At 67.6% G+C, this 56,959-nt stretch carries 49 protein-coding genes (2 of these 49 cut by a window edge); 29 read left to right on the top strand and 20 right to left on the bottom strand.

Annotated features, from left to right (window positions below; genetic code table 11):
* From AC5P53_RS13445 to AC5P53_RS13430, 4 genes are all read left to right on the top strand, one after another.
* Nucleotides 1-817, top strand: partial view of a thioredoxin family protein gene (locus AC5P53_RS13445; RefSeq protein WP_041863549.1) — the 3' portion only. The gene continues 704 nt to the left of window position 1, outside the view; only the last 817 of its 1,521 coding nucleotides appear in the window; the start codon falls outside the window, past its left edge; the stop codon is at nucleotides 815-817.
* Between the two features lie 585 nt (nucleotides 818-1,402).
* Nucleotides 1,403-2,032, top strand: coding sequence for a superoxide dismutase (locus tag AC5P53_RS13440; RefSeq protein WP_014647427.1), 630 nt, complete (start codon nucleotides 1,403-1,405; stop codon nucleotides 2,030-2,032).
* Complete coding sequence (locus tag AC5P53_RS13435; protein ID WP_032962524.1) at nucleotides 2,029-2,607, top strand: flavin reductase family protein; 579 nt, start codon at nucleotides 2,029-2,031, stop codon at nucleotides 2,605-2,607. Before AC5P53_RS13440 ends, AC5P53_RS13435 begins: the two co-directional genes overlap by 4 nt.
* Nucleotides 2,604-2,939 carry a tetratricopeptide repeat protein gene (locus tag AC5P53_RS13430; RefSeq protein WP_241886962.1) on the top strand — a complete coding sequence of 112 codons (336 nt, stop codon included), beginning with the start codon at nucleotides 2,604-2,606 and terminating at the stop codon, nucleotides 2,937-2,939. The genes AC5P53_RS13435 and AC5P53_RS13430 overlap by 4 nt, the downstream gene beginning before the upstream one ends.
* Nucleotides 2,940-2,944: 5 nt before the next feature.
* Here the strand turns inward: AC5P53_RS13430 and AC5P53_RS13425 are convergent, their stop codons facing one another.
* Both AC5P53_RS13425 and AC5P53_RS13420 read right to left on the bottom strand, forming a co-directional pair.
* Nucleotides 2,945-4,093 (bottom strand): fatty acid desaturase family protein, encoded by a 1,149-nt coding sequence (locus tag AC5P53_RS13425; RefSeq protein WP_014647430.1) that lies wholly within the window; start codon nucleotides 4,091-4,093, stop codon nucleotides 2,945-2,947.
* 11 nt (nucleotides 4,094-4,104) lie between these two features.
* On the bottom strand, nucleotides 4,105-5,175 hold the full coding sequence (locus AC5P53_RS13420; RefSeq protein WP_046431056.1) for a ferredoxin reductase: 1,071 nt from the start codon (nucleotides 5,173-5,175) through the stop codon (nucleotides 4,105-4,107).
* A gap of 92 nt (nucleotides 5,176-5,267) precedes the next feature.
* On the opposite strand from AC5P53_RS13420, the gene fabR reads away from it, so the two are divergent.
* From fabR to AC5P53_RS13405, 3 genes are all read left to right on the top strand, one after another.
* Entirely contained in the window at nucleotides 5,268-5,924 is a 657-nt protein-coding gene (fabR, locus tag AC5P53_RS13415) for an HTH-type transcriptional repressor FabR (RefSeq protein WP_014647432.1), read from the top strand.
* 267 nt (nucleotides 5,925-6,191) lie between these two features.
* A complete protein-coding gene (locus AC5P53_RS13410; protein ID WP_495227418.1) occupies nucleotides 6,192-8,351 on the top strand; it encodes a TonB-dependent receptor plug domain-containing protein in 2,160 nt (719 codons plus the stop codon).
* Nucleotides 8,341-8,889, top strand: coding sequence for a thioredoxin-like domain-containing protein (locus AC5P53_RS13405; protein WP_241886965.1), 549 nt, complete (start codon nucleotides 8,341-8,343; stop codon nucleotides 8,887-8,889). Before AC5P53_RS13410 ends, AC5P53_RS13405 begins: the two co-directional genes overlap by 11 nt.
* Before the next feature lie 114 nt (nucleotides 8,890-9,003).
* Here AC5P53_RS13405 and mntR read toward each other — a convergent pair whose 3' ends face one another.
* A complete protein-coding gene (gene mntR / locus AC5P53_RS13400; RefSeq protein WP_014647435.1) occupies nucleotides 9,004-9,474 on the bottom strand; it encodes a manganese-binding transcriptional regulator MntR in 471 nt (156 codons plus the stop codon).
* 117 nt (nucleotides 9,475-9,591) lie between these two features.
* On the opposite strand from mntR, the gene AC5P53_RS13395 reads away from it, so the two are divergent.
* Nucleotides 9,592-10,923: an Nramp family divalent metal transporter gene (locus AC5P53_RS13395; protein WP_049440868.1), complete on the top strand. Its 1,332-nt coding sequence runs from the start codon at nucleotides 9,592-9,594 to the stop codon at nucleotides 10,921-10,923.
* A gap of 62 nt (nucleotides 10,924-10,985) precedes the next feature.
* Here AC5P53_RS13395 and AC5P53_RS13390 read toward each other — a convergent pair whose 3' ends face one another.
* From AC5P53_RS13390 to AC5P53_RS13375, 4 genes are all read right to left on the bottom strand, one after another.
* Nucleotides 10,986-11,312 carry a thioredoxin family protein gene (locus tag AC5P53_RS13390; RefSeq protein WP_005409967.1) on the bottom strand — a complete coding sequence of 109 codons (327 nt, stop codon included), beginning with the start codon at nucleotides 11,310-11,312 and terminating at the stop codon, nucleotides 10,986-10,988.
* Complete coding sequence (locus AC5P53_RS13385; RefSeq protein ID WP_080355772.1) at nucleotides 11,284-11,751, bottom strand: flavodoxin; 468 nt, start codon at nucleotides 11,749-11,751, stop codon at nucleotides 11,284-11,286. Before AC5P53_RS13385 ends, AC5P53_RS13390 begins: the two co-directional genes overlap by 29 nt.
* 25 nt (nucleotides 11,752-11,776) lie before the next feature.
* The gene (locus AC5P53_RS13380; RefSeq protein WP_008267116.1) at nucleotides 11,777-12,817 is read right to left on the bottom strand and encodes a ribonucleotide-diphosphate reductase subunit beta; all 1,041 of its coding nucleotides are present in this window, start codon (nucleotides 12,815-12,817) and stop codon (nucleotides 11,777-11,779) included.
* Nucleotides 12,818-12,927: 110 nt separating this feature from the next.
* On the bottom strand, nucleotides 12,928-15,291 hold the full coding sequence (locus tag AC5P53_RS13375; protein ID WP_241886967.1) for a ribonucleoside-diphosphate reductase subunit alpha: 2,364 nt from the start codon (nucleotides 15,289-15,291) through the stop codon (nucleotides 12,928-12,930).
* 433 nt (nucleotides 15,292-15,724) lie between these two features.
* On the opposite strand from AC5P53_RS13375, the gene AC5P53_RS13370 reads away from it, so the two are divergent.
* Nucleotides 15,725-16,702: a zinc-binding dehydrogenase gene (locus AC5P53_RS13370; protein ID WP_495227417.1), complete on the top strand. Its 978-nt coding sequence runs from the start codon at nucleotides 15,725-15,727 to the stop codon at nucleotides 16,700-16,702.
* A gap of 201 nt (nucleotides 16,703-16,903) precedes the next feature.
* Nucleotides 16,904-19,531 (top strand): TonB-dependent receptor, encoded by a 2,628-nt coding sequence (locus tag AC5P53_RS13365; protein WP_241886971.1) that lies wholly within the window; start codon nucleotides 16,904-16,906, stop codon nucleotides 19,529-19,531.
* Nucleotides 19,532-19,641: 110 nt separating this feature from the next.
* Here AC5P53_RS13365 and betT read toward each other — a convergent pair whose 3' ends face one another.
* The 4 genes from betT to AC5P53_RS13345 all read right to left on the bottom strand — a co-directional run bounded on the left by betT (nucleotide 19,642) and on the right by AC5P53_RS13345 (nucleotide 22,959).
* Nucleotides 19,642-21,621 (bottom strand): choline BCCT transporter BetT, encoded by a 1,980-nt coding sequence (betT, locus tag AC5P53_RS13360; RefSeq protein WP_049407437.1) that lies wholly within the window; start codon nucleotides 21,619-21,621, stop codon nucleotides 19,642-19,644.
* A 183-nt stretch (nucleotides 21,622-21,804) separates the two neighbouring features.
* Entirely contained in the window at nucleotides 21,805-22,185 is a 381-nt protein-coding gene (locus AC5P53_RS13355; protein WP_046431075.1) for a VOC family protein, read from the bottom strand.
* A gap of 97 nt (nucleotides 22,186-22,282) precedes the next feature.
* On the bottom strand, nucleotides 22,283-22,606 hold the full coding sequence (locus AC5P53_RS13350; protein ID WP_014647443.1) for a DMT family transporter: 324 nt from the start codon (nucleotides 22,604-22,606) through the stop codon (nucleotides 22,283-22,285).
* Complete coding sequence (locus AC5P53_RS13345; RefSeq protein WP_010485170.1) at nucleotides 22,606-22,959, bottom strand: SMR family transporter; 354 nt, start codon at nucleotides 22,957-22,959, stop codon at nucleotides 22,606-22,608. Before AC5P53_RS13345 ends, AC5P53_RS13350 begins: the two co-directional genes overlap by 1 nt.
* A 162-nt stretch (nucleotides 22,960-23,121) precedes the next feature.
* On the opposite strand from AC5P53_RS13345, the gene AC5P53_RS13340 reads away from it, so the two are divergent.
* Entirely contained in the window at nucleotides 23,122-23,973 is an 852-nt protein-coding gene (locus AC5P53_RS13340; protein WP_134808994.1) for a LysR family transcriptional regulator, read from the top strand.
* An 87-nt stretch (nucleotides 23,974-24,060) separates the two neighbouring features.
* On the opposite strand, the gene AC5P53_RS13335 is transcribed toward AC5P53_RS13340, so the two are convergent.
* Nucleotides 24,061-24,981, bottom strand: a complete 921-nt coding sequence (locus AC5P53_RS13335; RefSeq protein WP_046431082.1) for a M14 family metallopeptidase — start codon at nucleotides 24,979-24,981, stop codon at nucleotides 24,061-24,063.
* Nucleotides 24,982-25,112: 131 nt separating this feature from the next.
* Between AC5P53_RS13335 and AC5P53_RS13330 the strand changes: the two genes are divergently transcribed.
* The 3 genes from AC5P53_RS13330 (at nucleotide 25,113) to AC5P53_RS13320 (ending at nucleotide 29,847) form a co-directional block, all read left to right on the top strand.
* Nucleotides 25,113-27,194: a TonB-dependent siderophore receptor gene (locus AC5P53_RS13330; protein ID WP_241886973.1), complete on the top strand. Its 2,082-nt coding sequence runs from the start codon at nucleotides 25,113-25,115 to the stop codon at nucleotides 27,192-27,194.
* Between the two features lie 62 nt (nucleotides 27,195-27,256).
* On the top strand, nucleotides 27,257-29,029 hold the full coding sequence (locus AC5P53_RS13325; RefSeq protein ID WP_495227416.1) for a chloride channel protein: 1,773 nt from the start codon (nucleotides 27,257-27,259) through the stop codon (nucleotides 29,027-29,029).
* 101 nt (nucleotides 29,030-29,130) lie between these two features.
* Entirely contained in the window at nucleotides 29,131-29,847 is a 717-nt protein-coding gene (locus AC5P53_RS13320; protein WP_014647448.1) for an MgtC/SapB family protein, read from the top strand.
* A 73-nt stretch (nucleotides 29,848-29,920) separates the two neighbouring features.
* Here the strand turns inward: AC5P53_RS13320 and AC5P53_RS13315 are convergent, their stop codons facing one another.
* On the bottom strand, nucleotides 29,921-30,328 hold the full coding sequence (locus AC5P53_RS13315) for a MerR family transcriptional regulator (RefSeq protein ID WP_241886975.1): 408 nt from the start codon (nucleotides 30,326-30,328) through the stop codon (nucleotides 29,921-29,923).
* A gap of 63 nt (nucleotides 30,329-30,391) precedes the next feature.
* On the opposite strand from AC5P53_RS13315, the gene AC5P53_RS13310 reads away from it, so the two are divergent.
* Nucleotides 30,392-31,219 (top strand): class I SAM-dependent methyltransferase, encoded by an 828-nt coding sequence (locus AC5P53_RS13310; protein ID WP_241886977.1) that lies wholly within the window; start codon nucleotides 30,392-30,394, stop codon nucleotides 31,217-31,219.
* Nucleotides 31,220-31,299: 80 nt separating this feature from the next.
* Here AC5P53_RS13310 and AC5P53_RS13305 read toward each other — a convergent pair whose 3' ends face one another.
* The 4 genes from AC5P53_RS13305 to AC5P53_RS13290 form a co-directional block, all read right to left on the bottom strand.
* Nucleotides 31,300-31,563: a DUF6959 family protein gene (locus AC5P53_RS13305; RefSeq protein WP_223224455.1), complete on the bottom strand. Its 264-nt coding sequence runs from the start codon at nucleotides 31,561-31,563 to the stop codon at nucleotides 31,300-31,302.
* A 148-nt stretch (nucleotides 31,564-31,711) separates the two neighbouring features.
* Entirely contained in the window at nucleotides 31,712-32,554 is an 843-nt protein-coding gene (locus AC5P53_RS13300) for an outer membrane protein assembly factor BamE (protein WP_495227415.1), read from the bottom strand.
* 61 nt (nucleotides 32,555-32,615) lie between these two features.
* Nucleotides 32,616-38,228, bottom strand: a complete 5,613-nt coding sequence (locus AC5P53_RS13295; protein WP_495227414.1) for an ESPR-type extended signal peptide-containing protein — start codon at nucleotides 38,226-38,228, stop codon at nucleotides 32,616-32,618.
* Between the two features lie 235 nt (nucleotides 38,229-38,463).
* On the bottom strand, nucleotides 38,464-39,444 hold the full coding sequence (locus tag AC5P53_RS13290; protein ID WP_032962548.1) for an AraC family transcriptional regulator: 981 nt from the start codon (nucleotides 39,442-39,444) through the stop codon (nucleotides 38,464-38,466).
* Between the two features lie 693 nt (nucleotides 39,445-40,137).
* On the opposite strand from AC5P53_RS13290, the gene AC5P53_RS13285 reads away from it, so the two are divergent.
* The 13 genes from AC5P53_RS13285 (at nucleotide 40,138) to AC5P53_RS13225 (ending at nucleotide 52,735) form a co-directional block, all read left to right on the top strand.
* A complete protein-coding gene (locus AC5P53_RS13285; RefSeq protein WP_005416979.1) occupies nucleotides 40,138-40,326 on the top strand; it encodes a Flp family type IVb pilin in 189 nt (62 codons plus the stop codon).
* Nucleotides 40,327-40,415: 89 nt separating this feature from the next.
* On the top strand, nucleotides 40,416-40,961 hold the full coding sequence (locus AC5P53_RS13280) for a prepilin peptidase (RefSeq protein WP_241886983.1): 546 nt from the start codon (nucleotides 40,416-40,418) through the stop codon (nucleotides 40,959-40,961).
* Nucleotides 40,958-41,434 carry a TadE/TadG family type IV pilus assembly protein gene (locus AC5P53_RS13275; RefSeq protein ID WP_164077797.1) on the top strand — a complete coding sequence of 159 codons (477 nt, stop codon included), beginning with the start codon at nucleotides 40,958-40,960 and terminating at the stop codon, nucleotides 41,432-41,434. The genes AC5P53_RS13280 and AC5P53_RS13275 overlap by 4 nt, the downstream gene beginning before the upstream one ends.
* A 25-nt stretch (nucleotides 41,435-41,459) precedes the next feature.
* Nucleotides 41,460-42,494 (top strand): Flp pilus assembly protein CpaB, encoded by a 1,035-nt coding sequence (gene cpaB, locus AC5P53_RS13270; RefSeq protein WP_126412474.1) that lies wholly within the window; start codon nucleotides 41,460-41,462, stop codon nucleotides 42,492-42,494.
* A gap of 18 nt (nucleotides 42,495-42,512) precedes the next feature.
* Nucleotides 42,513-43,871, top strand: coding sequence for a type II and III secretion system protein family protein (locus AC5P53_RS13265; protein WP_180835396.1), 1,359 nt, complete (start codon nucleotides 42,513-42,515; stop codon nucleotides 43,869-43,871).
* A 27-nt stretch (nucleotides 43,872-43,898) separates the two neighbouring features.
* Nucleotides 43,899-45,155 carry a CpaE/TadZ family protein gene (locus AC5P53_RS13260; protein WP_041863560.1) on the top strand — a complete coding sequence of 419 codons (1,257 nt, stop codon included), beginning with the start codon at nucleotides 43,899-43,901 and terminating at the stop codon, nucleotides 45,153-45,155.
* Nucleotides 45,140-46,489, top strand: coding sequence for a TadA family conjugal transfer-associated ATPase (locus tag AC5P53_RS13255; protein WP_241886984.1), 1,350 nt, complete (start codon nucleotides 45,140-45,142; stop codon nucleotides 46,487-46,489). Before AC5P53_RS13260 ends, AC5P53_RS13255 begins: the two co-directional genes overlap by 16 nt.
* Nucleotides 46,490-46,491: 2 nt before the next feature.
* Nucleotides 46,492-47,448 carry a type II secretion system F family protein gene (locus tag AC5P53_RS13250; RefSeq protein WP_495227413.1) on the top strand — a complete coding sequence of 319 codons (957 nt, stop codon included), beginning with the start codon at nucleotides 46,492-46,494 and terminating at the stop codon, nucleotides 47,446-47,448.
* Between the two features lie 28 nt (nucleotides 47,449-47,476).
* The gene (locus AC5P53_RS13245) at nucleotides 47,477-48,412 is read left to right on the top strand and encodes a type II secretion system F family protein (RefSeq protein WP_014647461.1); all 936 of its coding nucleotides are present in this window, start codon (nucleotides 47,477-47,479) and stop codon (nucleotides 48,410-48,412) included.
* Nucleotides 48,412-49,302, top strand: coding sequence for a tetratricopeptide repeat protein (locus AC5P53_RS13240; RefSeq protein ID WP_241886986.1), 891 nt, complete (start codon nucleotides 48,412-48,414; stop codon nucleotides 49,300-49,302). The genes AC5P53_RS13245 and AC5P53_RS13240 overlap by 1 nt, the downstream gene beginning before the upstream one ends.
* A complete protein-coding gene (locus AC5P53_RS13235; RefSeq protein ID WP_049440896.1) occupies nucleotides 49,299-49,760 on the top strand; it encodes a DUF3613 domain-containing protein in 462 nt (153 codons plus the stop codon). The genes AC5P53_RS13240 and AC5P53_RS13235 overlap by 4 nt, the downstream gene beginning before the upstream one ends.
* Before the next feature lie 8 nt (nucleotides 49,761-49,768).
* Nucleotides 49,769-51,919, top strand: coding sequence for a TadG family pilus assembly protein (locus tag AC5P53_RS13230; RefSeq protein WP_075077223.1), 2,151 nt, complete (start codon nucleotides 49,769-49,771; stop codon nucleotides 51,917-51,919).
* Nucleotides 51,920-52,024: 105 nt separating this feature from the next.
* Nucleotides 52,025-52,735, top strand: coding sequence for a DUF2968 domain-containing protein (locus AC5P53_RS13225; RefSeq protein ID WP_241886990.1), 711 nt, complete (start codon nucleotides 52,025-52,027; stop codon nucleotides 52,733-52,735).
* 75 nt (nucleotides 52,736-52,810) lie between these two features.
* Here the strand turns inward: AC5P53_RS13225 and AC5P53_RS13220 are convergent, their stop codons facing one another.
* A complete protein-coding gene (locus tag AC5P53_RS13220; protein WP_049440902.1) occupies nucleotides 52,811-53,197 on the bottom strand; it encodes a hypothetical protein in 387 nt (128 codons plus the stop codon).
* A gap of 186 nt (nucleotides 53,198-53,383) precedes the next feature.
* On the opposite strand from AC5P53_RS13220, the gene AC5P53_RS13215 reads away from it, so the two are divergent.
* A complete protein-coding gene (locus AC5P53_RS13215) occupies nucleotides 53,384-54,208 on the top strand; it encodes an alpha/beta fold hydrolase (protein ID WP_014647467.1) in 825 nt (274 codons plus the stop codon).
* Nucleotides 54,209-54,321: 113 nt separating this feature from the next.
* On the opposite strand, the gene AC5P53_RS13210 is transcribed toward AC5P53_RS13215, so the two are convergent.
* Nucleotides 54,322-55,968, bottom strand: a complete 1,647-nt coding sequence (locus AC5P53_RS13210; protein WP_241886992.1) for an MFS transporter — start codon at nucleotides 55,966-55,968, stop codon at nucleotides 54,322-54,324.
* Nucleotides 55,962-56,959, bottom strand: partial view of an alginate export family protein gene (locus tag AC5P53_RS13205; protein ID WP_241886994.1) — the 3' portion only. It continues 286 nt past the right edge of the window; only the last 998 of its 1,284 coding nucleotides appear in the window; its start codon lies beyond the right edge, outside the window — the gene reads right to left on this strand; it ends in the stop codon at nucleotides 55,962-55,964. The genes AC5P53_RS13210 and AC5P53_RS13205 overlap by 7 nt, the downstream gene beginning before the upstream one ends.

The raw sequence follows: 56,959 nt of genomic DNA, 5'->3' as shown, positions 1-56,959 counted from the left end.
TGAGCTGCTGCAGGCAGTGCTGGCGCAACCTGCCGAAGTCCGTCGTAACCGCGAACTGCTGGGCTACGCGGGCGCGACGCTGGTCAAGCAGGCCAGTGCGGGGCCGGCCACCAGCAACACGCTGGGACAGCAGCTGCTGGTCGCACTGGAGCGCGCAGATGCCGAGCGCGGCAACCGTGCCGACGACGCGCTGTCGCGTGCGCTGACCGAAGTGTCGCTGGCCCGTCAGCAGCAGCCCAACGGCGCACTGCCCGCGGCCCTGGTTGAGCGGGTCAAGCAGCGCGTGGCCGCTGCCGATGCCGCCGCCACCGATGCGCATGCACGCCAGGCCACGATCAGCAGCGCGGTCTACGCACTGCGCCAGGTCGGCGACGACGCGGGCGCCGAGGCGCTGTTGCTGGCCGAGCTGAAGCGCAGCGAGCAGCCGTACTACTACATGCCCGAGCTGGCCGAACTGGCCGAGCAGCGCGGCGACACCGCCGGCGCACTGGAGTGGCTGAAGCGCGCCTACGATGGCGCGCAGGGCCCGGCCACCCGCGTACAGTGGGGCGTGCTGTACGTGGAGGGCCTGTTGAAGCTGGCGCCGGACGATGCACCACGCATCGAGCAGGCCACCGCCTCGCTGATCGCCGAACTGGAAGCGCAGCCGTCGGGCTACCACCAGCGTACCCGCCAGCGTTTCGAGCGCCTGGCCGGGCAGTTGAAGACGTGGAGCGGCAAGCACCAGGGCGCCGAAACACTGGCGCGGCTGCAGCAGCGGATGCAGCAGGCGTGCGGGGAACAGGTTGATGGTGCGTGCAAGGATTGGTTGAGTTGAGTTGATGAAGGCGCTGGCGGCTGGTTCGCCTGCCGGCGCTTTTGTTGATATCGGCTGTGACGGGGGAAGGGGCTGGCCGGGACACGCCGTAAACCCATCCTTGGGGGCTCGATGGCGCCATCCATGGCGCCAACGGTCCCGGCCAGCCCCTTCCCCCGCCACCCGACGGTTTCCTGCGAGCGCGGGCAGCGCAACAGCGCGCCGGTGAGGTTCGAAAAGCGGGTTCTGGTAGTGCCGGCCGCTGGCCGGCAACCCGACCTTCGCTGATTGCCGGCCAGCGCCCGGCACTACCATGCCGCTCCTGCTCCTGCCTTTGACTCCGTCTCCGCGCCAGCGCAGGGAGCTGTCCTGCAGGGGCTGATGGGTCAGCGCAGGACCGGTGGCGCCGCGGATGGCGCCATCGAGCCCCCATGGATGGGTTCACGGCGTGTCCTGCGCTGACCCATCAGCCCCTGCCTGCCAGGAAGAATCAAGGCGACGAACGCGCACGCATTTCAATCCCGCCCCTTGACCTCAACCAATGTTGAGGTGCGATAACAATCTCCCCACGGCCAGCCCCTGGCCTTCCCCACGGAGATTGCTTCGATGTCGTACTCGCTTCCCCCGCTCCCCTACGCCTACGACGCCCTTGAGCCGCACTTCGATGCGCGCACGATGGAGATCCATCACAGCAAGCACCACCAGGCCTACGTCAACAACCTCAATGCCGCCATCGAGCAGGCCGGCATCGCCGAGCTGCCGGTCGAGGCGCTGATCGCCAACCTCGGTGCCGTGCCCGAGGCGCAGCGTGGCGCGGTCCGCAACAACGGCGGTGGCCACGCCAATCACAGCCTGTTCTGGACCGTGCTCAGCGCCGACGGTGGTGCACCCGATGAGGAACTGGCCACCGCCATCGACCGTGACCTGGGCAGCTTCGATGCCTTCAAGGACGCCTTCAGCAAGGCCGCGCAGACCCGTTTCGGCAGCGGCTGGGCCTGGCTGACCAGTGATCGCGATGGCCGCCTGCAGGTCGAAAGCAGCGCCAACCAGGACAGCCCGCTGATGGGTGCAACCGTGGGCCTGTCAGGCAATACCCCGATCCTCGCGCTGGACGTCTGGGAACACGCCTACTACCTGCACTACCAGAACCGTCGCCCGGACTACATCGGTGCGTTCTTCAACATCATCAACTGGGCCGAGGTCGGCCGGCGCTACCGCCAGGCCCGGGCCTCATGAGCGGCGAGACAGTGCCGTACGCCGGGCCGTGGGCGGGGGTCTTCCCCGCACCGGCGCCGGTGCCGTCGGTCGAGATGCCGCCGCGTGCCCTGCGGCGGCTGCTCGGCCATTTCCCGACCGGCGTGGCCATCGTCTGCGCGCGCGATGCACAGGGCAAGCCGGTCGGCCTGACCATCAACTCGTTCGTACCGGTCTCGCTGCAGCCACCGCTGGTGCTGTGGAACCTGGCGTTGCACGCGCAGAGCCTGTCCACCTTCCAGCGCGCCACCCGCTTTGCAATCAGCGTGCTGGCGGCCGACCAGGAAGCGCTGGCCCGGCGCTTCGCCGATCCGCAGGTCCGCAATCGCTTCGACGGCCTGGCATTGCTGGATGACGACGAGGACGCCCCACCCCGCATCGCCGGTGCGGTCGCCCATCTCACCTGTACCCGCCACGCACAGTGGCCGGTGGGCGATCACCTGCTGCTGGCCGGCCGCATCATCGACGTGCACGAGAACGGCGGCGCGCCGCTGCTGTTCCATCGCGGCCGCTTCCAGCCCGGCCCGGCCGAACTGCTGGTGGAGGTGCGCGGATGAACATCGAAGCTCTGGAATGCATGCTCGCCGCCGGCAAGGATGGCGCGCTGCTGCGCTTCGGCCTGGGCAAGGGCTGGCTGGATGCCGGCAACCCGGTGCGCGCGGCCACCCATCTGGGCCGTTGCGTGGTGCTTGATCCGCAGTACTCGGCGGCGTGGAAGCTGCTGGGCAAGGCCTGGCTGGCCAGTGGCCAGCCGCAGGCGGCGCGCGAAGCCTGGCAGCGCGGATTGAGCGTGGCCGGCAGCAAGGGCGACCAGCAGGCACGCAGGGAAATGCAGGTGTTCCTGCGCCGCCTGGACCGCGAGCGGGCGGAGCCGGCGAAGGCGGGCTGAGTTGATCAGCCCGCGTTGGCCGATGCCGGTGCGGACATGATGTCCGACATCGGCAGGCGGCGCGGCTTGCTCGGGAATGCGTGGCGCAGGATGCGCCAGACCACCTGGCCAAACTGGCGCGGCAGCGAGCCGTTGTTGTAGTGCTGGCCGTAGCGACGGCAGATGTCCTTCACTTCCTTGGCAATGGCCGCGTAGCGGTTGGCTGGCAGATCCGGGTAGAAGTGGTGCTCGATCTGGTGGCTGAGGTTGCCCGACAGCACGTTGATCAGGAAGCCGCCGCTGATGTTGGATGAACCGCGCAGCTGGCGCAGGTACCAGTGGCCGCGCGATTCATTGCGCAGGCATTCCTTCGGGAAGGTTTCCGATTCGGCGGTGAAGTGGCCGCAGAAGATGATCACGTAGGTCCAGATGTTGCGCAGTCCGTTGGCCACCATGTTGCCCAGCATCACGGTGAGGAAGAACGGGCCGGCCAGCAGCGGGAAGAACACGTAGTCCTTCAGCACCTGGCGGGCCATTTTCCGCGCCACCGGGCGGGTCTGCAGCCACATCGCACGGCCGCTGATACGGCCCTTCAGCCAGCGGCCCAGGCGCAGGTCCTGCGCGGCCACGCCCCACTGGAACAGCAGCGCGAAGATCGGCGCGATGATCGGCTGCAGCAGGTAGAACGGCTTCCAGCGCTGCTCCGGGAAGATGCGCAGCAGGCCATAACCGATGTCATCGTCCATGCCACGCACGTTGGTATAGGTGTGGTGGCGGAAATTGTGGGTCTTGCGCCAGTTGTCGGCAGTGGCAACGATGTCCCACTCATAGGTATTGCCGTTGAGCTTGGGGTCGCCGGTCCAGTCGAACTGGCCGTGCATGACGTTGTGGCCCAGCTCCATGTTCTCCAGGATCTTCGACAGCGCCAGCAGCAGCGTGCCGGTGATCGCGGCCGGCCACAGCAGCGGCATCCAGAACAGTGGCGAGAACGCCGCCAGGAACAGCAGGCCACGGCCCCCCACGCCAAACCAGCGCACGGCGGCGGCCACGCGGCGGATGTAGCGGGTATCGGAGGCGCCGAGGCTGCCGATCACACGGTCGCGGATCGCGTCGAGTTCCTCACCGAAGGCATGCATCTCGGCAGTACTCAGGGCACGGTCGGTAGCGCGGGTCATGGCAGGCGTCCTCAGAGATCCAGGGTCAGGTCGGTGGTCGGTGCGCTCACGCAGATCCGTACCGGCTGCGCCGATTCGGACTGCAGGTCGCCGGTGCGCAGGTGGCGGGTGGCGCCACTGACGCGGTCACAGCTGCAGGTGTTGCAGATGCCCATGCGGCAGCCATGCCTGGGCTTGATGCCATGCGCTTCCAGGCTTTCCAGCAACGAGCTGCCACGCGGCACGCTCAGCTGGCGGCCACTGCGCGCCAGCGTCAGCACGACCTCCCCTTCACTGCTGGCGTCACGCAGCGGTGCGGGAGGAGTGAACGCTTCCGCCTGGAAACCGGCAACCTGGTGCGCCAGGCGTTCGCGGGCGGCGGCAACGAAGCCGTCCGGGCCGCAGGCCAGCACATGGCGCTGCGCCAACGGGGTGTCATCGCCCGCCACCTGCAGGTCGTGGGCATCGATACGTGCGGCGGGCACATCCCCTTCGCGGGTGGTCAGCAGATGCACACGCAGGTTCGGCTGGCTGGCGGCCAACGCCTGCAGCTCATCACGGAACTGCAGGTGGGCGGCGCTGCGTTCCCAGTAGAACAGGTCCACCGGCGCTGCCAGCGGGCGCTGGCAGGCGTCGCGCAACAGGCTGCGCATCGGCGTGATGCCACTGCCGGCAGCCAGCAGCAACACCGGCGCCGCAGCCGGCATGTGGAACTCGCCGAAGGCGGCATCGAGGCGGAACAGTTCGCCCGGCTGCGCGTGGTTGACCAGGTGCTGGCTGACGAGGCCGCCGTCGATCGCCTTGACGGTGATCGCCAGCTCGCGCCGACCCAGTGCGGTGGGGCTGTAGCTGCGCTGCCACAGGCGCCCTTCAATCTCCACGCCCAGGGTGACGTGCTGGCCGGCGCGCATGCCGGCCCAGTGCCGGTTGGTGCGCAGGACCAGGGTCGCCGCGCCCTCGCCGGCCGGCTCTCGCCGGACCAGGCGGGCCACCGGCTCGCGCAGGGTCCACAGGGGATTGAGCTGGCCCGCCCAGAAATCGAACAGCGACGGCGAGACCCAGCGGTACGGAGAGAACAGGGACGGACGGACGACAGCGCTCATGGGCGAACTATACGGGCGCACATACACCTGTGTATACATGTGTATATTGAACCGGATTGGGTATGATTCAGCCTCGCCCCACCGGAACCCCCATGGCCGCCGCCACCGCCTTGTCGACGCCTGAAGATGCCAACAGCCCGGCCCGCCGTACGGTGAGCCGCGAGGACCTGCTGGCCGCCGCCCTGAAACTGATCGGGCCGCACCGCAGCCTGTCCACGCTCAGCCTGCGCGAAGTGGCACGTGAGGCCGGCATCGCGCCGAACAGCTTCTACCGGCAGTTCCGCGACATGGACGAACTGGCCGTGGCGCTGATCGACGCCGCCGGCCGTTCGCTGCGGACAATCATCGGCGAGGCCCGCCAGCGCGCCACCTCCACCGCCACCAGCGTGGTGCGGGTTTCGGTGGAGACCTTCATGGAACAGCTGCGCGCCGACGACAAGCTGCTGCACGTACTGCTGCGCGAAGGCGCGGTGGGTTCGGACGACTTCAAGCACGCGGTCGAACGTGAGCTGCACTATTTCGAGGAAGAGCTGCAGCACGACCTGGTGCGCCTGGCCGCGCTGGACGGCGCCGTGCTGCATGCCCCGGAACTGGTGGCCAAGGCCATCACCCGGCTGGTGTTCGCGATGGGTGCCACCGCCATGGACCTGCCGCCGGAGAAGGACCCGGAGCTGATCGAAGAGATCTCCACGATGATCCGCATGATCATCGTCGGCGCCCGCACGCCCGCCGCGTTCCGCCGCGGCTGACGATCGCCCCCGGGGTCGGATCCCTTCCAGGGGAAAGGGCTCTGACCCCAACCACACAGCGACACCAACCTCCGTGCATGACCACAGGCAGGGTTGTGGCCGCCAAATGTAATGTTATAACACCGCCATGATCTGGCTCGATCGGCGTTCCGCTCGGAATGACTGCGGCGTCATTATATAGCACTTGCTATATTGATAAGCCACTGCTTTCATATGCGTCAGCCAGGTCGCCCTCGCCGCCTTTCTTTCCCCAAGGACGACGCCCTCATGCCCGTTGCCACGCCCCTCTTCGATCGGCTGCCCCTGGCCGCCGCCATTGCCCTGACCCTGCCGCTGGCTGCACTGGCCGCCACTCCGAAACCGACCGAACTGGACCGTGTGCAGGTCAAGGTGAGCACCGCCACGCGCAGCGAGCGCCTGCTGTCGGACGTGCCGATCCGCACCGAAGTGCTGCGCAAGGAAGACATCGCGCTGCGCGCGGCCACCGACTTCTCGCGCGCCGCCGAGCTGATCAACGGCCTGCGCGTGGAGAGCAACTGCCAGAACTGCAACACCAGCGGAGTACAGCTGCTGGGCCTGCCCGGTGCCTACAACCAGCTGCTGTTCGATGGCATCCCGCTGCTGTCCACGCTGGGCAGCGTGTACGGCCTGGAACAGATCCCGGCCGGGTTCGTCGACCGCATCGAAGTGGTCAAGGGCGGTGGCTCGGCGCTGTACGGCCCGGGTGCGGTTGCCGGTGTGATCAACCTGATTCCGCCGCTGCCGGCACGCAGTGGCGGCCATGTCCAGGCCGGCGTGGATGTCCTGAAAGGTACGCCGCAGAAGAACGCCGACGTGCGGCTGGACCTGGTGGCCAGGGAAGCAGACGCCGGCCTGTCGGTGATTGCCCAGCGCAACTGGAACAACGGCATCGACTACAACGGTGACGGCTACACCGAGATCACCCGCAAAAACCTCAAGGTCGGCGGGCTGCAGGCGTGGTACGCGCCCACGCCGGGCACGCGGCTGCGCCTGGACCTGCAGGTGACCGATGAAACCCGCCGCGGCGGCAACCGCCTGGACCAGCCCGAATACCTGGCCAACATCGCCGAATCGCTGGATACGAAATACCGGCGCGGCAGTGTGTCGTGGGACCAGGAGATCACTGCCGACGTCGATTTCCGCCTGGCCTACGCCTTCGCCGACATCGACCGCGACAGCTTCTACGGCGGTCTCGGCGACGTAGTCACCGATCGGTCCGCACCCGGCTATGACCCGTCGCAGCTGGACCGCAACGTGGCCGGCAGCGCGGCCTCGCGTTCGTGGCGCCAGTACGGCCGCACCCACAACCCGCTGCACTACATCGACAGCCAGTTGAACTGGCGGCTGGGCGCGCATGCGCTGGCCTTCGGCGTGCAGTACAAGCACGAGGCGCTGCGCGACGACAACCGCACCGGTGACGGGCAGCGTCTTGCGGTGCTGGAGGATGCGACCTTCCACAACCTGGGCGCGTTCATCCAGGACGAATGGAGCCTGCGCGACAACGTCGACCTGGTGCTGGGTGCACGCGTGGACAAGAGCTCGGAACTGGACAGCGCGGTGTTCTCGCCGCGCATCGCGCTGGCCTGGCAGGCCACGCCAAACCTGAAATGGCGGGCGGGCATCGCCACCGGCTTCCGTGCTCCGGAGATCTTCGTTGAGGATGTGCACGTCGATACGCTCGGTGGCGAGCAGGTGCGCGTGCGCAATACCGATGGCCTGAAGGAGGAGCGCGCGTTGACCACCCTGTTCGGCTTCGACTGGCGCTCGGACCCGGCCAATCCGGTGTGGAGCTGGGATGCTACCGCCTCCTATGCACGCATCCGCGATACCTTCGCGCTGGGCGAGATCCAGCGCAGCGATGACGGCCAGCTGAGCCAGCTGCGTTACAACGCCTCCGGCTCGGACGTGCTGGGTGCGGAAACCAACCTCGGCTGGCAGCCGTCGCCGCAGTGGCGCCTGACCGCCGGCGCCTCGTGGTACCGCTCGCGCTTCCGCGAGCCGCAGCGCATCTTCGACGACAGCGGCGACGGTGGCGACACCGTGATCGAAAGCCGCGACTACCTGAAGACTCCGCGCTGGACCGGCCTGGCCCAGCTCAGCTGGATGCCGGCCGAACCGTGGGAGACCTTCGTCGCGCTGCGCCATACCGGGCCGATGTCGGTGCTGAACAACCGGTTGGGCGAACTGCACCGCACGCGTTCGTTCCTGGTCACCGATCTCGGGGCGCGTTGGCACCGTCACCTGGGCGCACAGGCGCAGCAGGAAGTGTCGGTGGCCGCGGGCGTCAAGAACGTGTTCGATCAGCGCCAGAAGGATCTGGAAGTGGGCGCACTGCGTGACAGCGACTATGTCTACGGGCCGCGCTTCGCGCGCTCGTGGTATGTCAACCTGCGCTATGCGTTCTGAAGCGCTGCGAGCGTTGGTGCTGGCCTGTGCCGTGCTGCCGGCCACACCGACGGTGGCTGCGGACCTGCACGCGCAGGTCTCGGCCTCGTTGATGCGGCCGGAGCAGCGCTCGCTGCGGCCGATGCAGTGGTCGCCGCCGCCGAAGCTGGTCGCGCTGTACTTCGGTGCCGACTGGTGCGCACCGTGCCATGCGTTCGTCCCCACGCTGCGCAGCGTGCGCGACGCATTGCGCGAAGCCGGCGCCGATACCGAAGTGGTGTACGTCAGCCTGGATGAGAGCGAGAGCGCGCTGCGCCGCTACATGCACGCGCAGGACATGCCGTGGCCGGTGCTGGACCCGCGCCGCGCCGCGCGCATGCCGGCGCTGCAGGCATTGGCCGGGCTGGCACCGCCGAACCTGGTACTGATCGATGCCGACGGCACGGTGCTGGCCAACGGCTGGCAAGGCCGGCGCTATGAAGGCCTGCAGCCGGTGTTGAAGGAATGGATGAAACGGGCGTGTGCGCAGCAGCAGGCGCGCTGCCCGCCCGATCTGTAGAGTCGAGCCACGCTCGACGCATTCGATCAGCGTGCGAACGGCAGCCGAGCATGGCTCGGCTCTACAAAAACCGGGATCGCGCGAACGGCCGGAGGCCATGGCCCGGCGCTACCGCTACGGCGCCTCGCCCTCGGCCTTGCGCACGAAGGCTTCGAACAATGCCAGCGTCTGCTCGCTCACATGGTGCTCGATGCCCTCGGCATCGCGCCGCGCGGTATCCGCGTCCACGCCCAGCGCCAGCAGGAAACGCTCCACGGTCTGGTGGCGCTGGCGGCTGGCGTGGGCCAGCGCTTCGCCTTCCGGGGTCAGGAACACGCCACGGTACGGCCGCTGTACCACCCAGCCATCACGGGCCAGGCGCCGCAGCATCTTCGCCACGGTGGGCTGGGCCACGCCCAGTCGGGTGGCAATGTCGACCTGGCGGGCCTCGCCGCCGTCGGCCAGCAGGTCCGAAATCAGCTCGACATAGTCCTCCACCAGCTCCATCCGGTGCGCCTCGCGCACTTGCCGGAAGCTCTCGACCTGGCGCTCGGCCTCGATCAAGGGGGTGCTTTTCAGCGATGTCGAATCGTCGGTCTTGCCCACGCCTGCGCCTGTCCTTCCGGTGCAATCCGGTGTTGAACCTGAATTCTGGACCAGTCACACGATAAAGACGATTGTTTCACATTGCTAATGACTATAGCAGGAGCTATATTCGGACCCATGAACACCCTGGCGCCCCGCGACCCTTCGGCCTCCACTCCGGCCAGCCTGGGTGCGCTCAACGCCTCGGTCGCGGTGCCCGACAAGGGCCATTGGTGGTTCCGCCTGCTGGCCTTCCTCGGCCCGGGCTACATGATCTCGGTCGGCTACATGGACCCTGGCAACTGGGCCACTGACCTCGCCGGCGGTTCGCGCTTCGGCTACCTGCTGCTGTCGGTCATCCTCGTCTCCAACCTGATGGCGGTGATCCTGCAGGCGCTGTCGGCGCGGCTCGGCATCGCCACCGGCATGGACCTGGCGCAGGCCTGCCGCGCGCGTTACCCCAAGCCGGTGAACCTGGCGCTGTGGGCGCTGTGCGAGGCGGCGATCATCGCCTGCGACCTGGCCGAGGTGATCGGCACCGCCATCGCACTGAAACTGCTGTTCGATCTGCCACTGCTGTGGGGTGCGGTGATCACCGCGCTGGACACGCTGCTGGTGCTGCTGCTGATGAACCGCGGCTTCCGTGCGCTGGAAGCGTTCGTGATCGCGCTGCTGATGGTGATCTTCGCCTGCTTCGTGGTGCAGATCGCGATGGCTGCGCCGCCGGTGATGGCGGTGCTGGGCGGCTTCATTCCGCGCGCGCAGGTGGTGACCGATCCGCACGCGCTGTACATCGCGATCGGCATCATTGGTGCCACCGTGATGCCGCACAACCTGTACCTGCATTCGTCCATCGTGCAGACCCGCGCCTACCCACGTACCGATGAAGGCCGCCGCAGTGCGCTGCGCTGGGCGGTGACCGACAGCACCCTCGCGCTGACCCTGGCGCTGTTCATCAACGCCAGCATCCTGATCCTGGCGGCGGCGGTGTTCCATGCCAATGGCCGATTTGATGTGGAAGACATCGAGCAGGCGCACCAGCTGCTGGCACCGATGCTGGGTGTGGGCGCGGCGGCGACGTTGTTCGCGGTGGCCCTGCTGGCCTCGGGCCTGAATTCGACGGTGACCGCCACGCTGGCCGGCCAGATCGTGATGGAAGGCTTCCTGCACCTGCGAATGCCGCCGTGGCTGCGTCGGCTGATCACGCGTGCGCTGGCCATCATCCCGGTGGTGGTGGTGATCCTGCTGTTCGGCGACCAGGGCGCGGTGAAGCTGCTGGTGCTGAGCCAGGTGGTGCTGTCGATGCAGTTGCCGTTCGCGATCATCCCGCTGGTACGGATCGTGACCGACAAGGTGACGATGGGCGCGCTGGTCGCACCGCGCTGGCTGGGCGCGATCGCCTGGGTGATCGCGCTGGTCATCGTGGTGTTGAACGTGAAGCTGCTGGTGGACACCTTCGCCGGGGCGTAAACCGCATCCCTGGGGTCGGACTCCCTGCCGCAGGCAAGGGCTCCGACCCCGCCATCTCCATGCTACAGATGCAACGCAATCGCGGCCTCGATCTGCTGCGGCGACTGGAACCCTGCCAGGCGGGTACGTTCGTCCCCGTCACGGAACAGCGAGAGCGTCGGCGTCTGCCGCAGCCCCAGTTCCCTGAAGAACGCCTCGCCCAGCACCTCCAGCTGCACGCGCAGCAGCGTGGTGCCCTGCCCCGCGACGCTGTTGGCCACCCGGTGCAGCGACATCTCCAGCATCCGGCACCCCGGGCACTGGTCCTTGTGGAAGTCCACCAGTACGCGCGGGTGTTCGGCCAGCAGCTGCTGGAACTGCTCAGGCGTGGTGGCGTCGATGATCTGCATCGCTGTTGCTCCAGTAATGGGCCAGGACCGCATCGGTCCAAGCCTCGATGGCCGCGGCATGGCGCTCGCCATGCGGCATCTGTTCGATCTCCAGCGGCGGATAGTCGCTGTGGAAGTAGCGGATCAGCCGGTGCACAGCACCGCAGTAGTACTCCTGCCCCCACTGTGTCTCGCCGGTACCGAACACCGCCAGCTGCCGCGGCCGCTCGCCGCGCTCGGCGATGCCAGCCACCCATGCCTTCATCTCCGAAGGCGTGCGGCCGGCGTTGTCGGTCCAGCAGCCCAGCAGCACCAGGTCGGCCTCGTCGGCCGCCAGGGACGGCGCCTGCTGCGGGTCGTCGGCCTCCTGCCAGTGCACGGCATGGCCTGCAGCGCGGCAACGCTCGGCAATCTGCCGGCCAAGCTCGCGGGTGTTGCCGCTCAGTGAGGCCACCACCAGCAGGATGCTCAGCGCCGTGCCGGACTCAGAGGTCGTCGAAGCCGTTGTCGACGTTGGTCTTCTTGTAACTTGCATTGCGCATCTCGAAGAAGTCGGTCTTGGTCTCGGTGAAGTTGTCAGCGTAGGCCTTGATCCACGGCATCACGTTGTCGGTGGTGTCGCTGTACAGGCGCTCGATGCCGAGCATGCCGGCCATCTTGTTGGCGCGGTACTTCACGTAGCGCGTCATTTCCTCCACATCGATGCCATCGATGCCGTCCAGTACTTCCGATGACCACTGGGTTTCCAGTTCGATGGCGTGCTCGAACGCCTGGTGCACATAGGCGGTCAGTTCGTTGGTCTGCAGCTCCGGGTTCTCGCCGATGATGGCGCGGATCAGCTCGCTGATGAACTTGGTATGGGCCAGTTCGTCGCGGTTGATGAAACTGATGATCTTGCCGGTGCCGGTCATGCGGTTCTGCCGCACCATGTTGTAGAAGTACGCAAATCCGGAATAGAAGTTGATGCCCTCCAGGATCGAGGACTGGATCAGCGACTTCAACAGGGTCTCGGCGGTCTTCTCGCGCATGAAGTCGTCATACGCGCCCATGATCGGCGCGTTGCGCTTGATGATGGTCGGATGGGTGCGCGCCAGTTCAAATACGCGGTTCTGGTTCGGCAGGTCGGTGATCGAGGCCAGCACATAGCTGTAACTCTCGTTGTGGATCACTTCCTGCTGGCCGATGATCGCGGCATTGGCATGCGCGGCCGGGTCGGTGATGTACTCGGCCACGTTGTAGATGAAGCGCGTCTGCGGTGAGTCGAGCGTGGCCAGCAGGCCGATGATCGAGTCGTAGGCGTTCTTTTCGCGCCCGGACAGCTCGCCGTACTGGCGCGCATCGGCCTTCATGTCGACCTCGTCGGGGATCCAGAAGTTGGTCGACAGCTCCTTGTAGGCCCGATAGAACGACGGGTACGGGATGTCATTCCAGTTCAGGATCCCGCTGGTGCGGCCGTTGATGATGCCGGTGCTGCGGTTGGGATGGCGCGGTTCGAGGATCTTGATGCGGTCGAGGGGTGTTGCCATGGTCGTCTACCTTCGTATTACGTGCGTTGCAGATGTAGAGCCGAGCCCATGCTCGGCTGCTCTTCGCGTCGGAGCCGAGCGTGGGTTCGGCTCTACAGGGGCCGCAGCGGTCAGCTGGCGCACCACTCGCATTCGCTGATGTCGATGTCGTTGGAGCGCACGTAGTACGTGGTCTTCAGGCCTTCACGCCAGGCGCTCAGGTGCAGCTCCAGCAGGGTGCTGGCGCGGATCGTGCTGGGCACGTACAGGTTGAAGCTGATCGACTGATCAACATGGCGCTGGCGACGCGCGTTCTGGCGCACGCTGGCGAACTGGTCGACCTTGTACGCCCCCTTCTCGTAGTACGTCCAGGTTTCCAGCGACAACCCCGGCGCTGCCACCGGCCGCCGGAAGTCCTTTTTTTCCTCGTAGTAGAACGCGCTGTAGATCGGGTCGATCGATGCGGTGGAACCGGCGATCTGCGCGGTGCTCATGTTCGGCGCCACCGCCAGCAGCCAGCCGTTGCGCAGGCCGTGCGTGGCGACCTCGCGCGCCAGGCTGTCCCATGCGGCGCCAGTGTAGTCGCGGTCACGGAAGTAACGCCCGTTGTGCCAATCGCTGCCGGTGAACATCGGATAGCTGCCCTTTTCCTTCGCCAGTTGCGCGCTGGCCTGGATGGTCAGGAAATTGATGCGCTCATACAGGCGGTCGGCCAGTTGTTCGGCATCCGGTGAATCCCACTGGATCGCCTGCTGCGCCAGCAGGTGGTGCCAACCGAACGTGCCCAGTCCGATGGCGCGGTACTTGCGGTTGGTGATCGTGGCCTGCGGCACCGGCAGTGCGTTGAGGTCGATCACGTTGTCCAGCATGCGCACCTGGATCGGGATCAGGCGCTCCAGCACATCGGTGGCCAGCAGGTCATCCGGCGCACGGATCGCGCGGCCGAGGTTGATCGAAGACAGGTTGCAGACCACGAAGTCGCCGGCGCGGCGTGTGGTGACGATCTGGTCGCCGCTGACGATCTCCTGGATCATCCGCGTCGGGCTCATGTTCTGCAGGATCTCGGTGCACAGGTTGCTGGAATAGATCATGCCGGCGTGCTTGTTCGGGTTACGGCGGTTGACCTCGTCGCGGTAGAACAGGAACGGGTTGCCCGTCTCCAGCTGGCTGAGCATGATCCGCTTGAACAGATCGATCGCCTTCACCGTGCGCCGGCTGATGCGCTCGTCGGCCACCAGTTCGGCGTAGCGGTCGCGGAAGCTGCCCGCGCCGCGCTTCTCGTCGTAGAAGTCCTGCAGGTGCCAGCCCTTGGCCTGCTTCACCTCGTGCGGGTCGAACAGGTACCAGTCGGCACGGCGTTCGACTGCTTCCATGAACAGGTCCGGCACGCACACCGAGGTGAACACATCATGCGCGCGCAGGCGCTGGTCGCCGTTGTTGAGGCGCAGGTCCATGAAGGCTTCGATGTCGCGGTGCCAGATGTCCAGGTACACCGCCACCGCGCCCTTGCGCTGGCCAAGCTGGTCGACCGAAACTGCGGTGTTGTTGAGCTGCTTGATCCACGGCACTACGCCGCCGGAGGAATTGGGCACGCCCCGTATCGGCGCGCCGCTGCTGCGCACATAGCCCAGATAGGCACCCACGCCGCCGCCGTGCTTGGACACGCGGGCGATGTCGGTATTGGAGTCATAGATGCCCTGCAGGCTGTCGTCCACCGTGTCGATGAAGCAGCTGGACAGTTGCCCCCCGACCTTGCCGGCGTTGGCCAGGGTCGGCGTGGCCACCGTCATGTACAGGTTGGACAGCGCCCAGTACGCCTCGCCGACCAGCTGCATGCGCCGCTCGCGCGGCTTTTCTTCCTGCATGAGGTACAGCGCGATGGTCAGCCAACGCTCCTGCGGCAGCTCATAGACCTCGCGGCTGCGGTCGCTGGCCAGATAGCGCGTGGCCAGCAGGTACAGGCCGTTGTAGGCGAACAGGCGGTCGCGTTCCGGGTCGATCATCCCGCCGGCCTGCTGCAGTTCTTCCTTCGAGTAGCAGCGCAGGATGTCGTTGCTGTAGATGCCGCGGTCAGCCAGGCTTTCCTGCAGGCCCACGTAGGAGCCGTACTTCAGGCCGACATCGTAGAAGCGGTTGCGGCTGGCACGCTTGTACAGGCGGCGCAGGTAGATGCGCGCGGCAAACTGCTCCCACTCCGGCGCGACGAGGTCCACGCGCGATTCGGCCTCGCGGATCAGCAGATCGACAAGGTCATCGGCGCTGATGCTGGGCTTGCGCTCGACCATTGCCTGCACCACGCGGCGGTAGTCGCTCACATCCAGCTGCGGGAACTCGGCGTGCACCGCATCGATGCTGCGCTGCAGGCGCTCGGCGTCGAATGGCAGGCGGCGGTTGCCGGCCTCCTTGGTGACCCAGGTCGGCACGCGCTCGCCACCGGCGCGCAAGGCGTCGCCAGCGCCGGCCAGTTCGGCCACGCGGAAGGTACTGTCGGTCATGGTGGTGAAGCTCCAGGCTCGCACGCGCGTTGGCGGTCGATGCCATGGCGGCCCTGCACGCGATACCGGCGCACGGGGCGGTCGGGGTGGGATGCCAAAGCGCGGGAACACCAGATCGTCGGCAACAGCCTGCGCCTGCGGCCGGTATCCGGGCCGTGGGGGCGATCTGGGTCCGCACGATGGCGGCCGCGTCGACACGGCAAGCCTTCAGGGGCGGGCCGCGGGACGTTTGCTGCGTGTCCGGCGGCGGCGGCTGACCGGGAGTGACGACCACAACATAGTGGGGATAATCGGAACCGTCAACACAAGATGCGGCAATCACGACATGCCGCGACGATCAGTCGCAGGATGCCGTGTTGCACCTGCGGCGCCTTGTCGACAGCGCCTGCGTCCCCAGTTCGGTACAACATCAACTTTCCGCGGAACACCGCCCATGCGCGCTGCCCAGTACCCTTCCTTCGGCAACCCGGCCGACGTCCTCGCCATTGCCGATGCCACCCTCCTCGAGCCCGGCCCCGGCGAGGTGCGCATCCGCACCGTGCTGGCCTCGATCCACAATCACGACCTGCTGACCGTGCGCGGCCTCTACGGCTACAAGCCGACACTGCCGGCGATCGGTGGCAGTGAAGCATTGGGCGTGGTCGATGCACTCGGCGAAGGCGTCGACGGCCTGCAGATCGGCCAGCGGGTGGCCGCCGCCTCGGTGCATGGCACCTGGGCCGAAGCGTTCATTGCACCGGCACGCATGGTGATTCCGATGCCCGAGGCGATCCCCGACGAAATGGCCGCGCAGCTGATCGCCATGCCGCTGAGCGCGCTGATGCTGCTGGAATTCCTGCACGTCGAAGCAGGCCAGTGGATCGTTCAGAACACCGCCAACGGCGCGGTGGGCAAGTCGCTGGCGATGCTGGCGCGGGCGCGTGGCGTGCATGTGGCCAACCTGGTGCGCAATGCCGATGCGGTCGCGCAGTTGCAGGCGCTGGGCATCGATCATGTGTTCGACACCTCGGTGGAGGGTTGGAAGGATCGCGTGCGTGAAGCGACCGGCGAAGCACAGGCCGCGGCCGCGGTGGATTCCATCGGCGGCGACGCCAGCGGTGACCTGGTCGACCTGCTTGGCCACCACGGCACCCTGGTGTCGTTCGGGGTGATGAGCGGCGAGCCGATGCGCATTCCCGCCGGTGGCCTGATCTACAGGGAGGCCACGGTGAAGGGCTTCTGGGGCAGCAAAGTGAGCCAGGCGATGGCGGTGGAGGACAAGCGCCGGCTGGTCGGCGAGCTGCTGAAGCGTGCGGCCAGCGGCGAACTGACCCTGCCGGTGGAGAAGATCTTCGCACTGGACGACATCGCCCAGGCGGCGAAGGCAGGCGCCGGTTCTGGCCGCAATGGCAAGGTGCTGCTGCGGCCTTGAGGGTAGGACAACCGGGGTCAGATCCCTTTCCGCTGGAAAGGGATCTGACCCCCAGGAGGAGTGCGGACCAACGGTCCGCACCCATCGAGTCGGTTCGTTAAGAACCTGTGATGTATAACTGAATGCGCTTTCGTCATTGGAAGGCGTACTTGCCTGCATGCGGTACTGACGGCTCCTCCCCCGTTCGGCGTTGTCGCTTCCATGTACCGCACCACCCTGAACCTGCTTGCCGGCGCGATCGCGCTGGGCCTCACCGCCGGCGCTGCCGGCGCCGCTGAAACCGCCGATGCCGGCAAGGACAGCACCACCCTGGGCACCGTGCTGGTGACCGGCTCCAACATCAAGCGCAGCGACACCGCCGGGCCGAACCCGGTGCAGATCGTCAGCCGCGAACAGATCGAGCAGACCGGTCGCTCCACCCTCACCGACGTGCTGCGCAACCTGTCGGCCAATGCCGGCAACAGTTTCGACGAGCAGTACACCGGCAGCTTCGCCGCCGGTTCTGCATCGATCGGCCTGCGCGGCCTGTCGCCGAAGAACACGCTGGTGCTGGTCAACGGCTATCGCGTGTCCAACTTCGGCTTCGCGCTCAACACGCAGGACACCTTCGTCGACCTCAACGCGCTGCCGATCAGCGCGGTGGAACGCATCGAAGTGCTGAAGGATGGCGCCTCGGCGGTGTACGGTTCCGATGCCATCGCCGGCGTCATCAACATCATCCTGCGAAAGAACTTCCAGGGCGTGGAAGTCGGCGGCGGCTTCGGTGCCGCCACCCAGGGCGGCCTGGACGAACGCAAGGCCAACCTGCTGGCCGGCTTCGGTGACCTCGAACAGCAGGGCTGGAACGTGCTGTTCGGGCTGGACCTGCTCAAGCGCGATCGGCTCGATGCAGACCAGCGCGCCTTTACCCGCAGCGGCGATTTCCGCGACAGGCCCGGCGGCCGCCTGGCCGGCTGGTCCACTGCCGGTGGCAACTGGCTGTCCAACCCGCGCGCGCCGCAACCGTTCGCCAGTTGCCCCGAGGGCAGCCAGCTGCGCCCCTACAGCGATTTCGGCAGCACCCTGCCCGGCCAGGCCTGCGCCTTCAACGCGCAGCCGTTCAAGACCCTGCAGCCCGGCGCCGAGCGCCTGCAGGCGTCGTTGAGCGCGACCTACCGCTTCAACGACAGCGTCGAAGCCTTCGCCGATGTGCTGTACAGCCACAACAAGGCCGACCAGATCTTCAGCGCGCCGCTCACCGTGGGCCCTGGCCTGCGTGCCTACAACCCGGCCACCGGCACGCTTATCGACGTGCCGGCGGTGCTGCCGGTGGGCCACCCGAACAACCCGGGCAGCACGCCGCTTCCGTTCGAGTACACCTTCTTCGACCTCGGCCCGCGCCTGAAGGACAACACCCAGGTGTTCTACCGTGCCCTGGCCGGCGTGCGTGGCAGTGGCGAGCGCTGGGACTGGGAAGCGGCGGCGCTGACCTCGCAGAGCGCGCAGCGCGAGTACGTCGACAATTTCGTCAACCGCTACGCGTTCGAACAGATCCTGCGCGATGGCAGCTACAACTTCCTCAATCCGTCCAGCACGCCGGGCGCGTTGGATGCACTGCGCCTGCAGACCAAGCGGCCAGGCTGGTACAAGCTGCACGCGTTGAACGTCAAGGCCTCGACCTCGCTGTGGGACCTCCCGGCCGGTGCGGTCGGCTTCGCCTGGGGTGCCGAGTTCCGCAAGGAGTCACTGGATGCGCGCACCAGTGCACAGGTGCTGTCGGGCACCGAACTGCGCCCGGCCATCAACGTGGTCAACGGCGAGCGCCAGGTCAGCGCCGCCTACGCCGAATTGAGCGTGCCGCTGCACCGCACGCTTGAGCTGCAGGTGGCTGGTCGCGGCGACCACTACGATGATTTCGGCAAGGCGTTCTCGCCGAAGCTGGCGCTGCGCTGGCAGCCGTTGGACAGCCTGCTGCTGCGCGGTTCGTTCTCGCGCGGCTTCCGCGCCCCCTCGCTGCCGGAAATCGCGCCAGGCCAGACCGTCAGCTACGGCTCGGTGATCGATCCGCTGGATCCGCTGCAGCCCGGTGGCAGCCGTGGCGTGACCAACATCCGCACCGGCAACCCGGACCTGAAGGCCGAACGCTCGCGCAACTTCAACGTGGGCGCGGTGTGGTCACCGGATGGCGATACCAGCATCGGCCTGGACTGGTACCGCATCGAGCAGGACAACCTGGTCAAGCCGGACAGCGCGCAGTTCATCGTCGACAACCCGACGCTGTTCCCCGGCCGTGTACAGCGTGATGCGCAGGGGCGCATCCAGTTCATCACCAACCAGTACGCCAACCAGGGCGAACTGACCACCTCCGGGCTGGACCTGGACGCCAACCGCACCTTCCGCACCGAGGGCTGGGGCACCTTCACCGTGGCCGGCAGCTGGACCCACCTGCTGAGCTTCAAGCAGCCGCTGGTGGCCGGCCAGGCGCCCTATGACGGGGCCGGCAACAACCGCCACGGCGCCCTGCCGCGCACCCGCGGCACCACGTCGCTGAACTGGGCGGTGGGCGACTGGAGCAGCACGTTGAGCCTGCAGTACGTGAGCGGCTACGACCAGCGCGTGGCGACGGCCACCAGCAATCCGGGCCTGCGCGACCGCGTCAAGCCGTATCAGCAGCTGGATCTGTACGTGGCCTACGAAGGCATTCCCAACACCACGCTGTCGCTGTCGGTGCTGAACCTGACCGACAAGGACCCGCCGTTCGACCCGGCCGGCGGCTCCAACGGTTTCGACATCAGCCAGTACAACCTGCGCGGGCAGTTCGTTTCGCTGGGCGCGCGCTACCGGTTCTGATGCGCCACCTGTAGAGCCGAGCCCGTGCTCGGCTGCTCTTCGGCAACAGGAAGCCGAGCATGGGCTCGGCTCTGCTGGGGTGTGCGGACCAACGGTCCGCACCCACCGCATCACCGGCTCAGGTGCAGGAACTGCAGGTGCCGTTCGTACTGGCTGATGATGTCGTTGATGATCTGCTTGCGGCTGTAGCCGACCAGGTCGTAGTCCTGGCTGCCTTCGAACAGATGCACTTCCGCGCGGTAGTAGCGCTGGTTGCGCAGCTGCTGCGCGGCGAACGACGGGGTCAGGTAGCCACTCAGGATCACCCGGTACAGGAAATCCTGCTGCTCGCCATGGTTCACCGTCAGCTCCATGTCGCCGGCCTCGAAGCGCGTGGCCACGTCCCAGCCCTGCCCGCGCAGCTGTTCGGCCACCGCTTCCATCGCCGGCTTCACCGTGTCATCCATGAAGCGGTAGACCTGGTCGCGCACCGGGAAGTGCATGGCCTGGCTCAGGCGCTGGCGCCAGCCCTGATGGTGGCGATCGTCACCGATCAGCGGCGAGGGCCGGTACTGCAGCGCGCGCTTGCGGTGCGATTCGTCACTGAAGGCGCGGGTCAGGCCCCACATCATCAGCAGCAGCACCGCCGAGAACGGCAGCGAGGCCAATACCACCGCCGATTTCAGTGCATCGATGCTGCCGGCCAGCAGCAGCCCGGCGGTCAGCACCGCGATCACCGTGCCCCAGAACACGCGCAGCCAGCGCGGACCATCATCCTCCGGCGCGCCGCCGTGCGAGGACAGCGTGGACAACACCACCGCCCCCGAATCAGCCGACGTTACGAAGAAGATGAAGCTGACCAGCACGGTCACCGCGATCACCGTGCGGCTCCACGGGTAGCCATCCAACAGTGCATACAGCACGGTCGGTGGGTCATCCACCGCCAGCTGCGCCAGCTGCTGCTGGCCGTGGTGCAGCACCTGGTCCAGCGCGCTGTTGCCGAAGATCGACAGCCAGGCCAGGGTGAAGCCCAGCGGGATCAGCAGCACGCCGAACACGAATTCGCGGATGGTGCGGCCACGCGAGATGCGCGCGATGAACAGGCCGACGAACGGCGCCCAGCCGATCCACCAGGCCCAGTAGAACACCGTCCAACCGCCCAGCCATTCCGGCCGGCCGCCATAGGCGTACACATCGAAACTCTTGCCGACCACGCTGCCCAGGTAGTCGCCCAGGTTCTGCATCAGCGTACTCAGCAGGTACTGGGTGGGGCCGGCGCACAGCATGAACAGCACCAGCGCGATCGCCAGCAGCATGTTGATGTTGGCCATCCAGCGCACGCCCTTCTCCACGCCTGAAACCGCGACGGCCACCGCCGCGCCCATCATGCTGACCACCAGGATGATCTGCACCAGGTTGGAGTGCGGGATGTTGAACAGGTGCGACAGGCCCGCGTTGAGGTGCAGCACGCCGAAGCCCATGTCGGCACCGATGCCGAATACGGTGGCGACAATGCCCAGCGCGTCCACGGTGTAGCCGATCGGCCCGTTGATGCGCTTGCCGATCAGCGGATACAGCGCCGAGCGCAGCGCCAGCGGCAGGTTGTGGCGATAGGCGAAGTAGGCCATCGCCATCGCTGCGAGTGCGAACACGCCCCAGCCATGCAGGCCCCAGTGCAGGAAGAGCAGCTGCATGGCCTGGCGCGCCCCGGCCTCGCCCGCCGCCGGTTCGCCCTGCGGCGGCTGCAGGTAGTGGGTCAGCGGTTCGGAGACGCAGAAGAAGAACAGGGTGATGCTGATGCCGGCGGCGAACAGCATGCCGGCCCAGGAAAGATAGCTGAACTCCGGCTCATCATGGTCGGCGCCGAGCTTGATGCCACCATACTTGGACAGCGCCACACCGACCACGAACACCAGGTACAGGGTCATCGCCAGCAGGTAGTACCAGCCGACATTGAGTGCGGCCCAGTCCTGCGCCTTGACCAGCAGGCGGCCCGCACCGAGCGGAAACAGGCTGACGAACAGCGCGAACGCCACGACAACGATCGCCGCAAAGGCGAACACAGGCCGAAGGGTGCGCACCGGGGATTGTTGCGGCTCCAGTACATCCATGGGGCGGCGTTCTCCGGTAGATCAAAGGGTTAGCCGACCGATTCTGGCTGAACCGCAGTGGACAGAGCATGAAGTTGCGGCCTGTGGTCACAGGCCCGGCCCACCATTCCGTGTTATCACGCGCGCGCCGGAGCGCAACCTTGCCCGCGCGGGCCGCGGCGCGGCCACGCGCATCCTGTCCGATCACGACATTACATGCACCGCACACAGCTTGTTGCCATCCGGGTCACGCAGATAGGCCAGAAACACCTGCCGACCGGACATGTTGCGGACGCCGGGCGGATCTTCGATTGCGGTACCACCGTGAGCCACGCCAGCTTCCTGCCAGGCACGCACGGCCTCTGCACTGCCCAGACTGAAACCGATGGTGCCGCCGTTGGCATGGCACGCTGGCTGCCCATCGATCGGCGCGGTCACGCCGAACATCCGCCCATCCTTGAAGTACAGCAGCCGACCCTTTTCGTCGAACACACCCGGACGTGCCCCCATCGCGGCGAACAGGGCATCGTAGAAGCGATGCGCGACGTCCATGTCGTTCGTTCCAACGGTGATGTGGCTGAACATGCGGGCACTCCTTGTGGAAAGCCGCAGTGTCGGCGAGCGCGGGCGACTTCGCAAATCGCCCGCACCGGTGCCGCCACGCCCGCGAAAAGACCCGTTGCTACTTGGCGGTGCTGAGCAGCAGCACCGCCGCAGTGACCAGACCGATGCCGATCCAACCGATCGGACGCAGGCGGTTGCCGAACAACAGGCGTCCGCAGGTGGCGGTTCCGATCACGCCGATCGCACCCCACATCGCATAGGCGGTGGCCAGGTCCATGTAACGCACCGCCTGGCCCAGCAGGGCGAAGGCGATCCAGACCATGACGATCGCAGCGACACCCCAGCGCCAGCGGCGGAAGCCTTCCGACTTGGCCACCATCATGTTCGCGGCGACATCGATCAGCGCCGAACAGATCACGAAAAACAGAGCCAGGGTATTCATCAGTGTGCCTCCCCGAGGGTGACGCAGACGATGCCCACCACCGCCAGCACCAGGCCGGCCAGCTGCTGCAGTGACAGGCTCTCGCCGAACACGGTGAGGCCGACCACGGTCAGCAGGGTCAGGCCCAGGCCTTCCCACACCGCGTAGGCCACGCCCACCGCGATGCGACGCACCGACTGCGCCAGGAAGAAGTAGGACAGCGCCAGCGCACCGGCCATGATCAGATAACCGGTCCAGCCGCCATCGCGGGCGGCGTGGGCCATGAACGAGGTGCCGACCACTTCGGCGACGATCGCCACGGTCAGGCAGGCCCAGGCGACCAGCGCGCCACGGGCGGGAACAGTACGGGACATGTGAAACTCCTTGCAGGACGGGGACCGCGCCGCCTCATCAATGGATCCACGCCGCGCGTGGAGGGTCCGGAACGCCCCTCGCAGACAGGGGCGACGGGGGTTAGTATCATCGCCTTTTACGGTGGTATCAAAATGGATTCCATCGACAGGAGCGATGGATCAATGCCCTATTCCCCTGAATCCCTACAGGCCTTCGTGGAAGCCGCCGCGCTGGGCTCGTTCTCGGCCGCGGCACGGCGGCTGGGCAAGACCCAGTCGACGGTCAGCACCGCCATTGCCCACCTGGAAGCCGACCTCGGCGTGAGCCTGTTCGACCGCCGCGGGCGCTACCCGCGGCTGACCGAGGCCGGGCGCCAGGTGCTGGGCCACGCACAGGAGATCCTGGCCGCCGATGCGCGCCTGCAGCAGTTGAGCGTGCGCCTGTCCGCGCCGGTCGAGCCGCGCCTGACCGTGGTGTTTTCCGATGTCTACCAGCTGGATCCGGAGCAGCGGATCCTGCAGCGCTTCGCCGAAGCGTTCCCGGAGATCGAGCTGGAGTGGCTGGATGCCGAAGGCGAGGACGTGCTGGAGCTGGTCGGCAGTGGTCGCGCCGGGCTGGGCCTGCTGCCCAGGCAGGAGCGCTATCCCGATGGGCTGGTGGCGCGGCCGCTGGCGCACCACAGCGAACTGTCGGTGTACGTGGCGCGCGGACACCCGCTGGCCAGCGCCGGGCGTCGCGCCGCCGCACAACTGGCACGGCATCGGCAGGTGCGCCTGAGCGCGGAAGTCGATCAGACCCGCTTGGTCACCGGCCTCGCGTGGACCGCCACCGATTACCTGATGGTGATGGAGATGGCCGAGGACGGCATCGGCTGGGCCGAACTGCCGCGGGCGCTGGTGCAGCGCTATGACCGTGGGCGGCTGGTGGAACTGGTGCTGCCGGGCTGGCCGCGGCGCATCCACAGCGACCTGCTGTGGCGACGCGACACGCCGCCAGGCCCAGCCGCACTGTGGTGGGCCGACGCGTTGGGGTGAAAAAGGGGACGGAGGGGATTAAGTCGTTTGTGCCCCGGCGGTACTGGGGCACAAACGACTTAATCCCCTCCGTCCCCTTTTTATCTGTCAGCGATGGGCGAGCGCGTAATCCAGTGCCGCGCACACCGCTGCCACCTGTGCGTCGTTGCACTGCTGCGGGGTGGCCCGCGGGCTGTCCGGGTAGACCTCGGTGGTGGTGGTGTACTTCGCGCCGGTAATGCCGGCGCACAGGCCCAGCTTCACCAGCGGATACTCGATCACGCCGTGGGCGATCACCGGCGAACCGATGATCTCGCCTTTGTCGTCGGCGGGGGCGATATGGGTGACCTTCTCCACGGCGGCAATGACCGCCTGCTGGAAGGCCGGCTGCGGGGCCTCGCTGTCATCCACCAGGTAGAAGCCATCCGGAATCAGGCCCGGCTCGAACGGCTTGCCGTCACGCGCGGCCAGCGCCGGGCGGAACTCGCTTTCATCACTGTCGGTGGTCTCGTGCAGGTCGATGTGCAGCACGAACTGGCCCTTGATCGGTGCAACCAGCTCGATCAGCGCGGTCGACTCGCGGGCCGGGCCATCGGCGCGGAAGTTGCGGTTCGGGTCGATCGCATCGAAGTTCCAGCGGTTGATGCGCTCGAAGCCCCACGGATTCACGCACGGCGCCACCAGCAGGTTGGCCTTGCCGGCATAGTCGGCGGCGTGCTTCTCGAGGAACTCCAGCGCGCCCATCACGCCACTGGTCTCATAGCCGTGCACGCCACCGGTAACCAGCGCGGCGGGCAGCGCCGGGTTCCAGTCGCGGCTGCGCAGGGCGAATAACGTATAGGTCTCGCCAGCGTAGTCGAGCTGGCCATAGGCCACCTTGTCGAAACGCGAGGCCAGCGCTTCGATGCGCGGCAGCACCTCCTGGTCATAGCGACGCAGGCGCTGCTGGCGACCACGCCACAGCTCCCGTTCCGCCGCTCCCCACGGCTGGCCAGGGGTTCCGACGGGGTAGAAGGCGGCTTGGGACATGGCGGATCTCGGCGAGTCAGGAAGCAATCGCCCACTCTACCACCGGGGCAACGGCATGAACCCGACGCGCATTCCATTGGCGAATGGAATCAGCAATAATTCTCATTTACGACCTTCCACAGCCTGCACCGATGCCCATCCACGCCCTGCAACCGGCCCGCCTGCCCCTGGCCGCCGCCCTCACCCTGTGCCTGCTTCCGGCCGCCAGCGTCTTCGCCCAGGACGGCGCTACCACGCTCGACAGCATCCAGGTCTCTGGCAGCTGGCTGGGTACCGGCCTGCATGACAGCGTGAAGCGCTTCGCCGGCGCGCGCACGGTGGTCGACCGCCAGCGCATCGAGGCCAGCGGCGCGGCCAGCATCGGCGATGCCATGCGCCGCATCCCCGGCGTGCAGGTCACCGACAACTCCGGTACGGCCGGCAGCTCGGTCTCGCTGAACATCGGCGTGCGCGGCCTGACCGGGCGCTACTCGCCGCGCTCGACCGTACTGCTGGACGGCGTGCCGCTGGCGGTGGCGCCGTATGGCCAGCCGCAGCTGTCGTTCGCGCCGACCAGCCTGTCCAACATCGAATCGATCGACGTGGTGCGCGGCGGCGGCGCGGTGCGCTACGGCCCGCAGAACGTGGGCGGCATCATCAACTTCAGCACCCGCGCCATTCCCACCGGCCCCGGCCTGCACGGTGAGGCCGGCGTGCGCTACACCGCCCATGACCATGGCGGCGGCGACAGTGCCCAGTACAACGCTTTCCTCGGCGGCACCGGCGACAACGGCCTGGGCGCGGCCCTGCTGTACTCCGGCCAGGACGGGCGTGGCTGGCGCCAGGGCAGCGATGACCGCTTCAACGACCTGGCGCTGAAGTTCGCCTATCCCATCGACGCGCAGCAGGAACTGCGTGCCAAGCTGTCGTACTACGATGTGCGCTCGCTGACGCCGGGCGGCCTGACCCGCGCCCAGTACGAGGCCGACCCGTTCCAGAACACCCGCTCCACCGATTTCTGGAAGGGCCACCGCACCGGCATCGACCTGGGCTACACCAACACGCTGTCGGCCAACAGCGAATTCGAGGTGCTGGCCTATTACAACGAAAGCAGCCGCGCCAGCTCGCTGATCAACGCGGCCAATACCCAGTTGACCGTGCAGCCGCGCGATTACCGCGTGCTTGGCATCGAGCCGCGCTACACCCAGCGCCTGCATTGGGGCAGCACGGTGCACGACATCACCGCCGGCTACCGCTTCCTGCGCGAACGGGGCAACGACCGCAGCTACACCGTCAGCCGCCGCACCGGCGTGGCCAGTGCCACCACCCGTTTCGACAACGCGACCGATGCCCATGCGTTCTACATCGACGACCGCATCGCGATCGGCCAGTGGCGGATCACCCCGGGCGTGCGCATGGAATGGATCGACATGGACCGCCGCCAGGCCGGTGGCACGGCGACCTTCAGCAGCCGCAACGACAAGGCCCTGCCCTCGCTCAACATCGCCTACCTGCTGACGCCGCGGCTGACTGTGTTCGGCAACTACACCACCTCGTTCGGGCCGGTGCAGAACATCCAGCTGAATTCCCAGACCGCCAGCAATCCGCTCAAACCGGAAGTGGCAAAGACCGCCGAACTGGGCGCGCGCTGGCAGGACGGTGCATTGCGCGCGGAAGTGACCGTGTTCAAGATGCGCTTCGACAACCAGATCCTGCAGGTGCCGGGCATCACCCCGCCGACCTTCCAGAACATTGGTGCCACCGACCACAAGGGCGTGGAGAGCGCGCTGGAGTACCACTTCGCCCAGGACAGTGAGCTGGCCGGGCTGGAGCTGTACGCCAACTACACCTGGACCCAGGCGATCCAGCAGTCCGGTGACAACCGCGGCCTGGACGTGCCCTTCTACTCGCGCGACACCGACAGCGTCGGCGCCCGCTACGCACTGGCCGGCTGGACCTTCAATGTCTCCAGCACCCACCAGAGCGGCCAGTTCTCCGATGCCGCCAACACCTGGGAAGAAACCGCTGACGCGCGCGTGGGCCGCGTGCCGGGCGTGCGCCTGTGGAACGCGCAGGTGGCCTGGCAGGTGCCGGGGCTGGACGACAGCGAGATCGCGCTGGGCGTGAACAACCTGACCGACAAGCGCTGGTACACCCGCAACGTCGATGGCAACGCCGGCCGCATGGTGGCTGCGCCACGCACCTTCTACGTGCAGGGCCGCTACCGCTTCTGACGCGGTAACCGCCCGATGCAGTGACGGCGGCGACCACGGTGGCGGCGTATCATGCCGCCACCATGTCACTGCCTGTTTCGCCATCGCGCCTGCATCTGGCCTTCCAGGGCCTGCGCCTGCGCCTGCGCGGCAGCGACCTGTGGTTCATCGCGCTTGCCCTGCTGGTCGGCCTGATCGCCGGCTACCTGACCCTGCTGCAGTCCGGCATCGCACGCTGGCTGCAGGGCACCCTGTACGGGCTGGACGACGGCATGCGCCTGAGCTCCCTGCCCGCGCTGACCTGGACCGCACTGCTGGTGCTGCCGCTGGGTGGCCTGCTGGTCGGCCTGGTCAGCCTGGCCGCGACCCGGCTCAAGCGGCCCCTGCTCGATGCGGTCGAAGCCAATGCCCTGCATGGCGGGCGCATGTCGATGCGCGACAACCTCATCGTGCTGACCCAGACCCTGCTGTCCAATGGCTGCGGCGCCTCGGTCGGGCTGGAGGCTTCGTATACGCAGATGGGAGCGGGCAGCGGCTCGCAGCTGGGCCGGGTGATGCGCCTGCGCCGCAACGACGTGCGCATCCTGGTCGGCGCCGGTGCCGCCGGTGCCATCGCGGCCGCCTTCGGGGCGCCACTGGCCGGCGCGTTCTACGCCTTCGAGATCGTCATCGGCGCCTACACCCCGGCCGCACTGGCGCCGGTGGCGGTGGCCGCGCTGGCAGGTGCATTCGTGGCCGACCAGGCCGGCATCGAGCCCTACCTGCTGCCGGCTGCCTCGACGATTGATGTCCGCGCCGCCGACTATGCCATCTACGGCCTGCTTGGCTGCTGCTGCGCGATGGTCGGCATCGCGGTGATGCGGCTGATCGCCTCGATCGAAGGCACGGTCAAGCGCAGCCCGTTGCCGCTGTGGGGCCGGCCGGTGGTCGGCGGCCTGCTGCTGATCCCGCCGGCACTGGCCAGCCCGCAGGTGCTGTCGTCCGGCCATGGCGCACTGCACCTGGACCTGACCACGCACCTGCCGCTGATCTGGATCGGCGGCCTGCTGACCCTGAAGTGCCTGGCCTCGGGCATCTCGCTCGGGTTTGGTTTCCGCGGCGGCCTGTTCTTCGCCTCGTTGTTCATGGGCACCCTGGTCGGCGCCCTGTTCGCCGGCCTGCTGGCGATGGCCACTGGTGTGCCGGTGATCGATGCCACGTCCGCCGCGCTGGCTGGCATGGCAGCGTTGGCCGCCGCCGTGGTCGGCGCACCGATGACCATGGCCATGCTGGTGCTGGAAGGCACCCACGACTTCCTGCTGACCAGCGTGGTGATGAGTGCGGTGCTGGTCTCCAGCACGCTGGTACGGCAGTGGTTCGGTTATTCGTTCTCGACCTGGCGCATGCACCTGCGCGGCGAGACCATCAAGAGCGCACGCGACGTGGGCTGGGTGCAGAACCTCAACGCCGGCCGGCTGATGCGCAAGGGCGTGGCTACCGCGCCGGCCGATCTCGATGCCGCCACGTTCCGCCAGCGCTTCCCGCTGGGTTCGGGCAGCCGGGTGATCCTGATCGACAGCGAAGGCCATTACGCAGGCATCGTGCAGATTCCGCGCGTCTACGGCGACGGCGTGAAGCCGGAGACCATGATCGGCGAGCTGGCCGAGAACCGGGACGTGTCACTGTCACCGGCCGCGGACGTGGTCAGCGTGATGCAGCGCTTCGACCAGACCCAGGCCGATGAACTGGCCGTGGTCGCCGCCGACGGCCAGGTCCTGGGCGTGGTCTCTGAAGCCTTCGTCCGCAAGCGCTACGCCGAGGAACTGGACAAGCGCCAGCGCGAACTGATGGGCGAGCGCGTCGACGACACCGACTGACCCCGCAAAAAGGGGACGGAGGGGATTAATTCGTTTCTGACACTTTCGAAATCCGCGCATGGCGTGGATCTACTGTCACCTCGACCGGGTAGACTCCGGCCATGCGCTTCATTGAGACCTTCCAGGCCGGTCCCTTCGCCGACACCGTGGTCAGCCTGCTGGCCGCCTTCGTGCTGGGCACGCTGATCGGCGCCGAGCGCCAGTACCGGCAACGCACCGCCGGCCTTCGCACCAACGTGCTGGTGGCAGTGGGCGCCGCCGCCTTCGTCGACCTGGGCATGCGCATCGCCGGCAGCGCCGAGGCGGTACGGGTGATCTCCTACGTGGTCTCCGGTGTCGGCTTCCTCGGCGCCGGCGTGATCATGAAGGAAGGCATGAACGTGCGCGGCCTGAACACCGCCGCCACCCTGTGGTGCTCGGCGGCGGTCGGCAGCTGCACCGGCGCGGACATGCTGGCCGAGGGCGTGCTGCTGACCGTGCTGATCATCGCCGGCAACACGCTGCTGCGGCCGCTGGTGAATGCGATCAACCGCATCCCAATCAACGAGGCGGCGACCGAAGCCACCTACGAAGTGCGCCTGAGCGTGGATGCCGAAGCCGTACCGCGGGTGCGCGAGCGACTGGTCGATGCGCTGGAGGCCGCGCAGTATCCGGTGGGCGATGTGCAGGTGGTCGAGCATGCCGACGCGCCTACCGACGTGATCGCGGTCCTGGTCAGTACCGCGGTCAGTGCCGACGAGCTGGATCTGGTGCTGGCACGGATGGAGCACGTGCCGGGGGTGCTGCATGCCACGTGGGAAGTCAGCACCCGCGATTGATTCATCCACGCAGGGCGTGGATCTGCCGAGGTCGTGCTGCAGTGGATTCACGCCATGCGTGGATACGCTTCTCTCACCCACCCGCCATGCGCTGCTGTGCCCGCAGCAGCTTCCGGAACGATCCGCACTTCCGGGCATCCTCTGCCTGCGGGCAGGCCGCCGCACGTTGCAGGTGCCGGCGTACCCGTTGCAGCTGGATGATCTGCTGCTGCAGCACATCAGCCTGCGCCAGCAGGGCCTCACGATCCAGCGTAAGGCATCCGCGCTGCGGCGGCAGCGATGCGCCGATCTGCTGCAGCGACAGCCCGGCTGCCTGGCCCAGGCCGATCAGTGCCAGCCGCTCCAGCACCTGCTCGTCGTACTGCCGGCGCAGGCCGCGACGGCCCACTGCCTGCAGCAGCCCAAGCTGTTCGTAGTAACGCAGGGTCGAGGCCGGCACGCCACTGCGCTTGACCACTTCGCCGATATCCAGTTCATGCACGGGCTTGACCTCAAGTGACCTTCAAGCGCCAACCTATGGGCGACTTCCCTGCAAGGCAAGACCATGACCCGTACACCCCCCGTTGATCAGAGCGCCCTGTGGAACGGTCCTGGCGGCCAGGTCTGGGTTGCGCAGCAGGCCATTCTCGATGGCCTGTTCCAGCCCATGGCCGACCTGCTGGTGGCCGAACTTCCGGAGACCGCCACGCAACTGCTGGATGTAGGCTGCGGTACCGGTGCCAGCCTGCTGGCATCAGCCGCCGCACGCCCGGCGACACACAGCACCGGCCTGGACATCTCCGCGCCGATGCTGGCGCTGGCCCGCCAGCGCGCCGAGGCTGCGGGACTGGACGCGGACTTCATCGTGGCAGACGCGCAGCGCCATCCTCTGCCGTCCGCGCACTTCGACTGGATCCAGTCGCGGCTGGGCGTGATGTTCTTCGAGGACAGCCAGGCCGCGTTCGCCAACCTGCATCGTGCCGCGACACCCGGCGCTGGGCTGCGCTTCATCGCTTGGCGCAGTGCCGACGAGAATCCATTCATGACCACGGCCGAGCGCGCCATCGGCGATGCACTGGATCTGCCGCCCCGGGTATCCGGCGCGCCGGGACAGTTCGCCTTCGCCGATGGCGGGCGGGTACAGCGGCTTGTGCAGGCCGCCGGTTGGAAGGATGTGGAGGTGGTTGCGGTAGACCTGCCCTGCTCGATCGCCCGCGAAGACCTGCCCACCTATGTCGGCCAGCTGGGCCCGTTGGGGCTGGCCCTGCGCTCAATGCCGGAAGCCCGTGCCGCCGTGCTTCGCCACCAGGCGCTGGCTGCATTCGCGCCGTTCATCGAAGGCGACCGCGTACGCGTGGATGCCGCCTGCTGGCTGGTCCGCGCCCGCGCGTAGGAAAAGGGGACGGAGGGGATTAAGTCGTTCTTGCCCCGCGTGTGCAGGAAACGACTTAATCCCCTCCGTCCCCTTTTTCTTTACAGCGCCTCGCCGGCGTCGGCCAGGCGCGATTCGATCAAGGCGTACCACTGCTGCAGCACGTCGATCAGCATGTCCAGCTCGGCGTCGGTGCGCTGTGCGCGGCCGCTGCGCAGGCAGGCCTGTGCTTCCTGCAGTTGGGCCAGGAACCCTGCCACGGTATCGGCCTGCAGGATCAGGCCGGGCAGGCGCCGGCCCGGGATGCGCACCACGGCATGGTTGCCGAGCTGGCCGTACACGCTGAGCGTAGCTTCCGTCTTCATGGAGAGTGGCAGGAATTGGGCATTCATCGCGTGCACCGTTTGAAGACCTGAGCCGCAGGCAGGCGTGGACGACGGGGGAGACGTTGCCACGCCTGCCGGCGGTCAGGGGGGACTCGGGATGCCGGGGCACAGCCCCGGCGCAGGAGGGTCAACGTGGCTGTGCCATCCCGGCGATCTGCACGCGCCGGTTCGGCGCCAGGCAGGCAATCAGCTCGCGCCGGTTGCGCTGCCCGCACTGCACGATCGGCTCAGCCGCGCCGCGTCCTTCGGCGCTGATGCTGGCCGCAGGCACGCCGCCCTGCACCAGCGCGCTGCGCACGGCCTCGGCGCGGCGCTGCGACAGCGCCTGGTTGTAGCTGGCGCTGCCGATACGGTCGGTATAGCCGGTCACCCTGATCGACTGCACCTGTGCGGCTTCGCGTACCTGCGCCAGGATGCCCTGCACCGCCTGCTGCCCTTCCGCGCTCAGCACCGCGCTGTCGAAGCCGAACAACGCGTCGGCCGACAGCCGCAGCGGCTGTTCCGGCAGCGGTGCCGGTGCCGGTGCCGGCGGGACCGGTGGCCGCGGCGGCTCCAGCACGGCCGCGCACGATTCCGGCTTCCAGTAACCCGCCTGGGCAATGCCCTTGCTGTCAAAGCGGACCTGGAACTGGCAGGTGAAATACTCCGCACCTTGCGCGGTGCGGAAGTTGAACAGGTAGTTCCACTCGCGCACGCCCCACATGCCTTCATTGAAATGCGGCGTGCCCAGCAGCGTGTACAACTGCCGCTTGCTCATGCCCGGCGCGAAGCGGCGCAGGTCGGCGACGTCCGGATAGATGCCTTCCTTCAACGAGGCCCCGGAGGCCTCCGGGAACTGCACGGCGGTGGCTTCGACGGGACCGTCGGTGGCCGGCGCATGGCTGCGGCAGGCGGCCAGCAGGCCCATCCCCAGGATCAGGCCCAGCGTAGCGGCATGTTGGGCGGCGCGGGCGATGCGATGCTGTTTCATGTCATTCCCCCTGTAGACGTTTCCGCGATGCCGGGCCGCGGGTGCGGCCCGGCGGCGGGGATCACCACTGGATGCCGGCACCGACGGCCACGCCGGCCTCGCCACGGCTGTTGGTCGAACCGCTGAACTTGTAGATCCAGCGCCCGCCTTCGGAGACACCGGAGATGCCCAGCGCCACGCCCGATTCGCCGTTGTAGCTGCCAGCCGCGATCGAGGCCATGCTGCGGCCCGCCTCGCTGGACTGCGGCAGCGCTGCGGTGGCCATCGCCGAGGCGATACCGGCCGAAGCACGGTTGTCGGTCTTGCGCAGGTCGCGCTCGAAGCCACCCATACGCTCGTCGGTGTAGGCCTTGGACCAGTCCAGGGTCTGCGCCATGCCCGACTTCAGCTGATCCACGTTGACCGCGTCGGTACCGGCGGTGCCAGCAGCAACGTTGCGCACCGTGGTCGGGCCGCTGCTGGTGCTGCCCAGGGTGACGCTGTTGTAGTTGGTCGCACCGTTCACCGTGGTGTCGTAGCGGATGGTGCCCTGCTGCGACGCCTGCAGCTGGCGCACGTTGACCGCGTCGGTGGCCTGCGAGCCGTCGGCCACGTTGACCACCTGGCGTTCGGCGCCGCTGGCACCCACCGAGACCGTGTTGGCCCGGTTCGCCACCGAACCTGCACCCAATGCCACCGAGTTGTCGGCCTGCGCCTGTGAACCATTGCCGAGCGCGGTCGAGTTGGCACCGGCGGCAGTGGAGCCTGCACCACCGGCGGCGGAGTTGGCGCCGCTGGCGGACGGATCGGCCAGGTTGTTGGTGTTGTTGGCGCGGAAGCTGCCCGCCACGTTGGTGATGTTCTGGATCTTCTGGTCGGTGTACTTCTTCGACTCGTCGATGGCGTAATTCACGCCGTTCTTCAGCTGGCCGACATTGGTTGCGTCGTAGGTGTCCGAGCCGTCGGCAACGTGGGTGATCTTGCGCTCGCTGCCGCTGCTGCCGACCGAGACCTCACCGGCCGAGTTGCTGGCACCGGTCTGGCCGTAGGCGCCGGTATAGCCGCTCTGTGCGCCAACGCTGGCCACCGAACCGGCACCCAGCGCCACGCTGTTGCCGGCACTGCTGCTGGCACCGTTGCCGACCGCCACGCTGTTGGCACCGGCTGCACTGGCCTGCGGGCCGACCGCCACCGCTTCCGCACCGGCCGCGGTGGCTGCGGCCGCCGTCGAGTTCACCGCCAGGTAGGCACTGCCACCGCCACCGTTGGTGATGCGCTGGTTGAGGACCTTCAGCGAGCCATCGACGGCAGTGAAGGCGGCGGTGACGTTGTTGTAATCGCCGCTGGTGAAGGTGCCATCGGTGGCGATGCTGGAAATGCTGAACGTCGGCGCGGTCCACGCGTTGGTGGTGCCGTTGTAGGCAGTGGTGCCGCCGAAGTAGTTGGCGATGGTGCTGTGGGTGCTGAACAGCTGGTCGCCGGTGATGGCGTCGCTGCTGCCGGCCAGGATGCTGCCGGCGGCGACGTTGGTGATCTTCACCGCACCGGTACCGGTGCCCGTCAGCGTCACGCTGTTGAGCACGTTGCCACTGCCGTCGACATCGTATTTCACGGCCAGCTTGTCGATCTCGCCGGTCTGGTCGGCAACGTTGGCCAGCGAGTTGCTGACCGCATCGAAGGCGGTGCCGACGTCGTTGTAGCTGCCCTTGGTCACGGTGCCGTTGGCGGCGACGTTGTTGATCGAGTACGTCGGTGCGGTCAGCACGCCGCTGGCGCTGACCGCAGCACCACCGCCGAGGTGGGTGGCCACAGCCTGGTTGGCGGCGAACAGCTGGGCCCCGTTGATGGCCTCGCTGCTGGTGGCGCTGACCTGGCCCGGGCCGAGATTGCGCAGCGTGGTGGCGGTGCCGGCCTGGCCCAGCGTGGCGCTGGCATAGTTGACGCTGCCATCGGCGTTGAGGTCATAGCGCAGTGCCCCCTGCTCCGAGGCCTGCAGCTGTCCCACGTTGACCGCATCGGTGGCCGCGGTACCGGCCGCCACGTTGATGACCTGACGCTCTGCGCCAGCGGCACCGATGGAAACCGTGTTGGCACGATCGGCAAGGCTTCCCGCACCCACTGCGATGCTGTTGGCTGCCGTCGCCCGCGCATTGGTGCCGACCGCGATCGAATCGGCGCCGCTGGCCACGGCCTCGGTACCGGTCGAGTTCACCCGCAGGTACTTGGTACCGCCGTTGCGGATATCGGTGATCTGCGTGTTGAGGTTGACCAGCGAACCATCCACCGCCGCGAAGGCATCGGTGGCGTTGGTGTACAGGCCCTGGGCGATGGCGCCGGTGGTGGAGATCGTGCTGATCTCGAACAGCGGTGCGGTGAAGATGCCGCTGGCCGGGTCAAAGGCTGCACGACCACCGAAGAAGCTGGCGATCGCGCTGTTCGTTGCCGCCAGCTGGCCACCGTTGACGGCCTCGAGGCTGCCCGCGGTGACCGCACCGGCGGCGAGATTGCCGATGGTGGTGGTGCCGGTGCCTGCGCCGAGGGTGACCCGTCGATAGTTCGGATTGCCGCCGGCGTCCAGATCGTAGGTCACCGCGGCATCGGCCACGCCATTGATCAGGCTGATGGCCCCCTTCAACTGCGCTACATTGACCGCGTCGGTGTTGCCGCTGCCCGCAGCCACGTTGGTGATCTGGCGCTCGCCCCCACCGGCGGTGCCCACCGATACTTCACCGGCCGAGACCTGCGGCGCCGTGAGGCCGTAGGCACTGTAGCTGGCCTGCGCGCCACGCAGTGCGGCCGAGCGGTAGCCCAGCGCGACCGAGTTGGCCTGGTTGGAGGTGGACTCGGCACCCAGCAGGGTCTGCCCGTTGGCGGTGCCGACGGCACTGTCGCCGACGATCACCGAATGGCCCATGCGCGCGGCGTAGTCGGCCGTCGGCACGCCGGTCGGGTTGCTGGGATCGTTCACGCCATCACCGGGGAAGGCGACGTTGGCATCGACCTTCGGCAGTTCATGGCGTGCGTTGGCGCCGATCACCACTTCCTTCGAGCCGTTGGCGAAGGCGCCATCGCCCATCAGCACCTGGTAGTCCTGCGCGGCGTTGACGGCCCAGCAGGAGATGTCGGCCAGCGCGATGTCCAGGCACTTGGCCGCCCAGGCCGGGGAATCCTTCGGCAGCAGCAGGCCCAGCAGGCCACCCGGATTGCCGTTGTTGATGTTGTAGATGTAGCTGTCGGAAGTGACGCCACCGATCAGGGTCAGGTGCGAGCTGCCGCCCGTGGCCGCGCCGCCCAGACCGTTGAGCGTGCTGCCGACCGGCGACAGGTTGACCACCGGCAGGCCCAGCACATTGACCGTCGAATAGGTCTGCATCACGTTGGCATTGCTGAGCTTGAGATTGCCATTGCTCAGGTAGCCATTGCCGCCGAACAGGCTGGTGGTGGTCGGCCCGATCAGCTGGCCGACATTGCCGACCAGGCCACCGGTGCCGATGATCAGGCCGGCATTCGGGTCGGCCGGCGCCGGTGCCTTCGGGCTGGTCGGCGGGATCGCCGACGGCTGGGTCAGGCCGAGACCGCCGAGCGTGCCACCCACCAGGCCACCCACGGCGCTGCCCAGGTTGCCGACAGTGCCATTGAGATTGCCGTTGAGCAGGTTGCCCACCGCGCTGCCGACGTTGCCCAGCGTGCTTCCCAGCACGCCGCCCAGGCCTGTGCCGGGGCTACCGGTGGTGCCGTTGAGAATGCCGCCCACTGCACCGCCGACCTGGCCGACGGTGCCGTTCAGAGCGCCACCCACCGCACTGCCGACGGTACCGACAGTGCCGTTCAGAGCGCCACCGACTGCGCCTACCGTGCTGTTGAGCGTGCCGCCCACTGCACCGCCGACCGTACCGACAGTGCCGTTCAGAGCGCCACCCACGGCGCCGCCGACCTGGCCAACCGTGCCGTTGAGCGCACCACCCACTGCACTGCCGACGGTACCGACAGTGCCGTTCAGTGCGCTGCCCACAGCACCACCGACCGCACCGACCGTGTTGTTGAGCGCGCCGCCCACTGCACTACCAACAGTACCGTTCAGAGCGCCGCCAACTGCACCACCGACTGCGCCGACTGTGTTGTTGAGCGTGCCACCCACTGCGCTGCCGACCTGGCCAACGGTGCCGTTCAGTGCTCCGCCCACCGCACTGCCGACGGTACCGACGGTGCCGTTCAGTGCGTCGCCGACTGCGCCGCCAACTGTGCCGACCGTGCCGTTCAGAGCACCGCCAACTGCACCACCGACTGCGCCGACCGTGTTGTTGAGCGTACCGCCCACTGCGCTGCCGACCTGGCCAACGGTGCCGTTCAGAGCTCCGCCCACAGCACCACCGACCGCACCGACCGTGTTGTTGAGCGCGCCGCTCACGGCGCCGCCAACTGTGCCTGCCGTGCCGTTCAGTGCACCGCCCACTGCGCCACCGACCGTGCCTACCGTGCCGTTCAGTGCACCGCCAACCGCACCACCGACTGCGCCCACCGCGTTGTTGAGCGTGCCACCCACTGCACCGCCGACCGCGCCGACTGTGCCGTTGAGTGCACCGCCCACTGCGCCACCGACTGTTCCGACAGTACCGTTCAGAGCGCCGCCCACTGCGCCGCCAACCGTGCCAACGGTGCCGTTCAGCGCACCACCCACCGTGCTACCGACCGCACCCGCGGCACCGTGAAGCGTCCCGCCGACAGCATCCACTGCTCCGCCCACCAGACCGCCGACGCCCAGCGCGCTGTGCTGCGCGGCTACGGTTGCCTGCCCGGCCAGCTTCAGGTTGCGATCGGCGACTACTTCCTGGCCGTCCGGCGCCTGCACGCGCACCTTGCCCGCGGCGCCGGCATCGAACGCGGCACTGATGGCGCGATCATGCGTGTCACCCGGCAGTTCCTCCTTGGCCGGCAGCGTGACCGCCGCCGTCGCCCGGGCCTGGCCCTGCCCCTCGATGTGATGGCCAGCCACCGCCAGATGCGCGTCGGTGTCGCCGTCGACAGAGGCCTTCAGGGACGAACCGCTGAGGCCCGCTGCCGCCCGGGCACCCGAATCGATCGAAGCGACCTGATGGCCAGCGATGCCGACCTTGGCCCTGGCGCGCGCATCGGCAGCGACGCCCAGCGGCGCCTGCGCGCCCGGCGCAACGTGCGCTGCCAGCGATGCATCCACCTGTGCCGCCTTGATCGCAGTGTTGCCCAGGCCGACAGTGGCGCGTACATCGGCCGCCAGCGCCGGCACGGCCACCTGCTTCGGCGTGGTGTTCGCTGCCAGCTTCACCTGTACGGCGGCCGGCAATACGTCACGCACCACCGGCAGCGATGTGGTGTTCAACTGCAGGCCCAGGCGAGCGTCCGCACTGATCGCGGGGCTGCTCTGCGCCTGTCGCGCGGCGGCAGCCAAGGCCACTTCCGCGTCGACCTTGACCGGCATCGGCTGCGCATACTTCGCCGCAAGCGCTTGCAGGTCGCGCAGCGACTGATTGGTTTCCGATGCCCCTGCGTGGCCGCTGGCCAGCGCGCACAGCAGTGCCAGGGCCAGCGCGGTGGGCATCAGCAGGAAGGCGCGCGGATCGCGTGCGGCGCCGCCGCCGCTGTCGCCGGTGGCCAGTTCCGAGGCCACAACCAGAGCATTGAGCTGGCGGTTCCATACACGCCGGTAGATGCGGTTCATGAGCATTTCCCCCGTAGGCGAACAACTGGAATGTCAGTGGACTTGCCGTTAGGCAGGTGACTGACATTTCAGCGGTTGCAACGGTGGCGGCGCACTTCAATCCGGCACGGCAATCGCGCATTCCGGCAAATCCACGGCCGGAATCGGCAGCCGTTTATGCAGAAGCGGCAACATGATCGGCAAGCGGATGTGCAATTCCGGCACGAATGCCGCGAAAACCCTTGCGGGGCTTGGCTCAGGCCGGCTGGCCGATCTGCGCGGGCGCGCGCATCAGGGTATCGCGCGGCAGTTCGCCGAATACCTTGCGGTAATTGTCGGCGAAGCGCGAAAGATCCCACAGGCCGCAGCTGAGGGCGATGGCTTTCACCGAGCGACGGCTGGAATCGGCCATCGACAGGCTGCGGCAGGCCGCGCACAGGCGCAGCATGGAGAGATACCGGTTGGGCGAGGTTCCAAACAGGTCCTCGAACGCATAACGCAGGCCGCGCTCGCTGACCCCAGCCGCATCGCAGATTTCATTCATGTAGATATTGCGGCGCAGGTTGAGCCGCATGAAGTTCTCTGCCCGCTGTGCGATCAGATAATGCGTACGCCGTGCACGGCTGCAACCCGGGCGATCCGCCGCACCGGCACCCAGAAGGGCCTGCACATGCTCGTGCAGCAGGGTTTCAGTTTCTTCCGGCTGCAGGCCTGCACCCTGCCCCAGCTGCAGGTGCAGCTGCTGGTAGTGGCGTGCCAACGGCGTGCCTTCGCTGGCCAGATTGAACAGTGACAGTGCCTGGCCAGCGGGAGGCGTGCTGCGCAGGCTCAGTTCGGTCAGCTTGCGCTGCACCCGTGCCACCGGCAGCAGCATCAGGGTCATGTGCGTGCCTGGGCTCAGGGTGAACTCACTGATGCCTTCCGGCATGATCGTCAACGCCATCCCCGGCGTGAGCGGTACGCCATGGCACCAGCTCAGCGTCTCATCGGTGGCGTGCAGGTACCCGAGCATCGCCCAGTCCGGCGGCAGCATGAAACGGCCGCGGCAGTGGAAACCGCAGCTGATGCTGCAGAACAGGGCTTCCTCGTGCACGCGCGAAGCGAATGCCGCACGTGGCCCATTGCCATCGAGCAGCAGCAGTTCGACATCACAGACACGAAGCACGCCGCTCAGCGTGGCCAGGTCTATCGACCGAAGGCCGCTGTCGCCGCTGTCTCCTACCCCACCATCGACCATGACAGTGTTGTCCCCCGTTGATCCGCCATGCGATGCGGCCCCCACTGCCTGACAGGGCGCGCAGCGATCCAGAAACCACTTCCGTTGTCGTGCAGGCCGCATCCGCTCCGATGCGGCCAACCATGGAAATGCAACAGCTTGAATGCGAGTATGCCCGATAATCGGCGAAGGTAAACCCGCGGGCTGCAATGAAGAAAAAAGATACACAGATGAAGAAAATGTCGGCGCCATTGGCACGGTCTTCGCATGCGCCGGAAAATGGAAATCACATAATCTGCACGACCATGAATCGTTTTGCCTTCGAACGGATTCTCGTCACAGAAACGGCCTGAAAGTTTCAGCATCGCGGGGTTTCTGCCGAATTTGCATATAGGTTCCTGTTGCAGCCAACTTCCATTCAGGCAAAGTCGATAGCACGGTGATCCGGCCAACTGATCCGGCCGCACCCAGGGGGACAGCATGACCACGCACGCATCATTGGATGCCTCGACCACCGGCCCCGGGCCGAGCGGTCGCGACCGTGCGGCTGGCGGCCTGCCTGGAGACGATCACCCTGCTTGAGCACAGCGGGCCCATCCCGCCGTGCCTCCTCCGCCAGGACGCGCGGAGGCCCACGGACGATCCCGGCGGAGCCGGGCCACCGCCCAACGCAGGTGTACTGCATCCGCAGACAGGTAGAGGGAGACATTGGTCATGAACGCATCGATCCGCAAATTCCTGAAGGAAGAAGACGGTGTCACCGCGCTCGAGTACGGGCTGCTGGCTGCCGTCATCGCTGGTGTCCTGATCGCGGTCGGCAACGACCAGATCAAGGGGTTCTTCGAAACGCTGTTCAAGAACCTCTCCGCACTGGCCACCAAGGCGTCGGGCTCGACGACCTGAGCGGCGACCGCGCGCGGCCGGCAGAGCCGCGACGGTGGGGCGCATGGAACCAGGCGAAGACCGTCCAGTGACGGACGACGGAGTGTGCGATGACACTGCTGGGATTGTTGGCCATCGGCGTATGCCTGCGGATCGCGATCAGTGATCTGTATGCCCGTCGGGTGCCCAACGCCTGGCTGATCGCCGCTTGCGTGATCGCCACCGTGGTGATCGTCTTCGGCCAGTTCAGTGCGCCGCGCCAGCCGTGGCTGCCCCACGTTGCCGGCGCGGCGCTCGGCCTGTTGGCGCTGCTGCCGTCCTATGCCCTGCGCTGGATGGGCGCCGGCGACGTGAAGTTCTTTGCCGTGCTGGGGCTGATGCTGGGCTGGCAGGCGCTGCTGCCGGTCTGGCTGGTCGCCAGCCTCGCCGCCGGGTTGCACGCCGTGCTGGTGCTGGCGGGCCGGCGCCTGGGGGTGTTGCTGCCCGGCCACCTGCAGATGCAGGTGAATCGCACCAGCACGCAATGGCACGCGCATCCGGCCCTGCGCGACATGCAGGCCGCACGCCAGGGACGACGTGGCATTCCCTATGCCGCCTACCTCGCACTCGCCGCCGTCGGCTGGGTGCTGGCAAGCATCTACGGAGGTGCACCATGAACATCCGCAGCCCGCGCCAGCAACGCGGCGTCGCCAGCATCGAGTTCGCCCTGATGCTGATGCTCGGCCTGTTGCCGCTGCTGCTGTTCACCTTCTCCGGGGTGATGATCATGGCAGCACAGCAGACCCTGGCCACCGCCTCGGCCGAAGGTGCGCGCGCCTCGCTGCGCTACGGCACGGCCGGCGAACGGCGCACCGCCGCCTGCGTCGCCGCACGCACCTCGATGCAATGGCTGCTGCAGTTCTCCAAGCAGAACGTGGACTGCAGCGCGGGGGGCAGCAATGCCATCGTGGTGTCCGCGCAGGCGCCCTGCGCCGGCCTGGCCACGGCCCAGTGCATGACCGTGACAGTCAGCTACGACTACGCCAGCCATCCCTTCCTGCCCGGCACCGCCACGCTCTACAAGTGGGTGATGCAGGCTCCCATCCGCAGCGTCGCGGTCGCCCAGCTCGATCTCGGCAGCGGCAACTGATGACCGGTATTTTGGAGACGGTTCCATGCTCAAGTTGACCCGCATCGCTGCCGTCGCCCTGATCGGCCTGGCCGTGCTGCTGGCGCTGATCGCCTTCATGATCGGGCGCAAACCGGCCGCACCGGTCACGGCCGCGCCGATCACGCACAACGAAGTGCAGGCCATCACGGTGGTGGAAGCCGTGGCGCGCCTGCCCGCGGGCGAGCCGATCAGCGCCAACGACCTGCGCTTGGCCCAGCGCACATCCCCCGTCGCCGGTGCCGCCACCAGCATCGCCGCCGTGGTCGGCAAGGTGCCGGTGCAGGACATCGCCGAAGGCAGCCCGGTCAGCAGCAGCGCATTGGCACAGGGCTTCTCGCTGCAGCTGCGGCCGGGCGAGCGCGCACTGGCCGTGCCCGTGGACGAACTGGTCGGTGCCGGCAACCGCATCCTTCCCGGCGACTTCGTCGACGTCTTCCTCAACCTGCGCAATGCCCAGCCCAGCATCAACAGCCCCGCCGAAGCCGCGCAGACGCGCCTGCTGCTGTCGCGCCTGCGCGTGCTGAGCTATGGGCAGCAGGACATCGCGCCGGTCGCCTCGGAAGCCACCTCCAATAGCGAGGCCGACACCCGCAACGACCCGCGCGCGGCCGACATCACCGGCAGTGGCGGCAGCCACAGCAGCAATGAAGCCCCGCAACCCGCGCGCAGCGCGGTGCTGGCGGTACCGGTGGCCGACGCCAATCGACTGCTGCTGGGTGCGCAGCAGGGCAAGCTGTTCCTGGCGCTGCGCAATCCCGCCGATACCGGCCTGCCCGACCTCGCACTGTTCCCTCAGTCGCGCGGCGTGATCGATCCGCTGCGTGGGCTCGACGCAGAGCAGCAGCTGGCGCTGCAGCGCCCGGAGAACCACGCCTTCGCCGGTATCGACGGCGACGCGCTGGCCGGCCGCGGCAGCGCCCCGCCACGCAGCAACGCGGATGCACCCGCGCGTGCGCCGGCGCCCCGTCGCAGCGCCCCGCGCGCTTCGGGTATCGAGATCATCCGTGGCGACAGTTCCGCCCCCCGTGGCTCCCTTTGACCAGCATCGAGCGCATCCATGACCGAACGTCACCGCCGTCCACGCCTTTCTCCCCGCCAGCGGTGGCTGGCCCTGCTGCTGGTGCTGCTGGCACCGGCAACGAGCGTGGCCGCCGATGACCTGGTGCTGCAGGCCCGTGAGCAGCGTCCCTGGAACCTGCCGGCCGACCTGGAACGGGTGGCCATTGCCGACCCCGGCGTTGCCGACATCGTGATGCTGCGCGGCCAGCGCCAGGCGCTGCTGGTGGGCAGGATGCCCGGCACCACCACCCTGCTGCTGTGGCACCGCAAGCAGGCCGAGCCGCAACGGGTGACAGTACGGGTGCAGAGCGCCGTACAGGGCGCGGCCAGCACCGGCGGCAACGATCTGGTGTTCACCCAGCAGGACCAGCAGGGCCTTTTGCAGGGAAGCACTGACAGCGTGCTCTCGCACATGCAGGAACAACGCACGGCGGCGATGGCACTGGGCAAGGAAGGTGCGCTTGCCGATACGTCCACCATCAGCAGCGGCGGTGTGGTCCAGGTCGAGGTCAAGGTGGTCGAGTTCAACAAGACCGCGATGAAGCAGATCGGCATCAACTTCCAGAACCGCAACGGCGGCTTCGCTTACGGCTTCGCGCGGCCCGGCACCGGGTTGCCGGGCAACACCGGCCTGCTGCCCGGCATGAAGGAAGGCAACAGCAGCAACGAGGCCGTCTCGCCGATTTCCTCGGCATTCCGCCTTGTTTTCGGCTCGACCAAGGGGCTGTGGAACGCCGATGTCGAACTGCTGCAGGCCAATGGCATGGCCCGCGTACTGGCCGAGCCGACGCTGGTGGCGCTGTCCGGGCAGAGCGCCAGTTTCCTGGCCGGTGGCGAACTGCCGATCCTGGAACCGCAGGGGCTTGGCACTACCACCATCACCTACAAGCCGTTCGGCATCGGCCTGACCGTGACCCCGACCGTGCTGGCAGCGAACCGCATCGCGCTGAAGGTAGCGCCCGAAGCGAGCGACCTGGACTACAGCAATGCCATTGTGCTCAACAACGTGCAGATTCCCTCGATCACCACCCGCCGCGCCGACACCACCGTCGAGCTGGGTGATGGCGAGAGTTTCGTCATCGGGGGCCTGGTCAGCTCCAACATCGTCTCCAACGTCAGCAAGATTCCGCTGCTGGGCGACCTGCCGATCATCGGCTCGTTCTTCCGCAACTTCGATTACAAGCGCCAGGACAAGGAGCTGGTGATCATCGTCACCCCGCGCCTGGTGCAGCCACTGGCGCGCAACACCGAACTGCCGCTGCCCGGCGAGCGCGAAGCCAGGCCGCATCTCCCCGAGTGGGGTTCCTGGTTGCTGGGTCCGGTCAGCCAGGACCCGGTGCCCGGATTCTCGCGCTGACTCCATGATGCCTGCGATACCACGCCCATGCCCTACGCCACCGCCCAGCCGCTGCATCCGCAAGGACCGCCAATGAACCTGGTCCTGTACGGCATCGACCGCGAACTGCTGCCCCGGCTGGCCGCCAAGCTGCCGCCGAGCACCGCCCTGCATTGGCAGGACAGCAACGCCCCCACCTCCGCCCAGGACCTGCAACGCGGCCCGCAGAGCCTGGTGCTGCTCGACTTCCGGCCCGAGCATGCGGCCGCCTCGAGCGTGCTGGCGCAGCAGCTGCAGCAGACCCAACCGGACCTGCCGCTGGTGGCCGTGGGCGCCACCAGCGCCGGCCAGGTCGAAGGCGTGGTGATCGCGCTGCGCGCCGGCCTGCGCGATGTACTGGACCTGGACAGTGACGACGCAGGCATCGAGGCGGCCTTGCGGCGCGCCCTGTCTCCGCGCCCGGCAGCGGTTGCCCAGCACGCACACAAGGCACGCCTGATCGTGCTGCTGGGTGTGCGCGCCGGCGTCGGCACCAGCACCCTGGCCGCACATCTTTCGGTGCTGGCGCAGCAGACGCGCGCCTTGGCCCAGGGCGAAGCCGTGCAGCAGGACGGCCTGCTGATGGAGCTGGCGCAGCCCTCCGGCGACCTCGCGCTGTACCTCAATCTCGACAGCCGCTTCCACTACGAAGACGCGCTGCGCAATGCCAGCCGCATCGATGCCACCCTCGCCCGCACGGCCATGGCGCGCCATGACTCCGGGCTGGTGCTGCTGGATCGTGCCAGTGGCAGCGATGCCGTTCCGCCCTCGGATCCTGGCGCGCTGCTGCAGCGCCTGCGCGGCGTGTTCGCCAGCGTGCTGTGCGATGCCGGCGGCTGCCCGTTGCGGCAGCTTCCGCCCCTGTTGCTGGACCAGGCCGACGAGATCTGGCTGGTCACCGATGCCTCGATCGCCACGCTGGTTTCTCTGGACCAGGCCCTGAAGCACCTGGCGGGCCAGCGTGAGCGCGAGAAGCGCCTGCAACTGGTGATCAACCGCCACGATGACAGCAGCGGCATGAGCCCGGAACAGATCGCACGCCGCTTCGAAGTACCGCTGCTGGCGACGCTGCCCGAACGACCGCGCGTGCGCCTGGCCGCCAGCCAGGGACACCTGCTGCTGCAGGATGCCCCGCGCGACCCCTATCTGCGTGCCCTCGCCCCGCTCGTGTCGCGCCTGGATCCGGCCGCCTGCCCGGTCCAGCCGCATGGCCTGCGGGAAAGACTCTCCCTTGCCCTGGGTGGATCGCAATGGAAGACAAGGTAACCCCGTTCCCGCATGCCGTTGCCCGCCCGGTACTGCCCGAATCTGCCCCGGGCCACCTGCCGTTCGCGCAGACCGAGCAGTACCAGAAGGTGCTGTCGGCCGCGCATGAGCATCTGCTCAACAGCATCGAGGACGAGCGCATCGACATCGATTCCTGGGCCCCGGACACCATCGCCCGCTGGGTGCAGGTGCAGACCGTGGGCTTCATCCAGGAATGGCGCATCCCGATCAACGAAGAAGAGATGCAGGTGGTCGCCGAGGGACTGGTCAAGGAGCTGACCGGTTTCGGCCCGCTGGACGACCTGCTCCACGACCCCTCCATCGAAGACATCCTGATCAACGGCTTCAAGGACGTGCACGTTTCGCAGGGCGGACAGCTCAAGCGCGCCACCCAGCGCTTCACCGATGATACCCACCTGCTGCGCATCCTGCGCCGCATCCTCGCCCCGCTCGGCCGCCGGCTGGATGATTCCAATCCGATGGTCGACGCGCGCCTGCCCAACGGTGGCCGCCTCAACGCGATCATCTCGCCGCTGGCGGTGGACGGACCGATGGTGTCCATCCGCAAGTTCCGCAAGGACCCGTTCACCCCCGACGAACTGCTCGCCAAGGGCACCTTCGACGCACCGATGCAGGCACTGCTGAAGGCGATGGTGCTGGGGCGCTGCAACATCCTGGTCTCCGGCGGCACCAGCTCGGGCAAGACCTCGCTGCTCAATGCCCTGGCCAGCTACGTGCCGGCCGATGAGCGCGTCATCACCGTGGAGGACACCGCCGAGCTTTCGCTGAACCATCCGCACGTGGTGCGCCTGGAGAGCCGCATCGGCGGCGCCGAGGGCCAGGGCGCGGTCAGCATCCGCGACCTGGTGCGCAACAGCCTGCGCATGCGCCCGGACCGCATCGTGGTCGGCGAAGTGCGCGGCGCTGAAGTGCTGGAAATGCTGCAGGCGATGAACACCGGCCACGACGGATCGATGGCCACCATCCACGCCAACACGCCGCGCGACTGCCTGTACCGCATCGAGATGCTGGCCGGGTTTGCCGGCTTCCAGGGCAGCGAAGACAGCCTGCGCCGGCAGATCGCCAGCGCCATTGATTTCATCGTGCAGATCTCGCGACTGGGCAGCGGGCGCCGGGTGCTGGTCTCGATCACCGAGATCACCGGGGTCAGCGACAACCTGATCACCACCCAGGAGATGTTCCGCCACGAGGTGCAGATCGATGCCACCGGCCGCGAGACCGACCGCTGGATCGGCCTGGGCTTCCATCCGCATTCGCACAAGCTGGAGCCGTTCCGCCAGCAGCTGCGCGAATCACTCTACGGGGACTTCTGAACATGGGCACCGGCCTGCTGCTGGGCGTGTTGAGCATCATCTCGGTGCTGCTGGCGCTGGCCGTCTGGCTCTGGGGTACCGCCAGCAGCCGTGAACAGCGCCAGGCCTCGCTGCAGCACACCGAGCAGCAGCTGGCACGCGGCAGCACGGCCGGTGCGGTGCCGGCCGGGCCTGCCGTTGCGGCGGCGAACGATTCGGCCCGCCCCGCCAGCAGTGGGAGCCGCGCATTACCCTGGGATGGCGTCCTGCAGCGCGCCGGCCTGCAGCCGGGCTGGAAGCTGCCACTGATGCTGCTGGTACCGGGACTGGTGCTTGCGGTCGTGGCGGCGGTGCGGCTGGGCACGGCCTGGATGTTTCCGCTGACCCTTCTGCTGTACCTGCTGGGCTGCTGGCTGTGGGTGATGCGCCGGATCACGAGACTGCGCGCGCAGCTGCTGCACCAGATGCCGGACTTCCTCGACAACCTGGTCCGCCTCACCGCGCTGGGCAACAGCCTGCAGGCCGCGTTCCAGGTGTCTTCGATGCAGACCAGCGCGCCACTGCGCGGCCTGCTGGACACCACGGTGCGCTATACGCGCAGCGGCATGGAGCTGGATCGTGCATTGAGCCTGGCCGCACAGCCGTACCGCATGGACGTGCTGAAGGTGCTGGCGGTGGTGATCGGGGTGAGCGTGCGCATCGGCGGGCGCGCCGACCAGATCCTGCAGCGCATGGGTGATTTCATGCGCGACCTGGAGCAGGCCCAGCAGGAGTTGGCCGCCACCACGTCGGAAACCCGCATGTCGGCCTGGGTATTGGGGCTGCTGCCACCGGCCAGTGCGGTGCTGATGGCGATCTCCAGCCCGGCGTTCTTCCAGCCGGTGCTGCATGACCCGCTCGGCCACAGGATCCTGCTGATCGCACTGGGCCTGGAACTGCTCGGGGCGTTGCTGCTGTACCGCCTGGCCAAATCGCTATGACGGCCCGCAGCTACCCGGGAGGTGCCCGATGAGCGCCAGCGCCTGGTTCGCCCTTTCGCTGCTGGTGCTGGCAGCGGGCGTCGCCCTGCTCGGCATTGCCGGCTGGGTGCGCAGCCATCGCGAGCACCGCACCTCGGCCGCGCTGAAGACCGCCCTGCAGCCGCGCGAGGAAGCCCGCGACACCGAGGCCACGCGCCGCGACTCGCTGGGCTGGCTCGAGCGCTTCGGGCGCTCGCTCAGTGGTGGCCGCCTGGAGGCCGCGCTGCTGGCCAACGAGGACAGGCTGCTGCTGGACCTGGCCGGCTGGAACACGCGCCGCGGCACCGCCATCTATCTCGGCCTGCGCCTGTTGCTTGCGCTGCTGGTGCTGGCGCTGGCGCTGGCGTTCAGCAGCGCGCACGGTCTGGCCAGGGTGATGGTGGTGATCGGTGCGCTGGCGGCCGGGCTGCTGCTGCCCAAGTTCGTGCTGTCGTCGTGGGTCAAGCGCCGCCGCCGCGCGGTCGAGAACGAACTGCCCTTGCTGATCGACCTGCTGCGCCTGCTGCAGGGCGTGGGCTTCAGCATGGACCAGAGCCTGCAGACGCTGGGCGACAAGCTGCGCGATGCGTTGCCGGTACTGGGCGGCGAACTGCAGGAAGCCAACGTGGCCTACACCCACGGCCGCACCCGCGCGCAGTCACTGCGGCGCTTGAGCGAGGTCTACGCCGATGACGACCTGGCCAGCCTGATGCAGCTGATCCTGCAGGTGCATGCGCACGGCGGCGCCGTGCAGGAACCGCTGCGCCAGTTCAGCATCCGCCTGCGCGAGCAGCGCCGCAACACGTTGAAGGAAAAGGTCGGCAAGCTCTCGGTGAAGATGACCGTGGTGATGATGCTGACCCTGTTGCCGGCACTGATGCTGGTGCTTGCCGGTCCAGCGCTGGTCGCGCTGGCCACCACCATGTCCAAGATGGGATCGCCCTGATGCCTGCCCTGCGCACCCCCTGCCTGCTGCTTGCCGTCGCCCTCGCCACCCTGGCCAGTGGCTGCGCATCGACCACGCCGAAGTACGTGCGGGCGCCCAGCCTTGCGCCGCCGGAGCCCGATCCGCAGGACAGCCGCAACACCTATCTGGAGCTGATCGAGCGCATGCAGCAGCAGGGCGCCTGGTATGCCTCGCTCGCCCACGTGGAGGCCTTCCGCCAACGCTATGGTGATCGCCCCGCCCTGCGCCTGCTGCAGGCCGACGCCCTGCGCGAGACTGGCCAGAGCGACGCAGCGGTCGCGCTGTATCGCGAGCTGTCCAGCGGGCCGCAGGCCGCTGCGGCCGCCCACGGCCTGGGCCTGATCGCTGCACGCCGCGATGACGACGCCGGCAGCGAACAGGCGCTGGCGCGCGCCACGCAACTGCAGCCCTTGAACACCGACTACCTGGGCGACCTGGGTTATGCGCGGCTGCGCGCCGGCCAGTTCGACCAGGCGCGCGAGCCGCTGGCCAAGGCCCTGGAACTGTCGCCAGGCAACGCCAAGGCCACGGCCAATCTCGCACTGTGGGCGCTCCTGCGCGGCGACCAGGCCACCGCGGAGCGCCTGGCGGCACAGGCCAACCTCAACGACGAAACGCGCCGCAGCATCCAGCAGCAGGCCCAGCAGATCCGCACGCGCCTGCAGCAGCGGCAGGCGGCGGTCGCCGTCAACGCCCCTGCGCCTGCGTCCGCGGCCAGCAGCGAACACGGCGCCCGTGCGTCGGGCAGCACCCGGCTGGCAGCCGAACCACGCCGCGAAGCACGTGACGAGCGCGATCCGCAGCGCCTGCCACCGTCGATGCTGGAACGCTTCAGCACCACCGAACACCCGACCGGAAGCACACCATGACTGCGATGCGCCTGACCCGACGCCTGTTGCCCGTGCTGTCCTGCCTGCTTGCTGCCGGTGCCGTGCAGGCCCAGCAACAGCCATTGACCGGACAGATGCTCGGTGGCCCCTTGCCGTCGGCACCGGCCGCAGCACCGATGCAGGCCGAGCCGCTTCCCACCGTGGAGCTGGCCGCACCCGCCGCATCCGCGGCGGTGGCAGCGGTGCCACCGGCACTCCCCGCAACCGACGGTGCCCCGCCGGCAACACCGCGTGCGCGCCTGCAGAGCGGCGAAGCCACCCGCAACCTGTTCCGCCTGCAGGCGTCGGGACAGCAGGCCGGCCAGCGCCTGCCGATCCTGGGTGACCAGGCCACCCTGAGTTATGCGCGTTACCTGAAGAGCTTTGAACACGAGATCCCGGACTTCTTTGAGACCGATGTTGCCCGGTCCAAGGATGCCTCCTCCTCCGGACGCTGAGGTAGGCCATGAAACGCCCACGCCAGTTCAGTTTCGGCCGCGCACGCGGCGGCATGTCGGTCACCATGATGCTGGTCATGCTGGCCTTGCTGGCGATGCTGGGCCTGATCGAGATCGGCTATCTGTTCTGGGCCAAGCGCGATGCGCAGAAGGTTGCCGATCTGGCCGCACTGGCCGGCGCGCAGCGACTGGAGTTGTGCAGCGCGGACAACAGCGACAACAGCGCCGCCCGGCAAAGCGCACTGGCCCAGAACAGGTTCGCAGGCACCTTGCAGGTCCGCTGCGGCAACTGGAGTGCCAGCCGCGGTACCAGCAACCGTTTCGTCACCAGCGTTGATGCCAGCAACCCGCGCAATGCGGTGCAGGTGATCGCCGAGCGCAGCGTGCTGCCCTTCTTCGGCCAGAACACCAGCCTGCCGACCGTCAGCGTGCAGGCGGTCGCCCGCCGCTCGGAGCCCACGGCGGTGTTCGCGGTGGGCTCGCAGCTGCTGCGCACCAATGGCGATTCCGTACTGCTGTCGACCCTGCGCCTGGTCGGCCTGGATGTCAGCAATGCCACGGTGCTGTCCTATGACGGTCTGGCGCAGGCCAACGTCACCCCATCCGGCCTGCTGAAGGCACTCAACATCCCGGTGAGCGCCAACCTCAGCGTGGCCGATTTCAACCGCCTGCTGTCGGTCAACAAGATCTCGCTGGCGCAACTGGTCGATGCCACCGCCACCGTGGTCGGCCGTGACTCGACGGTGGGCGTGCAGCTGCGCGCCCTGTCCGACCTGGTCGCCACCCAGCTGGACATCAACAAGCTCAACATCGTGCTCGGCAGCCAGGCCGGCGGCGGCGGGCTGTTCGCGGAAGTTGTCTCACCCGACGGCACCGTCGGCAGCGCACTGGAATCGAAGATCAACGTGCTCAACCTGATCAGCACCGCCATCTCCATCGCCAACGATGGCAACGGCGTGACGATCAAGGGGCTGGACCTGCTGGGCATCAACATCCAGGGCGGCGTGGTCGAGCCGCCGTCGATCGCCATCGGCGGCGTCGGCACCCGCGCCTACAATGCGCAGGTGCGGCTGATGGTGGACGTGGACAGCAACAACCTGTTCGCGCTTGGGCCGCTGCTGAACCTGCTCGGCACGCGCCTGCACCTGCCGCTGCACGTCGACGTGGCCAACGGCATGGGTACCCTGACCGGCATCCAGTGCGGCGGCAGTCCCCCCAAGGCCACCATCCAGGTCGATTCATCGGTGCTGCGTGCCTGCGTCGGCAACGTCGACCCCGCACAGCGATTCTCCAAGGCCAATGTCTGCGACGCCACGCTGCAGAACGAACAGCTGTTGAAGCTGCTGGGCCAGCCGCTGATCAACGACAGGATCACCCTGCCCGCCCTCACCGGCTCACAGAACCTGACCCTGGCTGCGGGCGAGACCGGCTCGACCCGGATCAATCCGCTCGCGATCGGTGACGCAGTGTCGAGCCTGGTCAACGAGCTGCTGCGGGTGCTGTCGGGCATGCTCAGCTCGCCCAAGCAGGGCATGAGTGCCAACGACACGGCCAAGGCGCTGGCCGATCGTTACCTGCAGGCGGCCTTTCCCACTGGCGGACGCTACAACGTCGACCAGGTCATCCCGCTGCTGCGCGATGGCGATCCGGCACGCAACCTCGCCCCGCTGGGCAACTGGACGGTGAAGAATGGCGTCCCCAAGCCCTGCCTGCTGGGCCTGACCACCTGCTGGGAAGACGGTTCGGTGTGGACCGGTTACAGGACGACCGTCACCGGCCAGGGCCTGGGCCTGCTCGATGGCCTGCTCGGCTCGCTGGTCGGCGGCCTGCTGATCAACCGCTGCGACAGCCTGCTCGGCAACCTGATCGACTACAACGGCTGCGTGCGCAACAACCTGGCGTCGTACATCCAGACCGCGCCGGCGGGTTTCCTCGATGGCGCCAGTGGCAGCGGCGTCGCCAACCCGGACGGAAGCGTCAGCTGCAGCGGCCTGCTGTGCACCGTGCTGAAGCCGATCCTGGCCGCACTGCGACCGGTGCTCAACAGTGTCGGCACTCTGCTGACCAACCTGCTGGCCAGCGTGCTGGGCCTGGAACTGGGCCGGACCGACGTCAACGTGCAGTCGATCCAGTGCAGCGCGGCACAGCTGGTCTATTGAAATCGCGCCGTGACCGCCGCCCTTGGCGGCGCCCGCGCCCATGCTAGACTCCCGGCGGGGAACCACCTTCATCTCAACCCACACTCATCCGTGGATGGTCTAGACATGCGAGAAACTTCAGGGGGCGCGGTCTTCGCCCGGCACGCGCGCAACGCAGCAGTGCTGGCCGTGGCCATGATGCTGGTGGCACCGGCGGCGATGGCCGCGCGTGGCGACCGCGAGGCTGCAGCCGAACCGGCGCGCAGCGCGCCGGTGGTGCGCAATACCGTGGACGAGCTCAAGCAGTTGATGGATTCGCGCCAGCTGACCGAGCTGCGCACCACCTACAACGGCAACTACGGCGCCAGCCTGCTGTTCAACGCCAATACCCTGACCTACTACGTCGCCCTGTTCCAGGAGAAGAACTTCTGGCGGGTGATCAAGACCGATGCGGTGGACAACGCCGAACGTGTCTACCGCACCTTCGCGCAGCAGTCCGAGCAGCTGGCCCAGGTCTACATCGACACCACCCGCCTGGAAGCCGGCAAGCGCTACACCGAGCGCCTGGTGGCCTACAACGAAGAACGCCTGCGCACCCTGCAGCAGGAAATGGAACAGCAGCAGGCACAGTCGGCGCATGTCAGCGCCGCCCTGCAGCAGGCCCAGCAGCAGGCAGTCAGCCTCAGCACCGATGTGCAGAGCACCAACAGCCAGCTGGACGCCCTGCAGCGCCGCATCCAGATCCTGCAGGCCGAACAGGGCAACCCGGAGTTGAGCCTGCCCAAGCCGGACAGCGTGCCCTCGCCGGCACCGGCCGCCACCAGCGACGGCCGCTGAGAGCTGCACTCACGGCATTGCACACGACGGCGCCCCAGGGCGCCGTTGTTGTTTTCGGCGCTTCAGTGCACCACTTCACTGGCAGGCGTCGTAGACCGCGTCATCCAGCTGCCGGCGCTGCACGAAATCCAACCGCCGACGTTTGAGCAGCGCCTGTCCGCGCTGGCGGCGCACACGCTCGCAGGCCGCCGCATCCGTACTGATCGTGATCAATGCGCCCTGCGCCCGGACGGCACGACGCGGGCGACGCGACGGCTTCGATGGCGTGACTGCGGGAACCACCGCCCCACGGGACAATGACTGCTCCGCCGGGACATCCCAGCGCCACGCCGACCGGCCCTGGCAGGGTGTCTGCTGGTAGACCGGATGCGGTCCATCCACGCATTTGTAGACATTGGTCTGAGCCGGCGCGGCCATCGGCAACAGCAGGCACAACAGCAGGGACCATCGCGTGGCGGGCATCCGGGCATTCCACAGGCGGGCTGCGGACATCCTCGGCGCGCGACTCGGGTCCCGCCAGAGCGATATGCGTCACATCCTCTGCAATCCAGCACAGCGGTGCAAGTCCGTCGCCGGCACCTGCGCTGTACTGCCGAAGGCACCGGCAGCCTGCCGGTGCCTTCCCTCCCTTCCGCCAAGGAACCTGCAATGAGCAACTTCGTCACCGTCGCCGACGGCGCCCGCATCTTCTACAAGGATTGGGGCAACGGCCAGCCGATCGTGTTCGCCCACGGCTGGCCGCTGTCGTCCGATGCCTGGGACCCGCAGATGCTGTTCATGGGCCAGAACGGTTACCGCGTGATCGCCCACGACCGCCGCAGCCACGGCCGTTCCAGCCAGACCTGGGACGGCAACAACATGGACACCTACGCCGACGATCTGGCTGCAGTGATCGAGGCGCTGGACCTGAAGGACGCGATCCTGGTCGGCCATTCCACCGGCGGCGGCGAAGTGGCCCACTACATCGGCCGCCACGGCAGCACGCGCGTGGCCAAGGTGGTGCTGGTCGGCGCCGTGCCGCCGCTGATGCTCAAGACCGCCGGCAACCCGGCCGGCACCCCGCTGGAGGTCTTCGACGGCATCCGCAAGGGCACCGGCGGCGACCGTTCGCAGTTCTTCAAGGACCTGACCACCCCGTTCTTCGGCGCCAACCGCGATGGCAACACGGTCACCCAGGGCATGCGTGATGCGTTCTGGCTGCAGGGCATGCTCGGTGGCGTCAAGGGCCAGTACGACTGCGTGCACGAATTCTCGGAAGTGGATTACACCGAAGACCTGAAGAAGATCGACGTGCCGGCACTGGTCGTGCACGGTGATGACGACCAGATCGTCCCGTTCGATGCCTCGGCCAAGCTCTCCTCGCAGATCATCAAGAATGCCGAACTGAAGGTATACGCCGGTGCCCCGCACGGCCTGACCATCACCCACGCCGAGCAGTTCAACGCCGACCTGTTGGCGTTCGCGCGCAGTTGATGCGCCGCGGCGGCACTGTAACGGTGCCGCCGCCCCTTCGATCGCAAAAAGGGGACGGAGGGGATTAAGTCGTTTGTGCACAAACGACTTAATCCCCTCCGTCCCCTTTTTTTTCAGATGTCGGTGTGGTGATGCGGCACAGCGACAGGCAGCGGGTCATGCCCACCCACGAAGTGGCGCACCACCGGCGCACGCTCACCGCGATGCAATCCGCGCAGCACTTCCTGGATCGCCCTGTCGTCGGCGGTGATGCGTTCGTGCTGGCGCAGGTGCTCCAGCCACGACGGGGTCACGAAATACTCCAGGTGGATGCCTGGACTGGCCACGTCCTCGACCACGCCCCAGACCACGGCGCCATCGCGGCGGCGGATGGTGCCCAGCGTGCGCATCTGCGCCTGGAACGCGGCGCGATCAGCATCGTCAATGCGGTACTCGATGGTCACCAGCACCGGGCCTCGATCATTGGATACCGGTACCGACAGTTCGGGGGCTGGCCAGTGCCCCGCCGGACGCAGGTTCAGGTCTTCGGTGCCGGCGATGCGCACGCGCCACACCAGCAACCCGCCGATGACCGCACCCGCGGCAGCCACCAGCAGGGCCAGCTCCGGCGAGGTGCGCTGAGCCAGTGCGCCCCAGCTCAGGCCGCCGGCGGCCATGCCGGCAGAGAACACCATGATGTACAGCGCCAGCGCACGCGCACGCACCCACGCCGGCACTGCGGTCTGCGCCGCGATCTGCAGCGACGACAGCACGGTGATCCAGGCAAAGCCATTGACCAGCATCACCAGCGGCAGCACGTACCAGCTTCGGGTCAGCGCCAGCCCGACCAGGCTCATGGCCAGCGACAGGGTCGCCAGCAGCACCAGCAGGTCGCGATCCAGCTGCGCGCGCAGCTTCGGCAGCAGCAGCGCACCCCCCACCGCACCGATGCCGATGCAGCCGAGCAGCATGCCGTACTGGCCCGCCCCGCCCTGCATCTGCCCACGCACCACCACCGGCAGCAGCGCATTCATCGCTGCGGCGAAGAAGAAGAAGCCGACCGACTTGATCAACACCGCCTGCAACCGCCCGGCGCGGCTGGCATAGCGCAGGCCCGCTTTCAGGCCCGCACCGAAGCCTTCCGGCGGCAGGCTGGACTGCTTCGGGTCGCGCTTCCAGCCCCACACCACGAACAGCATCGCGGCGAAGGTGATGGCGTTGAAGCCGAAGGCCCAGACCGCACCGAGCTGGGCGACGATCACGCCGCCGATGGCCGGGCCGATCGAGCGCGCGATGTTGATGCCGATCGAGTTCAGCGCCACCGCCGAGGCCAGCATCGGCTGCGGCACCAGTTCGGACACGATAGCGGCCTGCGCCGGCATCGCCATCGCCGCACCGCAGCCCATGCAGAAGGTCAGCAGCACCAGCAGCTGCGGGGTCAGCATGTCCATCGCGGTCAGCGCCGCCATCACGGCGGCGACCAGCAGCATCCAGCCCTGCGTGGCCAGCAGGTACCTGCGGCGATCAACGATGTCGGCCAGGGTTCCGGCGGCCAGTGCCAGCAGCACGATCGGCACGGTGGTGGCCGACTGCACCAGGGCCACCATCAACGGCGAGCCGGTACGTTCGGCCATCACCCAGGCGGCGGCCACGTCGTTGACCCAGGTGCCGATGTTGCTGGCCAGGATCGCCAGCCAGATCGAGCGGAACATCTGGATCTTCAGTGGGGACCAGGCGCCTGCGGCCTGTGCGGGGGGGTGCGACGCGGTTGCGTTCACCATTGCCATGCTCCAACGATCGAGGCGAACAGCGTGTCCCGGCCGCCGGCCTGCTTCAGTGCAGGCCCGGCATCGACCCAGGCCAGCTGCAGCTGCCATTGCCAGTGTTCGCTGGCCTGCCAGCGGGTTTCGGATTTGTACTGCGTGCCGATGCGGCGCGCGCCGCCGGCGCTGCCCGGCAACGCCACCAGCGGTGCCGGCGTGGTGTAGACCGCATCGGCGCGACGATGCTTCCAGGCCATCTGTACGCCCAGTTCCGTGGTCACCGCGTCGTGCAGGCGCAGTGTCAGGGTCGGCTGGACGTCCATCAGGTTGGCCGGGGCCAGCAGGCTGGCCTCGCTGAAATAGGCCGATTTCGGGAACAAGGCATTGAAGGTGCCCAGGCGGCCGTCGTGCAGATTGCCATCGCCACTGGCGATGTCGGCCTTCAGCCCCAGACGCGGCTGCAGCGGCAGGTCCGTCCAGCGCCACCCCGTATCGGTGGCCAGCGTCCAGGCGTGGATAGCGAGCGTGCCAGCGGTCGTTCGCAGTTCACCGCCCTGCGCCACCAGCTCGCTGTTCCAGTCCAGTGCACCAGCCTGGCCGAACCAGCGCGCGCCCAGGGTCTGCCGACGTTCGGTGCCGCTGCCGGCGGCAAAGAGCGCGCCGTCGCGACGGTAGTCAAGCAGGTACAGATCCCACTGTCCCACGCCCCGCCCGCGTGCCGTGGTGGCATAGGCACCCCACAGGTGGGCGCCGTGTTCGCCGCGATCATCGAGGGCACCCGGTCGGTTCTCCAGCGGACGCAGCGCCATCAGTTCAAGCGTGCCGGATCTAACCTTCCAACCCACGCGCGCACCGTCGAACGCCAGGCGGATGTTCGGCCCATCGCGCACCGACAACAGCCGCGAGCTGCCATAGCCGGCTTCCTGCCGGCCGAGTTGCAGATGGAAGCCACCGCGCTGCCAGCGCCAGTACGCCTGCTGCACGTCCAGCGCGCTGCGGTCGGTGCGGC

Source organism: Stenotrophomonas sp. YJH_SMC_82 (genome assembly GCF_059368875.1).
The sequence above is the reverse complement of the archived record's forward strand: the minus strand, read 5'-3'. Positions and strand labels throughout refer to the sequence as shown.

Bases quoted from the DNA above. Each gene is read 5' to 3' on its own strand.
- AC5P53_RS13440 (WP_014647427.1), top strand. From the start codon at position 1,403: ATGTCGTACTCGCTTCCCCCGCTCCCCTACGCCTACGACGCCCTTGAG.
- AC5P53_RS13435 (WP_032962524.1), top strand. From the start codon at position 2,029: ATGAGCGGCGAGACAGTGCCGTACGCCGGGCCGTGGGCGGGGGTCTTC.
- AC5P53_RS13430 (WP_241886962.1), top strand. From the start codon at position 2,604: ATGAACATCGAAGCTCTGGAATGCATGCTCGCCGCCGGCAAGGATGGC.
- AC5P53_RS13425 (WP_014647430.1), bottom strand. From the start codon at position 4,093: ATGACCCGCGCTACCGACCGTGCCCTGAGTACTGCCGAGATGCATGCC.
- AC5P53_RS13420 (WP_046431056.1), bottom strand. From the start codon at position 5,175: ATGAGCGCTGTCGTCCGTCCGTCCCTGTTCTCTCCGTACCGCTGGGTC.
- fabR (WP_014647432.1), top strand. From the start codon at position 5,268: ATGGCCGCCGCCACCGCCTTGTCGACGCCTGAAGATGCCAACAGCCCG.
- AC5P53_RS13410 (WP_495227418.1), top strand. From the start codon at position 6,192: ATGCCCGTTGCCACGCCCCTCTTCGATCGGCTGCCCCTGGCCGCCGCC.
- AC5P53_RS13405 (WP_241886965.1), top strand. From the start codon at position 8,341: ATGCGTTCTGAAGCGCTGCGAGCGTTGGTGCTGGCCTGTGCCGTGCTG.
- AC5P53_RS13395 (WP_049440868.1), top strand. From the start codon at position 9,592: ATGAACACCCTGGCGCCCCGCGACCCTTCGGCCTCCACTCCGGCCAGC.
- AC5P53_RS13390 (WP_005409967.1), bottom strand. From the start codon at position 11,312: ATGCAGATCATCGACGCCACCACGCCTGAGCAGTTCCAGCAGCTGCTG.
- AC5P53_RS13380 (WP_008267116.1), bottom strand. From the start codon at position 12,817: ATGGCAACACCCCTCGACCGCATCAAGATCCTCGAACCGCGCCATCCC.
- AC5P53_RS13375 (WP_241886967.1), bottom strand. From the start codon at position 15,291: ATGACCGACAGTACCTTCCGCGTGGCCGAACTGGCCGGCGCTGGCGAC.
- AC5P53_RS13370 (WP_495227417.1), top strand. From the start codon at position 15,725: ATGCGCGCTGCCCAGTACCCTTCCTTCGGCAACCCGGCCGACGTCCTC.
- AC5P53_RS13365 (WP_241886971.1), top strand. From the start codon at position 16,904: ATGTACCGCACCACCCTGAACCTGCTTGCCGGCGCGATCGCGCTGGGC.
- betT (WP_049407437.1), bottom strand. From the start codon at position 21,621: ATGGATGTACTGGAGCCGCAACAATCCCCGGTGCGCACCCTTCGGCCT.
- AC5P53_RS13355 (WP_046431075.1), bottom strand. From the start codon at position 22,185: ATGTTCAGCCACATCACCGTTGGAACGAACGACATGGACGTCGCGCAT.
- AC5P53_RS13350 (WP_014647443.1), bottom strand. From the start codon at position 22,606: ATGAATACCCTGGCTCTGTTTTTCGTGATCTGTTCGGCGCTGATCGAT.
- AC5P53_RS13345 (WP_010485170.1), bottom strand. From the start codon at position 22,959: ATGTCCCGTACTGTTCCCGCCCGTGGCGCGCTGGTCGCCTGGGCCTGC.
- AC5P53_RS13340 (WP_134808994.1), top strand. From the start codon at position 23,122: ATGCCCTATTCCCCTGAATCCCTACAGGCCTTCGTGGAAGCCGCCGCG.
- AC5P53_RS13335 (WP_046431082.1), bottom strand. From the start codon at position 24,981: ATGTCCCAAGCCGCCTTCTACCCCGTCGGAACCCCTGGCCAGCCGTGG.
- AC5P53_RS13330 (WP_241886973.1), top strand. From the start codon at position 25,113: ATGCCCATCCACGCCCTGCAACCGGCCCGCCTGCCCCTGGCCGCCGCC.
- AC5P53_RS13325 (WP_495227416.1), top strand. From the start codon at position 27,257: ATGTCACTGCCTGTTTCGCCATCGCGCCTGCATCTGGCCTTCCAGGGC.
- AC5P53_RS13320 (WP_014647448.1), top strand. From the start codon at position 29,131: ATGCGCTTCATTGAGACCTTCCAGGCCGGTCCCTTCGCCGACACCGTG.
- AC5P53_RS13310 (WP_241886977.1), top strand. From the start codon at position 30,392: ATGACCCGTACACCCCCCGTTGATCAGAGCGCCCTGTGGAACGGTCCT.
- AC5P53_RS13305 (WP_223224455.1), bottom strand. From the start codon at position 31,563: ATGAAGACGGAAGCTACGCTCAGCGTGTACGGCCAGCTCGGCAACCAT.
- AC5P53_RS13300 (WP_495227415.1), bottom strand. From the start codon at position 32,554: ATGAAACAGCATCGCATCGCCCGCGCCGCCCAACATGCCGCTACGCTG.
- AC5P53_RS13295 (WP_495227414.1), bottom strand. From the start codon at position 38,228: ATGAACCGCATCTACCGGCGTGTATGGAACCGCCAGCTCAATGCTCTG.
- AC5P53_RS13290 (WP_032962548.1), bottom strand. From the start codon at position 39,444: ATGGTCGATGGTGGGGTAGGAGACAGCGGCGACAGCGGCCTTCGGTCG.
- AC5P53_RS13285 (WP_005416979.1), top strand. From the start codon at position 40,138: ATGAACGCATCGATCCGCAAATTCCTGAAGGAAGAAGACGGTGTCACC.
- AC5P53_RS13280 (WP_241886983.1), top strand. From the start codon at position 40,416: ATGACACTGCTGGGATTGTTGGCCATCGGCGTATGCCTGCGGATCGCG.
- AC5P53_RS13275 (WP_164077797.1), top strand. From the start codon at position 40,958: ATGAACATCCGCAGCCCGCGCCAGCAACGCGGCGTCGCCAGCATCGAG.
- cpaB (WP_126412474.1), top strand. From the start codon at position 41,460: ATGCTCAAGTTGACCCGCATCGCTGCCGTCGCCCTGATCGGCCTGGCC.
- AC5P53_RS13265 (WP_180835396.1), top strand. From the start codon at position 42,513: ATGACCGAACGTCACCGCCGTCCACGCCTTTCTCCCCGCCAGCGGTGG.
- AC5P53_RS13260 (WP_041863560.1), top strand. From the start codon at position 43,899: ATGCCCTACGCCACCGCCCAGCCGCTGCATCCGCAAGGACCGCCAATG.
- AC5P53_RS13255 (WP_241886984.1), top strand. From the start codon at position 45,140: ATGGAAGACAAGGTAACCCCGTTCCCGCATGCCGTTGCCCGCCCGGTA.
- AC5P53_RS13250 (WP_495227413.1), top strand. From the start codon at position 46,492: ATGGGCACCGGCCTGCTGCTGGGCGTGTTGAGCATCATCTCGGTGCTG.
- AC5P53_RS13245 (WP_014647461.1), top strand. From the start codon at position 47,477: ATGAGCGCCAGCGCCTGGTTCGCCCTTTCGCTGCTGGTGCTGGCAGCG.
- AC5P53_RS13240 (WP_241886986.1), top strand. From the start codon at position 48,412: ATGCCTGCCCTGCGCACCCCCTGCCTGCTGCTTGCCGTCGCCCTCGCC.
- AC5P53_RS13235 (WP_049440896.1), top strand. From the start codon at position 49,299: ATGACTGCGATGCGCCTGACCCGACGCCTGTTGCCCGTGCTGTCCTGC.
- AC5P53_RS13230 (WP_075077223.1), top strand. From the start codon at position 49,769: ATGAAACGCCCACGCCAGTTCAGTTTCGGCCGCGCACGCGGCGGCATG.
- AC5P53_RS13225 (WP_241886990.1), top strand. From the start codon at position 52,025: ATGCGAGAAACTTCAGGGGGCGCGGTCTTCGCCCGGCACGCGCGCAAC.
- AC5P53_RS13220 (WP_049440902.1), bottom strand. From the start codon at position 53,197: ATGCCCGCCACGCGATGGTCCCTGCTGTTGTGCCTGCTGTTGCCGATG.
- AC5P53_RS13215 (WP_014647467.1), top strand. From the start codon at position 53,384: ATGAGCAACTTCGTCACCGTCGCCGACGGCGCCCGCATCTTCTACAAG.
- AC5P53_RS13210 (WP_241886992.1), bottom strand. From the start codon at position 55,968: ATGGTGAACGCAACCGCGTCGCACCCCCCCGCACAGGCCGCAGGCGCC.